The sequence below is a fragment of the Roseateles chitinivorans genome (genome assembly GCF_050632145.1).
Lineage (GTDB): Bacteria > Pseudomonadota > Gammaproteobacteria > Burkholderiales > Burkholderiaceae_C > Roseateles > Roseateles chitinivorans_B.
Window position 1 is genome coordinate 2253791 of record NZ_CP192577.1, and the last position, 56465, is coordinate 2310255.

Below are 56465 nucleotides of genomic sequence, written 5' to 3' on the forward strand. Positions count from 1 at the left end.
TCGCGACGATGGCGACGACCGGCGAACGCCTGCCCGGCGTCGTCGCGGCGATCGACTTCGCCGGCGGACACGGCGGCAATCCCGACACGCGCGCGGGCGAGCCTTGCCGGCCTGACGAACTGCGGCGCCGCTTCGCCGACTTCGGCCGGCGTGCCGCCGCCGATGGCCTGCCGGTGCCGACGCTGTGGGTCTTCACCGAGAACGACCGTTTCTTCGCGCCGCAGCATCAACGCCGCTGGGCCGAGGCCTACCGCGAAGCAGGCGGCCTGGTGCAGACGCGCGAGATGCCGGCCTTCGGCGAGGATGGTCACCAGCTGTTCGCGCGTGGCAACGACCTCTGGCAACCGGTCGTCGACGCCTTCCTGAAGCCACTCGGCTTCCCCGTCCCCGGCGCGCTGCCGGCACCGATCGGCGGGACCGCCGTCACGGACGAGGTCCAGGGCCTGCCCTCGAACCGTCTCGCGACCGGCTATCGCAAGTTCCTCGCCGCGCAGGAGCCGCGCGCCTTCGCCACGAACGGCTCGCGCTGGGGCTATGCGTACGGCGACGACGCCCAGTCGCGCGCGCTCGCCCTGTGCGACCAGTTCACCGACGGCGAGGAGCGCTGCCGCCTCTACGCCGTCAACCGGACGGTTGTCTGGAGCAAACCATGACCACGAACGACTTCCTCCCCACGACGCTGCGCGTCGAGCGCTCCGGTCCGGACGACGCGGTCGCGCGCGTCACGCTGAACCGTCCCGAGGTCCGCAACGCCTTCAACGACACGGTCATCGGCGAACTCACGGCGGTGTTCGAGGCGCTCGGCCAGGACCCGTCGCTGCGCGCGATCGTGCTGGCCGCCGAGGGCAAGGCCTTCTGCGCCGGCGCCGACCTGAACTGGATGAAGGCGATGGCCGGCTACAGCTGGGACGAGAACCATGCCGACGCCGGCCGCCTCGCCCACATGCTGTGGACGCTCTACAGCTGCCCGGTGCCGGTGATCGCGCGGGTGCAGGGCGATGTCTACGCCGGCGGCGTCGGGCTGGTGTCGGTCTGCGACATCGTCGTCGCGGCCGAGTCCGCGGGCTTCTGCCTGTCCGAGGCCAAGCTCGGGCTCCTGCCCGCGACGATCGGGCCTTACGTCGTGCGTGCGCTCGGCGAGCAGGCCTCGCGCCGCTACTTCGTGACGGCCGAGCGCTTCTCCGCGACCGAGGCCCATCGCCTGGGCCTCGTCCACGAACTGGCGGCCGACCCCGAGGCGCTGGACGCGAAGGTCGACGCGCTCACTGCCGCGCTGCTGGCCAACGGACCGGCGGCAGTGCGCGCGTGCAAGCGCCTGGTCCAGGACGTCGCCCATGTCCCGATCACCGCGACGCTGCGCGACGACACCGCGCGCCGCATCGCCGATATCCGCGCCAGCGCCGAAGGGCGCGAGGGCGTGCAGAGTTTCTTGTCGAAGGGAAAGCCCTCGTGGCTGGTTTGAAAGTTTTCTTGAATGTCTGAAGCAGTACGACAAGATTGGCAGCGCCGCAGCCTCGCGGCGGTCTGGCACCCGTGCACGCAGATGGCGCGTGCGCAGGACGTGCCGCCGCTGCCGATCGCCCGGGGCGAGGGGGCCTGGTTGGTCGACCATGAAGGTCGGCGTTATTTCGACGCCAACAGCTCGTGGTGGGTCAACCTGTTCGGTCACGCCGACAAGGGTCTGAACGACGCGATCAAGCAGCAGCTCGACACGCTGCCGCACGTGATGCTGGCGGGTTGCACGCACGAGCCGGCGGTGCGCCTTTCCGAGCGCCTGTCCGCGCGCACCGGCGGCGCGCTGGGCCACGTGTTCTTCGGCAGCGATGGCGCCTCGGCGGTGGAGATCGCACTCAAGCAGAGCTTCCACTCGTGGCGCAACCGCGGCCTCACGGACAAGCGTGAGTTCGTCTGCTTGAAGAACGGCTATCACGGCGAGACCATCGGCGCGCTCGCCGTCACCGACGTGGCGATCTTCCGCGACGCGTACGACCCGCTGCTGATGCGCAGCCACATCGTGATGTCGCCGGATCAGCGGCTGCGCAACGAGGCGCAGGCGATCGACGAGATGCGCGCGCTGCTCGCGGAGCGCCACGACCACATCGCCGCCGTCATCGTCGAGCCGTTGGTGCAGGGCGCCGCGGGCATGTCGATGTACGCGCCGAGCTACCTGAAGGCGCTGCGCGCGCTGTGCACCGAGTTCGACGTGCACCTGATCGCCGACGAGATCGCCGTCGGCTGCGGCCGCACGGGCACCTTCTTCGCCTGGGAGCAGACGGCTCCCGCAACCAAGGCGGACTGGCCCGACTTCCTGCTGCTGTCCAAGGGCATCACCGGCGGCACGATGCCGCTGTCGCTGGTGCTGACGACGGACGACGTGTACGAGGCCTTCTGGTCGCAGGACGTGACGCGGGGCTTCCTGCACTCGCACAGCTACACCGGCAATCCGCTGGCGTGCGCCGCCGCGAACGCGGTGCTCGACCGCTTCGACGCGGGGCAGCTCGAACGCAACCAGCACCAGGCCGCGTGGCTCACTGAAGCTTTCGCGCCGCTGGCCGCCGATCCGCGCATCGCGCACCTGCGTCAGCGCGGGATGATCCTGGCCTTCGACATCAACCCGAAGACGACGGCGCCGGTCGAGCGCTTCTCCGAGAAGTTCCACCTCGCGGCGCGCAAGCACGAGTTGCTGATCCGCCCGATCGGCCAGACCGTCTACCTGATGCCGCCCTACCTGATCGACGAGGCGGCGGCGAAGTTCCTCGCGAGCGCCGTGAGCGCGACGCTGGGGGAGGTGCTCCATGCTGCTTGATCACCTGCAATCGAAGCTGGACGCGATCCGCGCGCAGGACCTGACGCGCTTCACCCGCATTGCCGAGACCGGCACCGCGCCGCGCCAGACGGTGCGCGGCGCCGACGGCGTCGCGCGCGAGCTGACGATGTTCTGCAGCAACGACTACCTCGGCCTGGCGGCCCATCCGGCGGTGGCCGCAGCGCTGGTCGAGGGCGCGCACGTCTACGGCGGCGGCTCGGGTGCATCGCCGCTCGTGAGCGGGCATTCGCGCGCGCACCATGACGTCGAGGCACTGCTGGGCCGCTGGTTCGAGCCGCATATCCCGAGCGCCAGGGCGATCGGCTTCTGCACCGGCTACATGGCGAACCTGGCCGTGGTGACCGCGCTCGGCGACGCCGACGCGGAGATCTTCAGCGAGACGCTGAACCACGCCTCGTTGATCGATGGCACGCGGCTGGCGAAGGCCAAGGTGTCGCGCTACGCGCATTGCGACGTCGAGGACCTGCGGACGCAACTCGCGGCCAGCTCAGCGCGCGTGAAGCTGATCGTCACCGACGCCGTCTTCAGCATGGACGGCGACATCGCGCCGCTGCCGGCGCTGCTGGCCGCGGCCGAGGAATTCGACGCCTGGCTGATCATCGATGACGCGCACGGATTGGGCGTGCTCGGCGAGAACGGCGTCGGCTCGCTGGAGCACTTCCAGCTGCACAGCGAGCGGTTGATCCTGGTCGGCACGCTGGGCAAGGCGGCGGGACTCGCGGGGGCCTTCGTCGTCGCGCATTCGACGATCACCGACTACCTGCTGCAGGCGGCGCGCAACTACATCTTCTCGACGGCCTCGCCGCCGGCGGTGGAGCACGCGTTGCTGACCAGCCTCGAGCTGATCCGCGGCGACGTCGGGCGCCAGCGCCGCGCTGCGGTGCGTGCGTTGCAGGCGCGGCTGCGCGAGGGCATCGCCGCGTTGCTCGATCGTCATCCGACGTTGACCTGGAAGCTGGCCGATTCGCAGACGCCGATCCAGCCGCTGATCGTCGGCGGCAACGCCGAGGTGATGGCACTTGCTGCCGCGCTGGAGCGCGAAGGCCTGCGCGTGCCCGGCATCCGTCCGCCCACGGTTCCAAAGGGCGAAGCGCGCTTGCGCATCACGCTGTGCGCGACGCACACGGAGGCGGATGTCGATCGTCTGGTCGCGGCGCTGGAGGCCTGCGCATGAGCACGAAGGCATCGCATCCGCTCCACGGCTTCTTCATTACCGGCACCGACACCGAGATCGGCAAGACCTGCATCACCGCCGGCCTGACGCGCGCGTTCGACGGCCTGGGCCGCTACGTGACGCCGATCAAGTCGCTGGCCGCCGGCCAGACGCAGACCGCCGACGGCGTCTGGGTCAACGAGGACGTCGCCCTGCTGCATGCCGCGCAGACGCAGGGCATGACGATGGACGAGGTCGGCCCGCTGCAGTTCCGCGAGCCCTGTGCGCCGCACATCGCCGCGAAGCTCGAGGGCCGCGCCATCGACCGCACCGCGCTGCTGGCCGCGATCCGGCGCTCCGCCTCCAAGGGCGACTTCGCGCTGATCGAGGGCGTCGGCGGTTTCCGCGTGCCGCTCACCGACGACTGGGACACCGCCGACCTGGCCGTCGACCTGGCGATGCCGGTGGTGCTCGTCGTCGGCCTGCGGCTGGGCTGCATCAACCACGCGCTGCTGACGGCCGAGGCCGTCCTCGCGCGCGGCCTGCGGCTCGCGGGCTGGGTGGCCAACACCGCCGACCCCCATCAACCCCATGTGGCGGACAATCTGGCCGCCTTGCACGCCCGGCTCGACCAGGGCTTGAGCGTGCCGTGCTGGGGCCATGTGCCCCGGCTCCCAGATCCCTCTCCCGCGGCCGTGGCCGCGCACCTGCAGCAGCCGCTGCTGTTGAACGCATTGAAAGCATGACGATGAAGCAGACCGTCAACCAGATCCAGACGCTGACGCCCACCACCGACGAGCAACGTCGCAACGCCAAGCCCTGGACCGTCAACGAGATCGCCGCGCTGTTCGAGCTGCCGTTCAACGACCTGCTGTTCCGCGCGCAGCAGGTGCATCGCGAGCACTTCGATCCGAACGCGGTGCAACTGTCCACGCTGCTGTCCATCAAGACCGGCGGCTGCGAGGAGGACTGCAAGTACTGCCCGCAGTCGGCCCACTTCGACACCGGCCTGAAGGCCGAGAAGCTGATCCCGCTGCAGGAGGTGATGGAAGCCGCCCGCGCCGCCAAGGCCAACGGCGCGACCCGCTTCTGCATGGGCGCCGCGTGGCGCTCGCCGAAGGAGCGTCACCTGGAAGCCATCGGCGAGATGATCTCCGAGGTCAAGGCGATGGGCCTGGAGACCTGCCTGACCGCCGGCATGCTGGGCGACGGCCAGGCCGAGCAGCTGCGCGAGGCGGGGCTGGACTACTACAACCACAACCTCGACACCTCGCCGGAGTTCTACGGCCAGATCATCACGACGCGCACCTACCAGGACCGCCTGGACACGCTGGAGCGCGTGCGCGGCGTCGGGCTGAAGGTGTGCTCGGGCGGCATCGTCGGCATGGGCGAGACCCGCCGCCAACGCGCCGGCCTGATCGCGCAGCTGGCCAACCTGGATCCGTATCCGGAGTCGGTGCCCATCAACAACCTGGTGCAGGTCGAAGGCACGCCGCTGGCGGGCACCGAGGCGCTGGACCCGTTCGAGTTCATCCGCACGATCGCGGTGGCCCGCATCACGATGCCGCGCGCGATGGTGCGCCTGTCCGCCGGCCGCGAGGAGATGCCCGAGACGATGCAGTCGCTGTGCTTCCTGGCCGGCGCGAACAGCATGTTCTACGGCGACAAGCTGCTGACCACCAGCAACCCGCAGGCCGAGAAGGACCGCCAGCTGATCGCCCGCCTGGGCATGCACTGCGCGACGGAAGCCGAGCTGAGCGCCGACACGGTGCCCGGCTGCGCGCCGGTGGGCGAGGACGCCGCGGCGTCCTGCGGCCATCGCCATTGAGCGGCCCGACACGACCTGAACCGACCTGACGACGCGTGACGGCCATGGCCGGCGCGCGGCCCCGGACGATCGCGAAGCGCGGCCGTCCGGGCGCACCCGGCGCGAAGCGGCCACAAGCCGCAACGCGTCGAGGACCCGAAACATGAGGAGACACCCGTGTTCAAGAAGATCCTGATCGCCAACCGCGGTGAAATCGCCTGCCGCGTCGCCGCCACGGCCCGCCGTCTCGGCGTGAAGACCGTCGCCGTCTATTCCGACGCGGACGCGGACGCGCGCCACGTGCAGGCCTGCGACGAGGCCGTGCGCATCGGCGGCCCCGCGCCGCGCGACAGCTACCTGCAATGGCAGCGCATCCTCGAGGCCGCCAAGGCCACGGGCGCGCAGGCCGTCCATCCGGGCTACGGCTTCCTCAGCGAGAACGAGGAGTTCGCGCAGGCCTGCGCGGACGCGGGCCTCGTGTTCATCGGCCCGCCGCCGTCGGCGATCCAGGCGATGGGCCTGAAGGCCGAATCGAAGCGTCTGATGGAGCAGGCCGGCGTGCCGCTGGTGCCGGGCTATCACGGCGCCGACCAGGATCCGGCGCTGCTGCGCCGCGAGGCCAATCGCATCGGCTTCCCGGTGCTGATCAAGGCCAGCGCGGGCGGCGGTGGCAAGGGCATGCGCGCGGTCCACGCGGACGAGGAATTCGACGCCGCGCTGGCGTCCTGCAAGCGCGAGGCGATCAACAGCTTCGGCGACGACGCGGTGCTGATCGAGCGCTACGTGCAGCGCCCGCGGCACATCGAGATCCAGGTCTTCGGCGACAGCCACGGCGATTGCGTCTACCTGTTCGAGCGCGACTGCTCGGTGCAGCGTCGGCATCAGAAGGTGCTGGAGGAAGCGCCGGCGCCCGGCATGACGGCCGAGCGCCGCGCCGAGATGGGCGCCGCCGCGGTCTCGGCCGCGAAGGCGGTCGGCTACCAGGGCGCGGGGACCGTCGAGTTCATCGCGGAACAGGACGGGCGCTTCTACTTCATGGAGATGAACACGCGGCTGCAAGTGGAGCATCCGGTGACGGAGGCCATCACCGGGCAGGACCTGGTCGAGTGGCAGCTGCGCGTGGCCGCCGGCGAGCCGCTGCCGCTGAAGCAGGACCAGCTGCGCATGCACGGTCACGCGATCGAGGCCCGCATCTGCGCCGAGAACCCCGAGGGTGGTTTCCTGCCCGCGACCGGCACGCTGTCGGTGGCGCGCTGGCCGGCGCATGAGGCCTTCCGCCGCGCGGATGTGCGCATCGATTCGGGCGTGGGGGAGGGCGACGCGATCAGTCCGTTCTACGACTCGATGATCGCCAAGCTGATCGTCTGGGGCGAGACGCGCGAGCAGGCGCTGGCGCTGCTGGACGCGTCGCTGCGCGACACGCACATCGTCGGCCTGCACACCAACGTGGCGTTCCTGCGCCGCTGCGCGGCGACGGCGTCGTTCACCAACGCCGACCTGGACACCGCGCTGATCGAGCGCGAGAAGGCCGTGCTGTTCGGTCAGCCGGGCCTGCCGTTGGCGGATGCCGCGGCGGCCGTGGTCGCGCACACGCTGGCGGAAGAGGGGCTGACCGAATCCGCCGATCCGTGGAGCCGTCGCGACGGCTGGCGGATGTTCGGCGCGGCGCAACGCCGCTTCGAGCTGGACGTCGACGGCGAGCATCACCAGGTGCTGCTCGCGCGCCATCATCACGGCAGCCTGTCGCTGACGGTCGGCGGCGAGTCGATCGCGCTGGCGGTGCGTTCGGCAGGGCCGGAGCGTCACGAGCTCCATCTGGGCGAGCGCCGCGTCGCCGTGTCGACCTACAAGGTCGGCGAGCAGGTGGCGGTGTTCGGCGCGCACGGCTCGGCGCTGGTGACCGAGGTCGACGTCATCGCCCACGCGGGGCAGGGGCAATCGGATGCCGGCAGGCTGACTGCGCCGATGCCCGGCAAGCTGGTGGCCTTCCTGGCCCGGCCCGGTGATGCGATCACCAAGGGCCAGCCGCTGGCGGTGATGGAAGCGATGAAGATGGAACACACGATCACCGCGCCGCGCGACGGCGTCGTGGCGGAGCTGCTGTTCGGGATCGGCGATCAGGTCGGCGACGGCGCCGAGTTGCTCCGGTTGCAGGCGTGAGGCTGCTGGCCCTCACCCCGCCCTCTCCCGCAAGCGGGAGAGGGAGTAAGCAAGACAGCCAGCCAGAGGATCAAGCCATGACGACATTGCCCACCCGCGTCACCCTGGTCGACGTCGGCCCGCGCGACGGCCTGCAGAACGAGAAGGAGAACGTCGGCACGGCCGACAAGGCCAAGCTGGTCTCTCTGCTGCAGGATGCCGGTCTGAAGGAGATCGAGGTCACCAGCTTCGTCTCGCCGAAGTGGGTTCCGCAGATGGCGGACAACACGGCGGTGATGGCGGCGATCGAGCGCCGGCCCGGCGTGCGGCACAGCGTGCTGGTGCCCAACATGAAAGGCCTGGAGGGCGCGCTGCCGACGAAGCCCGACGAGATCGTCGTCTTCGCGGCCGCGTCGGAGGCCTTCTCGCAGAAGAACATCAACTGCTCGATCGCCGAGAGCATCGACCGCTTCGCACCCGTGGTAGCCGCGGCACACGAGGCCGGCATCAAGGTGCGCGGCGCGCTGTCGTGCTCGGTCGGATGCCCGTACCAGGGCGACGTGTCGGCGGACGAGGTCGAGCGCGTCGTCCAGCTGATGAAGGCCATCGGCGTCGACCACCTCGGCGTGGCGGACACGATCGGCGTCGGCACGCCGCGCAAGGTGCAGGCAGCGATGGAGCGGGCGCTCAAGCACTATCCGCTGGTCGAGGTCAGCGGGCATTTCCACGACACCTACGGCCAGGCGCTGACGAATATCTACGCCTGCCTGGAGATGGGCATCCACACCTTCGATGCGAGCGTCGCCGGCCTCGGCGGCTGCCCGTATGCGAAGGGCGCGACCGGCAACGTCGCGACCGAGGACGTGGTGTTCCTGCTGAACGGCCTGGGCATCGAGACCGGCATCGACATCGACAAGCTGATCGATGCGGGGGCGTTCATCTCCGGCGTGCTGGGCCGGCCCCCGTCTCGCGTGTCGGCAAGGCGATCCTGGCCAAGCGCAAGGGCTGACGGATCGCCACGCCGTCGAGCACGGCACCGCGCTCACCGCCTTCTCAACCCGCTTCTCGCTTGCCCGCGTTGCGACGTGCCAGCGATACCAGCTGATAGGCGGCGGTGGCCAGCAGCACCGGTCCGAAGATCCGGGCGAACCAGCCATCGATGTTGTTGATGCCCGGCACGATGCCGAGCAGCGCGAGGCCGACCACGGCCTGACTGATGGCGGCAATGAGCTTCAGGAGAAACCGGAGGCGGAAGTTGTCGGTGGTCATGACGTTGGCCGGTCAATGGGTGGTGGCGAGGTCGGCCCTTGGTTGCTTTTGGGTCGACCCCGCGTTGATGCAGCGTACCGCGAGACCTCAGGTTCGGGAGACTGAGATCCCGCTGGCGGCTGAACGTTTACATCGTCGGGGCTGCCAGTTGCGCTTGCAGTCGTTCGGATGTCACCCCGTGGGCCAAGCCGCTTCCTGCACCGGGTTGACGGAACTCCGCCATTGCCGACACGAGCGCATGAACCTGGGCATCGGGGTGCGGCTCGGTCGGGCCGACGCGCTCCTCCTCCTCCTCCTCTTGAATCGGACCGCCACCGCCGCCACCGCCACCGCCACCGCCGCCGCCGCCGCCGCTATCTCCACCGCCGGAGTCGCCCCCGCCGCCGGAATCGCCCCCCCGGAATCGCCATCCCCACTGCTACCGCCACCGCTCCCTGCGCCCGGGTCTTGCCAGGTGCCGCCGTTGGACGCATCGACGGGCGCGCTCTGGCCGTCGTTGGACCACTCGAAGTCCAGCTTGTTGACGACGTTTCCGTTCTCGTCGTGGATGTCTCCGACCAGAACCGTGCCGCGGGAGCCGCTAGACGTCTGTGTCGTCGTGATGGATACGTACTGGCCGTAATAGTTCCCGGGGTTGAAGATATTCCAGTCCACGTCGGAGATGTAATCGGACGCCAACTTGGCCTCTGCCACCATCAGACTTCCGGCGACGGCGCCCGCGTAGAACGCTGCGCCGACGCCCGCCACGACGACCAGCGTATCCGCCAGCACGCCGCCGGCGATCAGTTCACCAATCGTGGCGTTGGGTGATTTCGCGACTGCCTTTTCTACAGCATTGAGCCAGGCCACGATGCCTGTCGAAGTTTTCCATGCCTCGTTGCTGACCGTGGGCAGTCCCAGGCTTTCCATGTTCTCGTTGAAATAGTCCTCTAGCGTTGCCATATCGTTGTCCTCTCTGAATGTTCAGGGTCATCGGGTGGCTGTGGACGCCACTCGACGTTTTGATTTCTACGCGGTGTCGCGCCCGATGCCGCAGGCCATGCGCGGCGTCGCCTCCCTTCTTGACGTGGCTGGAAGTTGCGATGCGCCAGAGTCAGCGCTCGCGCAGGCTCTCGCTGGCGTACTCGCGCAGCGGGCTGAGCAGGAAATCGATCACGCGTTGACGTCCCGTTCGGACTTCCGCCGTGACGTTCATGCCCGGGCCGATCACGACGCGCCGGCCGTCGACTTCCATGGCGGCGCGCTCAAGGCGCAGCGTCGCGGCGAAGACCGCTCCCCGCTTTTCGTCGATGACGGCGTCAGGGCTCACCGTGACCACGGTGGCACGCACGGTGCCGTAACGCGCGTATGGGAATGTCTCGAGCTTGATCTCTGCTTGCTGACCTTCGCGTACGAAGCCGATGTCCTTGTTGTCGAGCGTCACTTCCGCGGTCACCGCGTTGTCTGCAGGGACCAGCACGAGGAGCGTCTGTGCTTCCGTCACCACGCCGCCCGGGGTGTGGATGGCGAGTTGCTGCACCGTGCCGGCCACTGGCGCGCGCAATTCCGTCAACGCGTGACGCTGCGTCGCCTTCGCCGCCTCTGTGGACAGCTCATGTACCTTCAATTCAGCCTGACTTTCCCGGTCGCGGAGACCGTGCGCGCTCTCCGCCCGATAGGAAGCCCACGCCTGTTCGCTCGCGGCCAGGCCCGAGCGCGCTTCGGCCAACCGGGCCTGCGCAGTGGCCAGATCGTGTTCGAGCTCGATGCGATCGCGCGTGCGATCCTGATCCGCGTGATGTGCGACGAATCCCTGTGCCGCGAGGGCATGGAAATCCTGTTCGCGCGCGATGGCCAGGGGCAGCGTGCTGGTGAGCTTGTCGACCATGCGTGAGGCGGTCTCGATCTCCGCGCGATGAAGCGCTTCATCGGCCTTCAGCCGAGACTGCTTGGCGTTGATGTCCCGCCATTCGAGACGCAGCTGTTCATCGACCGACGCCAGGTCCCTTGCCGTCAAGTTCTGGCCGCGTAGCGGCGTCCACACTGGCGCCGTGTCGGCTTGCAGTGCAATCAGCAGCGCTCGGGCACGGAGCAGCTCCGACCATTGCGCGCTGAGATCCTGAGCGATACGGGCGTTGTCCGCCTGAGCGATGGTGGCGTCCAGTGACACCAGCAGCTGTCCTGCACTCACGGTGTCGCCGTCCTTCACATGGACAGCCTTCACGACGCTCGTCTCCAGCGGCTGGATCAGTTTGCTGCGCTCGCTGACCACGATGCGGCCCGGCGCTACGGCAACGAGATCGACCTGGCCCAGGAAGGACCATGCGATTGCCACCGTCGCCATTGCGCAGATGCTCAGCGCGAGACGTCTCGGTGCCGGATGCGGCGGGGTTTCCTGCAGGGCCTGGGCGGCGGGGAGGAATGCGCGTTCCTCGGCGAGTCGTATCGGCCCAAGCAACTCGCTCCGCATCGCCCACGCATGCCGGAACGCCGCCGCATGCCGGGTCAATGCGGAACTGGAGATCGATCCGGGAGCAGCCGCGCGGGCTCCGCCGCCCTTCATGGCGCCACCTCCAATGCCGGTCGCATGGGCGGCCGCGTCTCGAATGCCGACCTGTCGTCGGGTCGACCCTCAGCCTGCAGTTGCCACAGCCGCGCGTAGAGGCCTTGAGGACGGGACATCAATTCCGAGTGGGTCCCCGTTTCGACAATCTCTCCATCCTCCATTGCCACGATGCGATCGGCATGCCTCACTGCACTCAGCCGGTGCGCGATGATGAACACGGTGCGTCCGCGCGCGATCTCCTGCATGTTGTGGTGGAGGATCGCCTCGCTCTCGTAATCCAACGCGCTGGTCGCCTCGTCGAGCACCAGGATCCGAGGCTTGCCGAACAGCGCCCGGGCAATCGCGATACGTTGTCGCTGGCCGCCGGAGAGCGAGGCCCCTTGCTCTCCAACCAGCGTGTCGTAGCCTTCAGGGAGCGATGTGATGAACTCGTGTGCGCCGGCGAGCCGGGCCGCGTGGATGATGTCCGCCATTGGCGCGGACGGATCCTGGATGGCGATGTTGTCGCGCACGCTGCGGTTGAACAGCAGGTTGTCCTGGAGCACGACACCCAACTGCCGCCTGAGTTGAGCCGGATCCACGCCCGCGATGTCGATGCCGTCTACCAGGATCCGACCGCGCTCCGGCAAATAGAGCCGTTGGATCAGCTTGGTCAACGTGCTCTTCCCGGAGCCGCTGCGGCCGATGATCCCGATGACCTCCCCTGGCCGAACGTCGAGGGAGAGGTCACGAATCACCGGGGGCGCGTCCAGCCGGTACCTGAAGGTGAGCCGTTCGAAGGTGACGCGGCCCTGGATGCCCTGGAGCGGCGACGCACCTCGCGGCACCTGTTCAGGAGGCGTGTCCAGGATGTCGGCGAGACGTGCCAGGGAGATGCCGACCTGCTGGAACTCGGTCCACATCTGCGCGATGCGGATGACGGGCTGAGCCACACGATTGGCGAACATGTTGAATGCGACGAACATGCCGATGGTCAGTTGCCCTTCCATGACGAGGTGGGCGCCGTACCACAGGGTTGCGGCGTTGGTCAGCTTGGACAGCAGCGATATCCCTTCATTGCCGAGCTGTCCGAGCGTCTGTGCCCGGAATCCGGCGGAGACATAGGACGCGAGCTGATCGTCCCAGCGTCGTGCGATCTGATATTCCAGCGAGCCCGCCTTGACCGTCGCGATCCCGGTCACCGTCTCGACCATGAGCGCCTGGTTCTCTGCGTTGCGGGCGAATTTCTCCTTGAGCCGGGATCTCAGCACGGGGATGACCGCCAGGCTCAACAGCACATAGAACGGCAGAGATACCAGGACCACGCCAGTGAGAGGCGCGCTGTAGAACAGCATGACGACGATGAAGGCCAGCGAAAACACCACGTCCAGAACCAGCGTCGGCGCATTGCCCGTCAGGAACTGACGGATACCGTCGAGCTCTCTCAGCCGTGCGACCGAATCGCCGACGCGCCGGGACTGGAAGTACGACAGCGGCAGGCTGAGGAGGTGACGGAACAAGCGGGTGCCGAGTTCGACGTCGATCCGACTGCTCGTGTGCGAGAAAACGTAGTTGCGCAGCACGCTCAGCACGCTCTCGAAGATGCCGACGAAGACCAGACCGACCACCAGCACATCGAGTGTCGAATTGCCCTTGTGTATCAGTACCTTGTCCATCACGACCTGGAAGAACAGAGGGCTGACCAATGCGAACAGCTGGAGGAAGCACGACATCAGCAGCGCTTCGGCGATGAGTCTCCGGTGACGGACGAGGCTCGGAATGAACCAGGTCAAGTCGAATCGACTTAGCCCTCCCATCGCTCCGGGTCGAGAGGACAGCAACAACAGTTCGTTGCTCCAGGCGGACAAGAATTGCGTCAACGGCTGGACGGTGGGACGGTCGCGGAGTTGTGGATGCGAATGTTGCGGATCGACTGTCAACACCCGCTGACCATCGCAGTGGGCCAGGACCACCACGCGACCGTCCCGCATCAGAGCCAGTGCGGGGAGCGGCACCAATGACAGGCGAGCTGCCTCTGTCCGGATGTACTTCGCTGTCAAACCCACGTCGCGCGCGGCCTGCCACAGATGCTCGCGTTCGATCGGCGCGCTGGGTCCCAATCCCAACTGATGCCGCATGGCCTGGGGGTCGGCATTCAACCGATGCAGCCGGGCCACCAGGCACAAGGCATCAAGTGCCGACGACCTCGTCGTGTCGTCCAGCGCTGGCTTGTCGATGGGCGCTCCATCCCGCGCGTCGACGCTTTTCTCGCTATGGATTGACTTGTTCATGTCCCCTTCCGCGCTTCTCATTTCCGAGCGTCATTTGCGCCGGGAATTCGTTCGGAGAAGGGTATTTCAGGGGCTACTTCAAACCAATTCCCACTGGTGGGGGAAGTTGTTCAGAGCAACTCAAGAGCACGTAAAACCGTCGTGGGCAAAGGGTTCGCGTCCCGTGCAGGTGTTGTCGGCTTGTCGTCAAGAGGGTGGCGTCGCCATCAAAGGGGCGCACTGGCAGGGGCAGGCCCGAGCGTCGGCGCCCTTCGTCACTGCGGTCCGCGGGCGGGTCAACCGCGCACGCGCTCCACGAACCACCACAGGTGCCCGCCGAGGTCGAGCACGCCGTAGCTCTTGTCGGCCCAGTACTCCGGGCCGTAGTCCTCGATCTTCGGTTCGTAGACGATGGTGGCGCCGGCTGCGCGGGCATGCTCGCAATGCGCGGCGGCGTCGTCCACGTAGACCATCAGGCTCTGCGTGTTGGCCCCACCCACGCCCTTGGGGCTGCGCAGCGGAATGCCGAAACGCTGCGAGCGCTCCCCCTCGCCGCCTTCGCTGACCATGATCAGCGCGTCACCGTAGGTCAGCTGGCTGTGGACGACCGAGCCGTCGTCCCCGTCGACCCGCAGTTGCACCTCGAAGCCGAAGGCCTGGCACAGCCAGGGGATCGCCTCCGCGGCGCTGTCGTAGAAGACGGCGCTGGACAGGCGCGGCCAGCCGGCGGGCGTGGGTTTCATCGCAACTCTCCCTGTGGCGCTTCTGCTCGAAGCGAGTGTTCAGCATAGGCGATCGGGCGCGCGATGCGCGGCGAGTCCACGTCGCGCGCAGGTCGACGGGCGGTGGCTGCCGATGACGCCGGCGCCGCCACCATCGTTGCGCGGCCTGAGGATCAGCCCGCGGCCAGCGTCCGCGCGACGCTGTCGCGGAACTTCGCCGCGCGTTCGGCGTCGGACTCGACCTCGATGCGCTCGCAGCAGAGGTCGATCCATTCCATGAAGCGGCTCTCGGTGTCGGCCTGCCGTGCCAGGTCTCGCAGTTCGCCTTCGCGGCCGGCCAGCATCCGGGTGACGAGGTCCAGACCGAAGAACTTCGCGGACACGAGGCGGCGCGCCCGATCCTGGGCCGCACGAGCGAGCGCGGCCGCTTCGAGCACTTCGGCTTCGTGGATGACGTCGACGCCGGTGACGACAGGAACCGCCCTCGCGGCGGGTGGCGGCACGACGATGACCGGCACTTCGACCAGCCCCTGGTCGACCAGCCGCGTCAGGCCGTCGTCGCCCAGCCCGAGCCCGCGACCGAGCCGGCGCAGTTCTTCGGCGTCGCGCTTGCCGTCGACGGTGATGAGCAGCGCGCGCAGCGCGGGCGGCAGCCGGCGCTGTCCGGGCGCGAGCATCTCGCGCGCCAGGTCCGTCTTGCGGGGAGGTGTTACGGATGCTTGCATGGCGGGCGGATCTTGCGGAGCCCTCATGCACGCTTGATGACAGTCCGGCGTAGGCCTCCCACGCTTGTGCATTGCCGCACGGGCCACCGATGCCTACGATCGACGCTTTCCGTCCAGCGTTTCCGGACCGAGCGCCGGAGCGGACCGCCCGAGGAGGACCCCATGGACAAGCTGGTCATCGTTCATCGCGGCGCGCTGCGCGCCAAGTACGGCACCACCGCGCTCACGAAGATCGACGCGGCGCTCAAGGCGCTGGTCACCGCGGACAAGCGGCGCGGCATCGACACGCTGGTCGTGGCCGTGGACCTCGCCTCGGCGATGAAACCCTACGACGTCGCGCCCGTGCCCGCCCGACCCGATGCGAAGGCGCTGAAGGCCGCCATCGATGCGTTGGCCCACGCGCGTCTGCCGCACTACTTCGTGCTGCTCGGCGGGCCCGACGTGCTGCCGATGGTCCCGCTGAAGAACCCGGCGCACGGCGGTGAACTCGGCGACTCGGACAAGCTGGTGCCCAGCGACCTGCCGTATGCCTGCGAGGCGGCCTACTCGACCGACCCGAACCGCTTCCTCGGACCGACGCGCGTCGTGGGCCGGCTGCCCGACCTGGCGGGCGCGACCAAGCCGGACCTGCTGCTCCAGCTGATCCGCGCGGCCGCCCGCCACAAGGGCCTGCCGCGCGAGGCCTTCGCCGACAGCTTCGGCCTGTCGGCCGAGGTGTGGCAGGGCTCGACGCGGCTCAGCCTGACCAATACCTTCGGCAATGCGGACCGGCTGCACCTGTCGCCGCCCGGCGGACCGAAGTGGGCCAAGTCGGACCTGGCGCCGCGCATGCATTTCATCAACTGCCACGGCGCCGAGGACATGCCCGAGTACTACGGCCAGCGCGGCGAGGACTTCCCGGTGGCGATGCGTTCGGCGCTGCTGCGTGACCGCGTCACCGCCGGCACGGTGGTGGCGGCCGAGTGCTGCTACGGCGCGCAGCTCTTCGACCCGGCGCAGGCCGACGGCGACTGGCCGATGGCGCTGCGTTACCTGGCCGACGGGGCCTGCGGTTTCCTGGGCAGCACGACCGTCGCCTACGGCCCGAGCGACGGCAACGGCTCGGCCGACCTGATCTGCCAGTATTTCCTGCAGCGCGTACTGGCAGGCGCGTCGCTGGGGCGGGCGCTGCTCGAGGCGCGGCAGAAGTTCGCCGGAGAGCGCACCCACCTCGATCCGATGGACCTCAAGACACTGGGGCAGTTCTACCTGCTGGGCGATCCGTCGCTGCAGCCGGTGTCGGGACCGGGCCATGCGCTGTCGCGCACGAAGGCGTTCCGGAAGGCCTTCGCCACGGTCGAGGACCGCGGCGTGCGCGGCCTGCGGCGCGAGCGCCTGGAACGCGAGGGGCGGAACCTGGCGCGTTCCTTGCCCCGCCTTCTCCCCACCGACGCGGCCCCCGCCAAGGCGGTGGCCGAGGCCGTGCGGCCGATGCTCAAGGAGTCCGGCATCGACCCCGGCCGCTGCACGCCCATCAGCTACCGCATCGCGGGCGCGCCGGGTCAGCGCACGGTCCACGTCTACAAGGGCTGGGTCGATCGCCGGCTGCTGGCGCTGATCGCGACCGAGCAGGACGGGCGCCTCCTTCACGTGAGACGCATGCATGCCCGCTGACGCAGAAGCACCGACCCCGGACGGTCCCACGGAGCGGCTGCGCGGCCGCCTGTGCCGCGAGCGCGTCGATGCCGGCAGCAAGAGCGAGCGCGTGGCGCTGCTGCTCGCACTGACCGGCGGCGGGCGCGTCGCGCTGCGTCGGGCCGGCGCCAATCCCTTCCGCGATCCGGAACTGGAGGCGCTGGAGGGTCAGGTCTTGATCGTGGAAGGCGAACGCCGTGAGCGTTATTTCCTGGTGCGCCACTACCGCGTTGGCGACGACGATGACGGCGCGTCCGGATGACGTTTCCCCAGGCACGCGCCCACCCGGGAGCGAAATCTGCCGGAGGGGACGGCAAGGCCCGCGCATTGGCAAGACCGCGCGCCGCGGTCGGACACCCGTCAGGGCGACTTGCCGAGGACTGCTCGACAGACGTACAACCGGACTCCGGCCCGCGCCGATGCGCTTTCTGATCCCACAAACCGACCAAAAGGAGTAACGCTCATGGCCAAGACCTCTCCCTCCGACCGCCTGCTGAATGACTTGAACCAGGTGGTGACCGACGCCGAATCGCTGTTGCGCGCCACGGCCGACCAGACCAGCGCCGGCGCTTCCGAGCTGCGGGCCCGTGTCCAATCGACACTGGATCGCGCCAAGTCCAGCCTGGGAGATTTCCAGTCGGTCGCGGTCGAACGCGCGAAGGCTGCCAGCAAGGCGACCGACGACTACGTGCACGACAACCCGTGGCAGTCGATCGGCGTGGCGGCTGGTGTCGGCGTGCTGATCGGGCTGCTGTTGAGCCGCAAGTAAGCGGACAAGGGATCGACGACGGCAGACATGCCGCCGTCGATCGGCGAGCTCGTCATCGTTGGCGGGTCATTGGCGGCGGGTCATTGGCGGCGGAGGGGCGTCGACCGCCGCTTCGCTGCTGCGCGTGCCGCTCAGCGGCCGCTGTTGACCGGTGCGGCGCACGGCGCCGCCAGCACGGTCGGTGCGGTGGCCGTCGGCGGATCCGTTTCCCAGGACTTGGGCGCGGCCAGCCAGCGATCCAGCTCGTCCGCCGGCATGGGCTTGGCGAACAGCCAGCCCTGGCCTTCGTGGCACCCCAGCGCCAGCAGATGCTGGCGTTGTTCCTCGGTCTCGATGCCTTCGGCAACGACGCGCATGCCGAGGCTGCACCCCAGGTTCACCACCATCTGCGCGATCGTCGCGCCGGCGGCGGAGCTTTGCGCTTCGCGCACGAACGCGCGGTCGATCTTGAGCCGTTCGACGTCCAGGCGACGCAGCTGGCTCAGCGACGAGAAACCGGTGCCGAAGTCGTCGATCGCGACCGAGGCGCCCGTCCCGCGGATCTCCGCCAGCACGCGCAGCACCGCCGAGACCTCTTCCATCGCCATCGATTCGGTGATCTCCAGCTCCAGCGCGGCGCCGGGCACTTCGGCGTCGGCCAGCGCGCGACGGACCGTGTCGATGAAGGCGGGATGGCGGAACTGGGCCAGCGAGATGTTCACCGCGATGCGGAAGTCGATGTAGCCGGCGTCGCGCAACTGGCGCACCTGGCGACAGGCGGTCCTCAAGACGAATTCGCCGATCGGCACGATCAGCCCGGACTGCTCGGCCAGCGGGATGAACTGGTCGGGCGGCACGAACTTGCCTTCGTCGGTGCGCCAGCGCAGCAGGGCCTCCGCGCCGATGACGCGATGCGTGGCCAGTTCGACCTGCGGCTGGTAGACCACGAAGAGACGGCGTTCCTCGAAGCTGGCGCGCAGGCCCTTGAGCAGCTTGAAGCGCTCGCGCGCGTCGACGCCCATCTCCGGCGAGAAGTATTGCGACGCGCCGCGGTTGCCCGCCTTGGCGCGCTTGAGCGCGATCTGCGCGTCCAGCAGCAGCTCCGACCCCAGCGCGCGCGACTGGGCCAGGCGCACCAGGCCCGTCGTCGCGGACAGCTGCAACCGCTCGCCGGCGACGGTGAAGGGGTCCTCGAAGGCCGTGCCGATGCGGTGGCCGTTGACCATGTCGTCCGGCCCCAGCAGGCCGAAGGCGTTCGATGAGATCCGCGCCATCGCCGTGTTGAAACCGAGGCGCTGCGCCAGCCGCTGCGACACGGCCTGCAGCACCTGGTCGCCGAAGCGGTGGCCGAAGGCGTCGTTGACGTCGGCGAAGTCGTCCAGGTCGATCAGCGCCAGCGTGATGCCTTCGGGCGACTTGAGGTTGTGCTCCAGCAGTTCGATGAAGCGGGTGCGGTTGGGCAGCTGCAGCAGCGGGTCGTTGTAGGCCTGGTCGGTCAGCTGCGTGTACAGCATGACGTTCTCGAAGCCGACGGCGATGTTGGAGCAGAACGCGCGCAGCAGCTGGCGGTCGAGCTCGTCGAGCTCTCGCTGGACCTCGACCAGCGCCGCCATCGCGCGTCCGCTGGGCAGGCCGAAGAACAGGACGGTGCAGCCGTCCTCGTACAGGTTGTGGCCCACGGACAGGCAGCGCGCGAGCAGTTCGCGGATCTTGCCGGCGGGCACGGCGTGCAGCGGGCGGTTGATCAGCGAGCTGTACTGGCCGGCGGCCGCGATGACGCGGGTGTCGCCGCTGGCGTCACCGTTGCCGTGGTTGGGGGCCTGGACGCAGACCAGCCCCTCGGGCAGCGTGCCCAGCAGCGCGCACAGCTGCGTGACCACGCCTTCGGCGAAACGGTGCAGGCCGTGCTGGCGACCCAGCTCGGTGCTGGCCTCGACGATCATCTCCAGGCCCTGCCGGTTCGCCTCCAGCGCGCGGATCTGCCGGTACGACCGGATCGCGGCGGTCAGTACCGTGTAGAGCCGGGTGCGGGTCAGCTCCGACTTGGTCTTGTAGTCGTTGATGTCATACGCCTGGACCGTCTCGATCTCCGGCGCGTAGCCGGGCTGGCCGGTGCGCAGCACGATGCGCACGGCGCGCTGGCGCAGTTCCTCGCGGATATGGCGCACCAGCTGCAGGCCGGCGTCGTCGGACTCCATGACGACGTCCAGCAGCACGACGGCGATGTCGGGTTCGTGACCCAGCATCGAGCGGGCCTCGGCGGCGGACTTGGCGTGGAGGAAGGTCAGCGGCTGGCCTTCGACCAGCAATCCCTGCATCGCGAGCTCGGTCGCCTTGTGGACGTCGGTGTCGTCGTCGACGATCAGCACCCGCCAGGGCTTGCGCGCTTCGAGGGACTCGTCGGCCGCGTGCTCGGGGTCGTCCAGGAACTGCAGCAGGTCGTCGTCTTCGACGACGGCGGAGTGCGGCGTATGCTGGCGATCAGGCATTGAATGGACCTTGTCAGGCCGGCGGCGCGGGGTCCGCGCAACCAAGCGTTACCGCACTGTAGCCCAAGGCCTGTGGGCCGATCGGACAAAGAACGCCCTCGTTTCCCCCGATTCAGTGATAGCTTTCGCACACTGCGGGGATGGACACAGGGGAAACAATCGATGGAATCACGCGATCCGGGGCTCACGGAACGGCTGCGACGAGTGGCCGATCGGGCGCTCGAACTGGCCCGCGTGCGGCTGGAATTGCTGGGCGTGGAACTGCAGTCGGAACTGCTGCGTCTGTTCGGTGCGTTGACCGCGCTGCTGCTGGCCTTGCTGCTCGGCGTGGCCGCCCTGCTGATGCTGGTGTTCGCCGCGCTGCTGTGGGTGCCTGACGTCTGGCGGGCCCCGGTGGGCGCGGGGCTGGGGGCCGCATTCCTGATCGGCGCAGCTGCGTGCTGGGTCTGGGCGAAGCGGCAACTGGCGGCGGGCAAGCCCTTCGCGGCGAGCGTCGCGGAACTGGCGCGCGACCGGCGCGCGCTCGAACCCGACGACAACCCGCCGGGCGACCGGAGGGCGCAATCGTGATGTGGGGCGACGCGCAACAACGGCTTCAATTGCGGCAGCTCGAACTGCAGCTGCGCAGCGCCGAGTTGCGGCTCGGGTTGCGGCACGAGGTGAAGGGGCTCGAAGGCCCGATGCGCTGGGTCGACCGCGGCCACGCGTTCTATCGTCTGGCCGGCAGCCTGCCTCGCCTGTGGCGGACCGTGGCCGCGCTGGCGGCGGCGGGCGGTCTGGCGGGTCTGACGCGCGCCTTCCGTCGGCACGAGCCCGGGTCGGCCGACCACTCACCGGGGCGGATCGCCCGGCTCTGGACGTGGATCAGCCTGGGGTGGAAGGTCTGGCAGTGGGTGAAGCCGGCACCGTCGACCGAGCCGCCGACGTCAGCCGCACCGGCGCCGGCCAAGTCGACCCCCGCCGACGACTGACCCGCTTCAGCGCGGGCCGCGCTTCTGGCCGGTCTTCATTCCCGCCTTCGCGCCTGCCTTGGTGCCCGACTTCGTTGTCGAGCCCGGCTTGACGAAGGGGGCGATGTCGGACGGGCGCCGGCGCCAGCCGGACGCTGCGGCGTCCGGGCCGAGCCGGTCTCGCGCGGCGGCAGCCCGGTGTGCTGGGTCAGGATCTGGCCCGAACGCGGCTTGTTCGGCGCGACCTTCTCCCCGGCCTGCGTCGAGTTCTTGCGGCGCGCCGATTCATAACCCCCGTCGGTCGTCGGCTGGAAGGTCGGGATCAGGTGGTGCTTGCCGTTGCCGATCAGGTCGGCGCGGCCCATGTCCTTGAGCGCCTCGCGCAGCAGCGGCCAGTTGTTGGGGTCGTGGTAGCGCAGGAAGGCCTTGTGCAGCCGCCGGCGACGCTCGCCCTTGACGATGTCGACCGGCTCGCTGTCGCGGGTCACCTTCTTCAGCGGGTTCTTGCCCGAGTGGTACATCGCCGTGGCCGTGGCCATCGGGCTCGGATAGAAGGTCTGCACCTGGTCCGCGCGGAAGCCGTTGCGCTTGAGCCAGAGGGCGAGGTTCATCATGTCCTCGTCGGCCGTGCCCGGGTGCGCCGCGATGAAGTAGGGGATCAGGAACTGCTTCTTGCCCGCCGCCGCGCTGGCCTGTTCGAACAGCTGCTTGAAGCGGTCGTACGTGCCGATGCCCGGCTTCATCATCTTCGAGAGCGGCCCGCCCTCGGTGTGCTCCGGCGCGATCTTCAGGTAGCCGCCCACGTGGTGGGTGACCAGTTCCTGGATGTACTCCGGCGACTCGATCGCCAGGTCGTAGCGCAGGCCCGAGCCGATCAGGATCTTCTTGACGCCGCGCAGCGCGCGGGCGCGCCGGTACAGCTTGATCAGCGGACCGTGGTCGGTGTGCAGGTTCGGGCAGATGCCGGGATAGACGCAGCTCGGCTTGCGGCAGGCGGCTTCGATCTCGGGGCTCTTGCAGCCGATGTGCCACATGTTGGCGGTCGGGCCGCCCAGGTCCGAGATGATCCCGGTGAAACCCTTGACCTTGTCGCGGATGTCCTCGATCTCGCGGATGACCGAGTCCTCGCTGCGGCTCTGGATCACGCGGCCCTCGTGCTCGGTGATCGAGCAGAAGGTGCAGCCGCCGAAGCAGCCGCGCATGATGTTCACGCTGAAGCGGATCATTTCCCACGCCGGGATCTTGGTGGCGTGGTCGTGGCTGCCGTTCTCGTCGGCATAGACCGGGTGCGGGCTGCGGGCGTAGGGCAGGTCGAAGACGTGGTCCATCTCGACCGTCGTCAGCGGGATCGGCGGCGGGTTCAGCCAGACGTCGCGATCGACGCCGCCCGACGAATGCCGCTGCACCAGCGCGCGCGCGTTGCCGGGGTTGGTTTCCAGGTGCAGCACGCGGTTGGCATGGGCGTAGAGGACCGGGTCGCTCTTGACCTGCTCGTAGGCCGGCAGCCGGATCACGGTGCGCTCGCGCGGCGTGACCAGCGCGCGGCCGTCGGTCTTGGACAGCGTCTGGCGGATGATCTTGATCGGCTTGATCTCGGGCATGCCCGGCTGCGCCGGAGCACCTGCGGAGACAGCCGATGCGGGAGCGCCCGTCGCGCCGGCCGCACTGGCCGCTTGCGCCTGTTCCTGCTGCTTCGAGCAATCGGTGCCCTGATCGGCAGCCGCTTCCTCGGTGGTCATGTACGGGCTGAGCAGCGCATCGATCTTGCCGGGAGCGTCGACGTCGGTCGAATCGATCTCGAACCAGCCGTCCAGCGCGGCGTCGTCCGGCTTGCGCATGAAGGCGGTACCGCGCACGTCGGTGATCGACTCGATCGGCTTCTTCTGCGACAGGCGGTGGGCGATCTCGATGATCGCGCGCTCTGCGTTGCCGTAGACCAGCAGGTCGGCCTTCGAATCCACCAGGATCGAGCGCCGGACCTTGTCCTGCCAGTAGTCGTAATGGGCGATGCGGCGCAGCGAGGCCTCGATGCCGCCGATGATCACGGGGACGTCCTTGAACGCCTCCTTGCAGCGCTGCGTGTAGACCAGCGTCGCACGGTCGGGACGCTTGCCGGCGCCGCCGCCCGGCGTGTAGACGTCGTCCGAGCGGATCTTCCGGTCCGCCGTGTAATGGTTGATCATCGAATCCATGTTCCCGGCCGCCACGCCGAAGAACAGGTTGGGCTTGCCCAGCGCCCGGAACGCGTCCGGCGAATTCCAGTCCGGCTGCGCGATGATCCCCACGCGGAAGCCCTGCGCCTCCAGCGTCCGCCCGATGACCGCCATGCCGAAGCTCGGGTGGTCCACGTAGGCGTCGCCGCTGACGATGATGATGTCGCAGCTGTCCCAGCCCAGTTGCGTCATCTCCTCCCGCGACATCGGCAGGAAGGGGGCGGGACCGAAGCGCTTCGCCCAGAACGGGCGGTACGAGGTCAGCGCCTTCTGGCCGGTCTTCTTCAGATCGGACAGCGGACGGGTGGGCGGGGGTGCGATGGACACGGCGGCGGCTCGGGCGTGGGCAACCGGGTATTGTCGCCGCAGCCTGGGGTTGACCCCAGGGCACCCTGCATAAATACAGGGCTTTCCAACGGAAAGACGTTTATTCCCGAGGATGGGTGGGCGTGGCCGCGTCACCGGCGGCGGTGCCGTCCGTCTGCGCGGGGCCGGGTGCGGCGTCGGCCAGCGGGTCGCGGCACGGGTCACGGCCCGCTTCGCAGACCGGCTGCCGGCCCAGCGCACCGCGCTCGGCGGCGGTCAGCGGCGGGAAACGGTTCGGCACCACCACCGTCAGCGAGGACAGGTAATGCTCCAGCCGCGCCTGGCCGACCACGATCAGGTCGAAGGCCTCCGGATCCAGGATCCAGTGATGCAGCAACCCCCGACCAGCGCCATCAGCCCGATGGCAGCCTGGTGCGCGTCGACGTCCGGCGGCAACTGGCCGAGCGACTTGGCACGCTCGAAGGCTTCGCGGTTGTGGTCGGTCCATTCCCGGTGGGCGGCGACCTTGCGGCCACGGATCGACGCCATCTCCCCGACGAACTCGACGCGCAGGTTGGCGATCTCGAAGGCGCGACGCGTGCGGGCATTGAACGCCGCGCAGTGCATGACGTTCATCAATCTCAGGCGCAGATCGTCCAATGGCCGGTCCGGTCCGGGCGACACCGAGGGCTCGAAGTCCTCCTCCAGCGGCATGGTGGCGCGTTCCATCATCGCGTTGAAGAGCTGGACCTTGTCCTCGAAGTGCCAGTACACGGCGCCGCGGGTCACGCCGGCGGCCTGCGCGATGTCCTGCAGCGAGGTGCGGGAGACGCCGCGCTCATGGAACAGCTGCTCCGCGGCGTCCAGCAGACGGGCGCGGGTTTCCTGGGCTTCCTGTTTGGTTCGACGAGCCATGCACCGATTGTAGAAGCACATGGCAGAAACATACATGCATGAATGTATGTATATACTGCGCCACTTTGGTCGAACCGTACCGATGCCGTACGTCGTGACGGTAGGGCCGCGGTTTGCCCTGTCCGCCCGGCTGTCCGGGCCGGGCCGACCATCTGAATCTGCGAATCTGCATTTCGAATCCTTACTTCGAGAGGAATCCCATCGTGATGTCTACCCCACTGACAACAGCAACGCCGGGGTCGGAGCGCCCGAGCCTGAAGGTCGGCGCGCGCATGCTTTATCTGCTGCCGCTGGTGATTTCCATCGCGGCGGTGCTGACCGCCTGCGGCAAGGATGAGCAGGCCGCCGGCAAGGGGGCCCGGCGGGCGGCGGCATGCCGCCGGCCAACGTCGGCGTCGTGACGGTGGGTCAGCAGGCGGTCGCGCTGCAGACCGAATTGCCGGGCCGGGTCGAGGCGCTGCGCACCGCGCAGGTCCGTGCCCGCGTCAACGGCGTGATCCTGAAGCGCCTGTTCACCGAGGGTTCCGAAGTGAAGGCCGGCCAGGCGCTGTTCCTGATCGATCCGGCGCCGTACCAGGCCCAGCTCGACAGCGCCAATGCCAACGTGGCCAAGGCGCAGGCCAATGAAGCCCAGGCCTCGGCACAGGCCGCGCGCAACAAGCCGCTGGCCGACGCGAAGGCGATCAGCCAGCAGGAATACATCACCTCGGTCGCGACCGCCAAGGCCGCCGCGGCCGACGTGGCCGCCGCCAAGGCCGCTGCGGTGCAGGCCAAGCTGAGCCTGGACTACGCGCATGTCTACGCCCCGATCGCCGGTCGCATCGGCCGCGCGCTGGTGACCGAAGGCGCGCTGGTCGGCGCGTCGGACGCCACGCAGCTGGCGCTGATCCAGCAGGTCAGCAGCGTCTACGTGAACTTCACGCAGTCGGCGAATGAAGTGCAAGCGATGCGCCGCGCGCTGGCCGCCGGCCAGTTGCGGAGTGCCGGCAACAACGCCGCGCAGGTCGAGATCGTCGGGGACGACGGCGCCGTGCTGCCGCGCACCGGCAAGCTGCTCTTCACCGATCTGACGGTCGATCCGACCTCGGGCCAGGTCACGCTGCGCGCCGAAGTGCCGAACCCCGACAGCGCGCTGCTGCCCGGCCAGTACGTGCGCGTGCGCGTGGCGCAGGCGGAACTGCCGTCGGCCATCCTGCTGCCGCAGCAGGCGGTGACGCGTGGCTCGTCCGGCGACACGGTGCTGGTGGTCGGTCCCGACAACAAGCCCGCGCCGCGCAAGGTCAAGATCGGCAACGCGATCGGCAACCAGTGGGTGGTGCTCGACGGCCTGAAGGCTGGCGAGAAGGTCATCGCCGACGGCTTCCAGAAGATGTTCGTGCCGGGCGCGCCGGTCAATCCGGTGCCGTTCAACCCGGCCAGTGCCGCGTCCGGTGCAGCGCCCGCCGCCTCCGCGGCGAGCCACTGAGCGCCTGACGCTCAGGAAGGATCCAAGACATGGCACGTTTCTTCATTGATCGCCCCATCTTCGCGTGGGTGATCGCCTTGTTCATCCTGGTCTTCGGCGGGGTGGCGGTCACGCAACTGCCGGTGGCCCAGTACCCCACCGTCGCGCCGCCGTCGCTGTCCATCAACGTCGCCTACCCGGGCGCGTCGGCCAAGACGCTGGACGAGTCGGTGATCTCCGTCATCGAGCAGGAGCTCAACGGCGCTCCCGGCCTGGCCTACATGGAATCGGTCAGCCAGGCCAACGGCACGGGCGCCATCACGGTGACCTTCGAGTCGGGCACCAACATCGACCTGGCGCAGGTGGAAGTGCAGAACCGCCTGTCGCGCGCGACGCCCCGGCTGCCCGCCGCGGTGACGCAGCAGGGCGTGCGCGTCGACAAGGCGCGCTCCAACTTCCTGCTGTTCGTGACGCTGTCGTCCAAGGACGGCTCGATGGACCCGATCGCGCTGGGCGACTACGCCGCCCGCAACGTCGTGCCCGAGATCCAGCGGATCGCCGGTGTCGGCCAGGCGCAGCTGTTCGGCTCCGAGCAGGCGATGCGCATCTGGCTGGATCCGGCCAAGATGGAGTCGTACAAGCTCAGTCCCGCCGAGGTCAACGCCGCCATCACCGCGCAGAACGCGCTGGTGCCGGCCGGTGTGCTGGGCGACCGCCCGAACACCAGCAGCCAGACCATGTCCGCGACCATCGTGGTCAAGGGCCAGCTCGAGAACAAGGAGCAGTTCGGCAACATCGTGCTGCGCGCCAACACCGACGGCTCTACCGTGAAGCTGAGGGACGTCGCGCGCATCGAGATGGGCGGCCAGAGCTACAGCACCTACGCGCGCTTGAACGGACAGCCGTCCACCGGCGTGGGCGTGCAGCTGTCGCCGACCGGCAACGCGCTGGGCACCGCCAAGGCGGTCAAGGCGCGCATGGAAGAGCTGAAGAAGTACTTCCCCGCCGGCGTCGAATACAAGGTGCCGTACGACTCGTCCAAGTTCGTGCAGATCTCCATCGCCCAGGTGGTGGAGACGCTGATCGAGGCGATCGTGCTGGTGTTCCTGGTGATGTTCCTGTTCCTGCAGGACTGGCGCTACACGCTGATCCCGACGCTGGTGGTGCCTGTGGCGCTGTTGGGGACGTTCGGCGTGATGCTGACGCTGGGCTTCTCGATCAACGTGCTGACGCTGTTCGGCATGGTGCTGGCGATCGGCATCCTGGTCGACGATGCGATCGTGGTCGTCGAGAACGTCGAGCGCATCATGAGCGAGGAGGGCTTGAGTCCCCGTGAAGCGACCAAGAAGGCGATGGGCCAGATCTCGGGCGCCATCATCGGCATCACCACGGTGCTGATCGCGGTGTTCATCCCGATGGCCTTCTTCGCCGGCTCGGTGGGCAACATCTACCGCCAGTTCTCGCTGGCGATGGTGGCCTCGATGGCGCTGTCGGCGCTGATGGCGCTGTCGCTGACGCCGGCGCTGTGCGCGACGCTGCTCAAGCCGGTCGACGCCGGCCATCACCACGAGAAGCGCGGCTTCTTCGGCTGGTTCAACCGCGGCTTCTCGCGCACCGCCAAGGGCTACGAGGGCTGGGTCGCCAAGCTGCTCAAGCGCGCCGGTCCGATGATGGTGGCGTTCGTCGCCGTGGTCGCGGTCGTCGGCTGGCTGTATGTCCGCATGCCGACGTCCTTCCTGCCCAACGAAGACCAGGGCTACCTGATCGTCAACGTGCAGCTGCCGCCGGGCGCGACGTCCAACCGGACCGAAGCCGCCGTGGCCACGCTGGAGCAGTTCCTGCACAAGCAGCCGGAAGTCGCCGACACCATCGGCGTGATCGGCTTCTCGTTCTCCGGCCAGGGCCAGAACGCCGCGCTGGTGTTCGTGCCGCTCAAGCCGTGGGACGAACGCAAGGGCAAGGACCACAGCGCGCAGGCGGTGGCCGGCCGCGTGATGGGCGCGATGATGGTGGGCGTGCGTGACGCGTTCATCTTCCCGCTCTCGCCGCCGCCGATCCAGGAACTGGGCAACGCCACCGGTTTCGCGCTGCGTCTGCAGGACCGCGCCGGCCTCGGCCACGAGGCGCTGCTGAACGCGCGCAACCAGCTGATGGGCATGGCGTCCAAGAGCAAGCTGATCACCGGCATGCGCCCGGACGGCCTGGAAGACGCGCCGCAGCTGCAGATCGACATCGACCGCGCCAAGGCGCAGGCGCTGGGCGTCGGCTTCGACACGATCGCGCGCGTGCTGGGCACGCAGCTGGGTTCCGCCTATGTGAACGACTTCCCGAGCACCGGCCGCATGCAGCGCGTCGTGGTGCAGGCCGACGCGGCGCGCCGCTCGACGCCGGAAGACGTGCTCAAGCTGAACGTGACGAACGCGGCGGGTGCCAACGTGCCGGTCTCGGCCTTCGCGTCCAGCAAGTGGATCACCGGCCAGATGCAGGCCACGCGCTACAACGGCTATCCGGCGATGCGCCTGGCGGGCGATCCCGCGCCGGGCGTGTCCTCGGGCCAGGCGATGAAGGAACTGGAGAACATGGTCTCGCAGCTCCCGCCGGGCATCGGCTTCGAGTGGACGGGCCTGTCGCGTGAAGAGCAGCTGTCGGGCTCGCAGGCGGGCATCCTGCTGGCGTTCTCGCTGCTGGCGGTCTTCCTCTGCCTGGCCGCGCTGTACGAGAGCTGGTCCATCCCGATGTCGGTGATGCTGGTGGTGCCGCTGGGCCTGCTGGGCGCGCTGGCGGGGGCGACCTTGCGCGGCATGCCCAACGACGTGTACTTCAAGGTCGGCCTGATCACCATCATCGGCCTGTCGGCGAAGAACGCGATCCTGATCATCGAGTTCGCCAAGGACCTGCAGGCGCAGGGCAAGGGCCTGGTCGAGGCGATCCTGGAGGCGGCGCACCTGCGCTTCCGCCCGATCATCATGACCTCGCTGGCCTTCATCCTGGGCGTGACGCCGCTGTTCTTCGCGAGCGGCGCAGGCTCGGCGAGCCAGCGCGCCATCGGCACCGGCGTGCTGTCGGGCATGGTCACGGCGACCTTGCTGGCGGTGATCTTCGTGCCGGTGTTCTTCCTGGTCGTGCGCCGCTTCTTCAAGGGCAGCGACCGCCAGAACAAGCTGTACGCCCACGAACTGGACGGTCCGGATCCGACCAAGGCCATCGCGGCCGCCAAGAACGCGGACGGAGTCTGAGCATGATGAAAAGCAAACTTTCCGTGATGGCCGCGGCGGCCGCGACCGTGGCGCTGCTGACCGGCTGCGTGAACCTCGCGCCGGACCACAAGCGCCCCGACGCGCCGGTGGCGCCGCAGTGGCCGCAAGGCCCGGGCGCCGAGTCGACCGACGCCAAGGCCGCGACCGAGCTGCAATGGCAGCAGTTCTTCCGCGACGAGCGGCTCAAGCAGCTGATCGATCTCGCGTTGAAGAACAACCGCGACCTGCGCATCGCGCTGCTGAACGTCGACGTCGCGCGGGCGCAGGCCAACGTCACGGCGGCGAACCGCTGGCCGACGATCAACGCCGGCCTGTCGGCGTCGCGCGCGCCGCAGACCACGGCCAACGGCGACAGCCGCATCGTCAACGCCTACCAGGCGGGCCTGCAGATCACCTCGTACGAGATCGACCTGTTCAGCCGCGTCAAGAACCAGAGCGCCGCGTCCTTCGCGCAGTACCTGGCGACGGGCGAGGCGGCGCGCTCGGCGCAGATCAGCCTGGTGGCCGGCGTCGCGTCGGCCTACCTCGCGGTCCAGGCCGACGAGGAGCTGCTGGCGCTGACGCGCCAGACGCTGGCCACGCGCGAGGACAGTCTCAAGCTGATGCAGCTGAAGTTCGACAACGGCGCCGCGTCCAACCTGGACCTGAGCACCTCGAAGTCGTCGTACGAAGCCGCACGAGCCACGCTGGCGCAGGCCGAGCGCACGCGGCAGCAGGATCTGAACGCGCTGACGTTGCTGGTGGGGCAGGGCGTGCCGGAGTCGCTGCCGCAGTCCAAGCCGCTGAGCGACCAGACCATGGGCTCGCTGCTGGCCGGCATGCCGTCGCAAGTGCTCGTGGGTCGCCCGGACGTGCTCCAGGCCGAGCAGCAACTGGTGGCGGCCGAGGCCAACATCGGTGTTGCGCGGGCGGCGTACTTCCCGAGCATCACGCTGACGAGCAGCGTGGGCACGGCGAGCAGCGCGCTGCGCGACCTGTTCAGCCAGAGCGCCTGGAGCATCGCCGGATCCGCGCTGATGCCCATCTTCGACGCGGGGCGCGTGCGCAACAACGTCGACGCGGCCAAGGCCAACCGCGAGATCGCGGTCGCCCAGTACGAGAAGGTCGTGCAGACGGCGTTCCGTGAAGTGGCCGATGCCTTGGCCGGCCGCGCGACGCTCGACGAGCAACTGCGCGCGCAGGATGCGCAGGCCGCCGCCGAAGCGACACGCCTCGAACTGGTCGACCTGAGCTACCGCAACGGCGCGGCGTCCAGCCTGGACCTGCTGGATGCGCAACGCGCGACCTTCGCAGCGCAGCAGGCGGCGCTGCAGGTGCGCCTCGCGCAGCTGCAGAACCAGGTGCAGCTCTACAAGGTGCTGGGCGGCGGGCTGTTGAGCGGAGTCGTCGTCAACCAGTGACCGTGGGGGCCGCAATGATGCGAGGGGTTCCCGGAGGGGGCCGCTTCCGTCGTGGAGCCCCCTTGGTGTCTCCAACATAACGCTGCAGAGGCTCGCTTTGTGGCTTATGCAGACAACGGGCATGACGCTTCCTTCGTACGGTCACTGCGTCCCTTGTCTATAGGATTTCCCCCTTTGGTGGGGTTCATACAGCGGCGAAGGCTAGGTAAAACCGATTCGCGCTCAAGTGAGCTGCAGCAAAGGGAGATCAAATGAAGCTCTGGAAGTCGGTAGCGATTCTGTCTCTATTGGTGCCCGCATAAATTTGATTGTCACCTTGAGCCCATAGTGTCGAAGACAGTCTTTGCGACGCTCGCTGGTACCGCTGTACTGGTGGTTTTGGTGGCAGTACTCTGGGATTATGATTCTGATGGCAAAGCCAGAGAATCGGCTAGGTCGGAGAGCGTGGGCTCGCAGGAGGAGAGGCAGTCTAATAATGCAGTGATGCAGCCGGTCGACCGGTCTCGGAATGGCTCGCCTGAGCTGCCACCTTCCGCTGGGAAGGTGGCGAGTTCTACTGCTTTAGTGGATTACGGACAGTTTGTTTTGATGGCTGCAGGTGCCCCGACCCCGGAATCTTCAAAACGGGCATTGGACATTCTAAATAGCTGTGAAACCGCAAACAAGTTAAACGCGTCCCTTGAACGAGCAAGGGGTGGGAATAAAATACACAGCGAGAAATTGGCGGCTCTGCTCGGGGATGCGCAACAGCTTCAGCGAAGTTGTCAGAGCATCACTGCAGATATGTATGCCTATCGCGCTCAATTTGCGCAAGCTGCGTTGTTGGGTGCCATGCCCGGCGCGGCCGTTGCATATGGAACTGTGGTTGATTTCAAGCCTCCAGCTGAAATGCGCATTCATCTCTTGAATGGACTCCGCGCCGAATCTGCTGCTGGGTCGTATGGCGCAATAGTATCTCTTGCGCTTCATGGTGCGGAACTGGGTGTCAGTAATGTGGAAATGCAGGCAGTAAGGGACGTGATCGAGCGACTGGATTCAAGTGCGCAGAATGAGATGTTGAAGAGCATCCTTGATGTTCGGCGGCCATTGGAGCTATCTCAACAGGAAAATGATCAAGCTAAACGGCTCGCAGATCGTCTTGAAGCGGCTCTTCGGGCCCGGTCAGACGCAAGGAAGGCGCGCAGCGCGGGTTAGGTGAAGATATTCACGCGGCACAAGTTTGCGTATCGCTGATCCATAAAGCAATTTGTGTTCCGTGCACAAGTTGCGTGCACGGAGTGGCCGTTCCGACCGACAGCGTCCTGACGATCAGCGCAGTCGCTTGATCAGGCTCGACGTATCGAAGCGATTCCCGCCCATCTCTTGGACGTCCGCATAGAACTGGTCGACCAGCGCGGTCACCGGCACGCGAGCGCCGTTGCGACGCGCTTCGTCGAGCACCAGTCCGAGGTCCTTGCGCATCCAGTCCACGGCGAAGCCGAAGTCGAACTTGTCTTCGACCATGGTCTTGCCGCGGTTGTCCATCTGCCAGCTCTGTGCGGCGCCCTTGCCGATGACGTCGAGCACCAGCGCCATCGGCAGGCCGCTCTTCTGACCGAAGGCGATGGCTTCCGACAAGCCTTGAACGATGCCGGCGATGCAGATCTGGTTGACCATCTTGGCGAGTTGCCCGGCGCCGGCGTCGCCCACCCGCGTGACCGCCTTGGCGAAGTGGATGGCGTAGGGGCGGATCTTGTCGAAGACGGCTTCCTCGCCGCCGCACATGACCGTCAGCGCGCCGTTGACCGCGCCGGCCTGTCCGCCGGACACGGGAGCGTCGATGAAGTGCAGGCCGAGCTTCTGCGCTTCGGCGGCGAGTTCGCGGGCGACCTCGGCGGAGGCCGTCGTGTGGTCGACGAAGACTGCGCCCGGCTTCATGCCGGCGAAGGCGCCGTCGGCGCCCAGCACGACCGAGCGCAGGTCGGCGTCGTTGCCGACGCAGCAGAAGACGATGTCCGCGTCCTTGGCCGCTTCACGCGGCGTCGTGGCGGATTGGCCGCCGAACTCCGAGGTCCAGGACTGGGCCTTCGCGGGCGACCGGTTGTAGACGGTGACCTGCTGGCCGGCCTTGGCCAGATGGCCGGCCATCGGGAAGCCCATCACGCCGAGTCCCAGGAAGGACACGCGGAGGGTCGGGGTCGATTCGTAGGAACGCTGGCCGATGCTGCTCATGGAAGGACCTGTCGGTGGGTGGAAAACACCCTTCGATTGTGGCCCTTCCGCCGCTTCGTCCTGTGCGCGCCGCGTCACCGCGGCGCTGCATTTAGACGATGGTCAGGTGCTCGGTGCCCGACGACAGATCGCCGCTGCGCGCCCGCTCGCTGTTGAGCTTGATCTGCAGGCGCAGGTCGTTGACCGAGTCGGCGTTGCGCAGCGCGTCCTCGTAGGTCACCTTGCCCATTTCGTAGAGGTCGAACAGCGCCTGGTCGAAGGTCTGCATGCCGAGCTCGCGCGAGCGCTTCATGATCTCCTTGATCTCGCCCACCTCGCCCTTGAAGATCAGGTCGCTGATCAGCGGCGTGTTCAGCAGGATCTCGACCGCCGCGATCCGGCCCTTGCCTTCCTGGCGCGGCAGCAGCCGCTGCGACACCAGCGCCTTCAGGTTCAGCGACAGGTCCATCAGCAGCTGCGCGCGCCGCTCTTCCGGGAAGAAGTTGATGATCCGGTCCAGCGCCTGGTTGGCGCTGTTGGCGTGCAGCGTGGCCATGCACAGGTGACCCGTCTCGGCGAAGGCCACCGCGTGCTCCATCGTCTCGCGGTCGCGGATCTCGCCCATCAGGATCACGTCCGGCGCCTGGCGCAGCGTGTTCTTCAGCGCCTGCTCCCAGCCCTCGGTGTCGAGGCCGACCTCGCGCTGGCTGACGATGCAGTTCTTGTGCGGATGCACGAATTCGACCGGATCCTCGATCGTGATGATGTGGCCGTAGGTCGTCTGGTTGCGGTGGTCCACCATCGCCGCCAGCGAGGTGCTCTTGCCCGAACCGGTGGCGCCCACCAGGATCACCAGGCCCCGCTTGGTCTGCACCACGTCCTTCAGGATGTGCGGCAGGTCCAGCGACTCGACCGTCGGCAGCGTCTGCGGGATGGTCCGCAGCACCAGCGCCACGTGGCCCTGCTGGATGTAGGCATTGACGCGGAAGCGGCCGATGCCCTGCGGGGAGATCGCGAAGTTGCACTCCTTGGTGCGTTCGAAATCGGCCGCCTGCTTGTCGTTCATGATGGAGCGCGCCAGCTGCAGCGTGTGCTGGCCGGTCAACGGCTGCGGCGACACCTTGGTCACCTTGCCGTCCACCTTCACCGCCGGCGGGAACTCCGCCGTCAGGAAGAGGTCGGAGCCCTTGCGCGACACCATCAGGCGAAGCAGGTCGTTGATGAACTTGGTGGCCTGATCGCGTTCCATGGCGGCGTCCTGTCCTGTGTGCCGGGGGCGCGGCGGTCACCCGCCCGCTCCCGATCGTTCTGTCGTTGTGGTGGGGGCCGGTCCGCTCAGCCGGGGAAGTTCTCGGGCATCTTGGCCTTGGCGCGCGCCTCGGCCGGCGAGATGATGTTGCGGCGGACCAGGTCGGTGAGGTTCTGGTCCAGCGTCTGCATGCCCAGGTTGTTGCCGGTCTGGATCGACGAGTACATCTGCGCGACCTTGTTCTCCCGGATCAGGTTCCGGATCGCGGACGTGCCCAGCATGATCTCGTGCGCGGCGACCCGGCCGTTGCCGTCCTTGGTCTTGCACAACGTCTGCGAGATCACCGCCTGCAGCGATTCGGACAGCATGGCGCGGACCATGTCCTTCTCCGCCGCGGGGAAGACGTCGACGATCCGGTCGACCGTCTTGGCCGCCGACGAGGTGTGCAGCGTGCCGAAGACCAGGTGGCCCGTTTCCGCGGCGGTCAGCGCCAGGCGGATGGTTTCCAGGTCCCGCATTTCGCCGACCAGGATGCAGTCCGGGTCTTCGCGCAGCGCGGAGCGCAGCGCGTTGGAGAAGCTCATCGTCTGCGGACCCACCTCGCGCTGGTTGACCAGGCACTTCTTGGATTCGTGGACGAATTCGATCGGGTCCTCGACGGTCAGGATGTGGCCGTACTCGTTCTCGTTGAGGTGGTTGACCATCGCGGCCAGCGTCGTGCTCTTGCCGGAACCGGTCGGACCGGTCACCAGCACCATGCCGCGCGGCTTCATCGCGAGTTCGGTGAACACTTTCGGGCAGTTCAGCTGCTCGAGCGTCAGGATCTTGCTCGGAATGGTCCGGAACACCGCCCCGGCGCCGCGGTTGTGGTTGAACGCGTTGACGCGGAAACGCGCCAGGCCCTGGATCTCGAACGAGAAGTCGACTTCCAGCGTTTCCTCGTAGGACTTGCGCTGGGCGTCGCTCATGATGTCGTAGACCATGTCGTGCACCTGGCGGTGCTCGAGGGCTTCGACGTTGATGCGCCGCACGTCGCCATGGACGCGGATCATGGGGGGCAGTCCGGCGGACAAGTGAAGGTCGGAGGCCTTGTTCTTGACCGAGAATGCCAGCAGTTGGGTGATGTCCATGGGATGAGGAAAAGCGTGGGCGATTATGGCGACGATCTCCGAGAACATACAACAGCTCCATGGCCGCATTGAGAGGGCTTGCCATCAGGCGTCGCGGCCTGTCGACAGCGTCGCGCTGCTGGTGGTAACAAAGACTTTCCCGGCCTCGGATGTGAGAGAGGCCTTCGAGGTGGGCGAGCGCCGCTTCGGGGAGAACTACGTCCAGGAGGGCGTGGACAAGATCGAGACGCTGGCCGATCTGCGCGGACAGGTCGAATGGCACTTGATCGGCCCACTGCAGAGCAACAAGACCCGCGTCGTGGCCGAGCGCTTCGACTGGGTGCACAGCGTGGACCGCCTCAAGATCGCCCAGCGGCTGGCGGAACAGCGTCCGGCCGACCTGCCGCCGCTGAACGTCTGCCTGCAGGTCAACATCAGCGGCGAGGACAGCAAGAGCGGCCTGTCGCCGGCGGAGGTCGCCGAGGTGGCCCGGGCCGTGGCGGCGCTGCCGGCGCTGCGCCTGCGCGGGTTGATGGCGATTCCCGAGCCGGCCGCCACGCTGGAGGAGCAACGGCGGCCGCACCGCGCACTGGCCGGGTTGCAGGCCGCGCTGAACCAGGACCTTGGCCTCGCGTTGGACACGCTCAGCATGGGCATGAGCGCCGACATGGACGCCGCGATCCTTGAAGGCGCCACGATGGTGCGCGTCGGCTCGGCGATCTTCGGCGCCCGCGCCAGGCCGGAACCTCCCCTCGATCCGTCTCCGCCGGCGGCCTGAATGGCTCCGCTGCCGCGCCCGCCGACCTGGTGCCCCAGACCCCGGGCGACCTGTCGGTCCGGGCGCTCTGGCGCGAGGGCCGGACGGCGGAGCGGGGCTGGGTACTCGGCGGATGGCTGGCGACGATCGTCGCGTGCGTCCTGCTCGGACTGGTCACGGTCCGGGAAGGCTGGTCCGGCATCCCCGTCGATCTGGGCGGTGCCAACGCCTTCCTGACCTTCTATCCGCCACTCCCGCTGTGCCTGTGGTGGACGCTGTGCTTCGGCTGGCGATGGGGCGCCGTGCCGGCCTGGCTGGCGACCTTCGTGCTGGCGCTGGATGCCGGCTTGCCGACCGCCTGGGCGGCGCTGTTCGCCTGCGCCAATCCGCTGGGGCTGGCCGTGCTGGCGCTGGGCTATCGCGCCGTCGGCGCCCCGCGCGGGTTGCGCAGCCTGGGGGCCTGGCTGTTTTTCGTGCCGCTGTGCTTCGTCGCCGCGGTGTTCAGCTCTTCGGGCGCATTGATCTGGAATTTCAGTCACGACCTGCCCGCGCACCGTCAACTCCCGATCTGGCAGGGCTGGTGGCTGGGCGCCTTCGTCCAGAGCGTCCTGCTCGGCGGGCCGCTGATGGCGCTGACCTGGCCCCGGCTGTCACGCTGGATCGCGGCGCGGCCGGCGCTGTTCACGCCGCCGCCCCGCGGCCGCCGCGCGATGGGCTTGGGTCTGCTGTTCGCGATCGTGCTGGCGGTGCAGGGCTACGGACTGGTCAGCCTCGGCCTGGGTTCCTTGCAGCTGCGCGCCGCGCTCGGCGGCCACGACTGGGCGAAGCTCGACGAGGCCTCGCGGGTCATGCTCAGCACCGCCTGGGTGTTCTTCTGGGTCTTCACGCTGATCGTGCTGTTCGTCGCCCAGTTCGGCTACCAGGCGTTGTCGCGCTGGCTGCGGTCGACCGAGGCGCTCGTGACGCAGCTGGCGCAGGTGAACGCGGAGCTGGAGCAGCGGTCGCGCACCGACGGCCTCACCGGACTGGCCAATCGCATGGCGACGGAGGAGGGGCTGCGCGCGTTGCTGCGCACCGTGCGGCGCTACCGGACGCCGTCCGCGCTGCTGATGCTCGACATCGACCACTTCAAGCAGGTCAACGATCGTCATGGCCACGCCGTCGGCGATGCGGTCATTCGTGCGTTGGCGGAGGTGCTGAAGGCGTCATCGCGCGACGTGGACCTGCCGGGGCGCTTCGGCGGGGAGGAGTTCGTCATCGGGCTCGCCCACACGGACCTGCCCGGTGCCCGTCGTTTCGCCGAACGGCTGCGCGAGCGCATCGCCGCTGCGCCGGTGACGGTCGATCCGAAGGATGGCGGCGCGGCACCGATCGCGTACACCGTCAGCATCGGCGTGACCGTGCTGCGCGAGAACGATCCCGGCATCGAGGACGCGTTGCGGCGGGCGGATGCGGCGATGTACCGGGCGAAGGCGGGCGGGCGCAATCGCGTCGAGGTCCTCGATGCGGAGGCGTCGTCGCCACCACGGCCGGCGCCACCTGCATCGGGCAACGCCTGACCCTGCCGGTCTTCCTCGCTCGGCGGTTACCGCGCGGGTACGCGCATCCGGCGGGGGCTTTGCGCAGGAATGTGCAGGAATCGTGAAACCCCGACTGGCGGTTCATTAGGGCTTCTACCGAGGGCCTGCCACGTGGTTCGGCGAAGCGCTTTCATTCAGTTGCAAGTGCCGCGTCAGAATTCACGGGGCCCTGATCCCGCCCCGGATTCCCCGAATCAAGTCCAACGATGATCGCGCCGAAGCCGATGGTCGGTCCGCACCGCTGGCGCCACGAGCGCTCGCGGATCCGCTGCGGTCCGGCCATTCAAACAACTCAATCGTTGCGAGGGAATCGATGTCGTTTCTGTCCCGCCTGCGTATCGGCCAGCGCCTGACGCTGAGCTACGCGCTGCTGATCCTGCTGCTGGTCGTGATCGGCGCCTTCGGCGCCCACAACGCCAGCCGCCTGTCCCATGACCTGAGCACGACGGCCAATTCCAGCCTGGTGAAGATCGCGCTGGCCAACGCGCTCGAGAGCGACGTCAACGTCATCGCCCGCGCCTCGCGCGACCTGCTGCTGCTCGACACCGCCAACGCCATCAAGCGCCAGAAGGCCGACATCGCCGCCGCGCTCGAGGACGGCCAGAAGCAGCTGACCGAGCTCGACGGCAAGGTCTCCGACGCGAAGGACAAGGAGCTCGCCGCCAAGGTGCGTGAGCACCAGACCAAGTTTGTCGACGCGGTGTCGAAGTTCCTGAAGGTGCAGCAGGACGGCAGCCCGGACGAGGCCCGCGAAGCGCTGATCAAGGACGTGCGTCCCGCGCAGAAGGACTACCAGGACACGCTGAAGAGCCTGGTCGACCTGCAGTTCGCCAATGGTCGCGACCTTGCCGAAGGCGGCGCCAAGCTGGCCAACCAGTCGATCTTCATCACCGGCGTGCTGGTGGTGATCGCCGTGGTCATCGGCAGCGTCGGCGGCCTGACGATCGCCCGCTCGATCATCGTGCCGGCCCGCAAGGCCAAGGACGCCGCCCAGGCGATCAGCTCCGGCGACCTGTCGCAGCACATCGAGGTCGAAGGCTCCGACGAACTGGCGCAGATGCTGCACGCGATGCGCGACATGCAGACCGCGCTGTCCGGCGTCGTCGCCAGCGTGAGCTCCGCCGCCGGTGAGGTGGCCCAGAACTCCAACGAGATCGCCGGCAGCAACGTCGACCTGTCGGACCGCACCGCGCGTTCCGCCGAGAGCCTGCAGAACACCGCGGCCTCGGTCGAGCAGATCGCCTCCAACCTGAACGGCGCCAGCGAGCTGACCCGCAAGGCCGCCAGCATCGCGACCAAGGCGCGCCAGTCGGCCTCGGCCGGCGGCACCGTGGTGAGCCAGGTCGTGTCGACGATGGAAGAGATCAGCGCGAGCTCGCGCAAGATCGGCGACATCATCGGCGTCATCGACGGCATCGCCTTCCAGACCAACATCCTGGCGCTGAACGCCGCCGTGGAAGCGGCCCGCGCCGGCGAGCACGGCAAGGGCTTCGCGGTGGTGGCGTCGGAAGTGCGCGCGCTGGCCTCGCGCTCGGCGCAGGCCGCCAAGGAAATCAAGGTGCTGATCCAGGAATCGTCCGTCAAGGTCGAGAACGGCACCGCCCTGGTCAACAACGCCGGCGCGACGATCCGCTCGGTCGTCGACGAGGTCAACAACATGGGCCAGCTGATCGAGGAGATCTCGCACTCGGCCCAGGAGCAGGCCGCCGGCGTCGGCGTCGTGAACAACGCGATGAACGAGCTGGACCGCGCGACGCAGCAGAACACCACGCTGGTGGACGAGCTGACCCGTTCGACGGACTCGCTGCGCGACAGCAGCTCGCGTCTGGTGCAGGCCGTCGGCTTCTTCAGCACCGCGCGCGCCGCCTCCTGAATTCCCAGTTCCTACCGGAAACCCGATTTCCTCACCCAAGACGTACGAGGTCCCAAATGAGCAAGAACCTGTCCCGCAACGTTTCCCGCACCCTGCTGGGCCTGGCCGCTGCGCTGGTCCTGGCGGCCGGCGCCCACGCCACCCCCAAGATCGTCAAGAAGGTGCCGCCGGAATTCCCGGCCGAAGCCGCCCGCCAGTCGATCTCGCAGGGCTCCGTGCGCGCCAAGATGAACATCGAGCCGGACGGCAAGGTGTCGGGCGTCGAGATCCTGGAAGCCGAGCCGCGCAAGGTCTTCGACAAGGCCGTGACCCGCGCGCTGATGGATTGGAAGTTCGAGCCGAGCGGCCAGAAGGAAACGCACGAGGTCAAGCTCGTGTTCAAGAACGAGGACTGATCACCGACGCCGGTCCGCAGGGATCGTTCGATCGATATCACCGGAGGGCCGCGCGAGCGGCCCTTTCCCATGGTGACGCCAGACGGCGACCATCGATGCCAACAGGCGCTTCAGGGTGACCTAAGTCCCTGGAGAGCGCCTCGCCTACACTCTCGCCCCATGTCCCGCCCGAACGCACCCGGTCCGCGCCGGCTCCTCTGGAGTCGCTGGCTGGTGCTCGTCCTGTTGAGCCTGACCCTGCCGCTGCAGGGCGCGCTGGCCGCGACGATGGGCATCGGCATGGCGCTGATGTCGTCGACCACCGGCGCTGCCGTGATGACGATGCCGAGCGACTGCCAGGACATGGGTCAAGGCATGGCGCATGACATGTCCGCCATGGCCGGGATGTCGCATGACATGGGCGGCATGGATCACGCCGGCATGGCCTCGGTGGGCCATGGCACGTCGCACGACGACGGCGCGGATCACACGACCACCCCAGACCACCATTGCGGCATCTGCCTGCAGTGCTGCATCGGCGCCGCCCTGCCGATCGCGTCGCTGACGCCTGCCGCGCACGACCTGCGCGACGCGGCGCCCTCGCTCGACGCCCACGGTGCGCCCGAGCAGTCTCCCCAGCCGCTCGAGCGGCCGCCCAAAGCCTTCCTCGCCTGAACGCCGGCGTTCGTCCTGGACGAGCCGCCGTACGAGCCTGCGTCCGCCCGCGTTTCCCGCGGCAGACCGGCGTCGCTCCTGTTCATCCGAGAGGCTGCCATGTCTTCCCGTTTCATTCCCGCACTCGCGCTGGCGACGTGCCTGGGCGCCGCCACGGCCGCGCCGCCCGATCCCGCCGATGCGCGACTGACGTCCTCCGCGCCGCGGCCCCAGCCGTCCGCTCCCGCATCGAGTGCCGCGGTCGTCGATCCCGGGGTCGGCGATTGGCGCCAGGCCAACCGCCGTGTGCTCGAGGCCGGCGGATGGCGCGCGCTGCTGCGTGAGAGCCAGGCCGCCTCGGCGCCGGCCGGCGGTCATCACCACCACTGAGGAGCGACCGATGTCCTCCATGAACACACCCGGACGCTCCCCTGTCCGGCTGCTGCTCGCGCTCGTCGCGACGATGACCTTGTCGGCCTGCGCCGCCTTGTCGCCCGAACAGGCAGCCGCGCCCGTGCAGCAGAAGAGCCGTGATTGGCTCGGCGCCGAACTGCCGCTGCAGCGCTCCGACGATCAGCGCGCCGCCGCCCGCGCGCGCACGGATGCCCTGCTCGCGGCGCCTCTTGACGCACAGGGTGCGGTGCAACTCGCGCTGCTCAACCACCGCGGGTTGCGGGCGGGGCTGTACGGCCTCGGCATGGTGGAAGCCGAGCGCGTGCAGACGCTGCTCTGGCCGAATCCCGTGCTCAACATCGGTCGTCTGGTCCGGGGCGACGAGAGGGAGATCGAGCGCGGTCTCCAGTTCAACCTGCTGAGCCTGCTCGGTCGTGGCGCTCGTCAGGAAACCGGCGCCCGGGCACTTGAACGCGAGCAGGCCCGCGTTGCTCAACAGTTGCTGGACGTTGCAGGTCAGGCGCGTCGGAGTTGGATCCAGGCGGTCGCGTCGCAGGAGCAATTGCGACACGCGCAGACGGTGCTCGATTCGGCCTCGGCCGGTGCCGAACTCGCGCTGCGCATGCGGCAGGCGGGCAACGTCAGCGCGTTGCGTCTTGCGCGCGAGCGCACGGTGCTCGCCGAAGCGCAGCTCGCGATGGAGCAGACGCAGTTGCAGGCGGCGGGCGATCGCGAAGCGTTGATCCGCGCGATCGGCCTCTGGGGCGACGACCTGGCCGCATTGAAGCTGCCCGAGCGTCTGCCGGACGTGCCCACCGACTTCCGCACTGCGGACGATGTCGAGCGTCAGGCGGTCGCGCAACGGCTCGACATCCTGGCCGCGAAGCGGGAGTCCGAGCGACTCGCTGCGCAGCTGGGCCTGACGCGCCGTACCGGCCGCGTCAACGTGCTGGAGCTCGGCCTGCAGCGCAACAGCAGCAACGAGGAACCGACGCAGCGCGGTGTCGAGCTCAGCGTCGAACTGCCGCTGTTCGACTGGGGTCAGGCACGTGTCGCCGGCGCGCGCGAGGCCTATGGCCAATCGCTGGAGCGCACCGCGCAGATCGCGATCGAGGCGCGGTCCGAGGTGCGCGTCACCCGGGCGCGCGCGGAGACCGCGTGGCGCATCGCCCGACGCCATCACGACGACGTGTTGCCGCTGGCCAGACAGGTCTCCGACGAGACGCTGCTCCGCTACAACGGCATGCTGGTCGGCGTGATGGACCTGCTCGCCGATGCGCGCGTGCAGGCGCGCGCCGTGTCCGCGACGCTGAACGCACAGCGCGATTTCTGGCTCGCGGAGTCTGAACTTTCGCAAAGCCTGCTCGGCCCCGTGCGCGACGGCGCCACGGCGGCCTCCTTCATTTCCTCGACCGCCGCAGCGCCTGAAGCCGCCGCAGCGCCTGAAGCCGCCGGCGGCGCCGCGCATTGAGCGCGCGGCCTCGAAAGGACCTTCCGATGATTTCCCGGAGAAACCTCTTTGCCCGAGCCGCCGCAGGGGCGGCGCTCGGCGCTGCCGGCGCGGTGAACGCGAGCGGGGTGTCGCGTGTCGCGATGGCCGCGCTGCCCGAGCCTGCCCTGCGCGACAGCGCCGACACGGCACCGCCGCTGGCGCCGCCCAACGGCCGCCCGTACAACCCCGTCGTCACGCTGAACGGCTGGACGCTGCCCTGGCGCTTGCGTGACGGCGTCAAGGAGTTCCACCTTGTCGCCGAACCGGTGCTGCGCGAGCTCGCGCCGGGCACCACCGCGCACCTGTGGGGCTACAACGGCCAGTCGCCCGGCCCGACGATCGAGGTCGTCGAGGGTGACCGCGTGCGCATCTACGTCACCAACAAGCTGCCCGAGCACACCAGCGTGCACTGGCACGGCCAGCGCCTGCCCAACGGCATGGACGGCGTGTCCGGCTTGACGCAGCCGGCGATCAAGCCGGGCGAGACCTTTGTCTACGAGTTCGTCGCCCGCCGTCCGGGCACCTTCATGTACCACCCGCATGCCGACGAGATGACGCAGATGGCGATGGGGATGATGGGCTTCTGGGTCACGCATCCGAAGGCGCGGCATCCGCAGATCGCCGAGGTGCAGCGCGACTTCTGCTTCCTGCTCTCGAGCTACGACATCGATCCCGGCAGCTACACGCCGCGCACGATGACGATGACCGATTTCAACCTGTGGACCTGGAACAGCCGTGTCTTCCCGGGCATAGCCCCGCTCAACGTGCGGCAGGGCGACCGGGTGCGGATCCGCGTCGGGAACCTGACGATGACCAACCACCCGATCCATCTGCACGGGCACGAGTTCGAGGTCACCGGCACCGACGGCGGCCCGGTGCCGAAGACGGCGCGCTGGCCCGAGGTCACGACCGACGTCGCGGTCGGGCAGATGCGGCAGATCGAGTTCCTGGCCGATGAACCCGGCGACTGGGCGTTCCACTGCCACAAGAGCCATCACACGATGAATGCGATGGGACATGAGGTCGACACGCTGATCGGCGTGGACCATCGCGGTCTTGCGGCGCGCATCAACAAGGTCATCCCCGACTACATGGCGATGGGCGAGCGCGGCATGGCCGACATGGCCGAGATGGAGATGCCGCTGCCCGAGAACACCGTGCCGATGATGGCCGGCCGCGGGCCGCACGGGTCGCTGGAGATGGGCGGGATGTTCAGCGTGCTGAAGGTCCGAAAGGACCAGAAGCCAGGCGACTACACCGACCCGGGCTGGTATGCCGCCCCGGCCGGCACGGTCGCTCGCGCCGTCGCCACGCCGGCGGCTGCCCCCGAGGCGCCGGTGCCGAAGTCATCCGCGCCGGCCGCCGCCGAGCCGCTGCGTGTCCGAAAGCCCGATGGGCACGGACATCAGGGGCATTGAGCTTGCCGCTCCCCGATTCACAGATTCAGAAAGCCAATACCATGAACCACATTCGTACCGTCTTCGCCGCCCTTGCCGTCGTCCTGAACGCTGCCGCCTTGCCGGCCCGCGCGCAGGAGCATTCGCACGAAGGCCATGACCAGCAGATGGAAGCCGCCGAGGCCTCGACGCCCTCCTCGCAGGACTGGATCCCGGCCGAAGTCCGCCGGATCGACATCCCGCAGCAGAAGCTGACGCTCAAGCATGGCGACATCCGCCACCTCGACATGCCGGGCATGACGATGCCGTTCAAGCTGGCGCCGGGCGTGGTGAGCGCGGCACAGCTCTCGGCGATCAAGGCCGGCGACAAGCTGGAGGTCCGGATCGAATCGCGCGACGGCGCACCGACCATCGTCGAGCTGCGTCCGGCGCCCGCGCAGAACTGAGGCGGCGGATCGCCGGCGAGATCGCGGACAATCGCGCCATGGCGATTCAATGGTTTCCCGGGCACATGCACAAGACCCGGGGCGCGATCCGCGAGCGCATGAAAAGCGGGATCGACGTGGTCATCGAGATGCTCGATGCCCGCGTGCCCGCGAGCAGCGCCAATCCGCTGATCGCGCAACTGACGCAGGGCCGGCCGGCGCTGAAGCTGATCAACAAGCAGGACCTGGCCGATCCGGCGCGCACGGCGGAGTGGCTGGCGTTCTACCGCGCGCAGCCGAACACGCACGCCGTCGCGATCCACCAGGGCCAGCCCGGCCTGGCGAAGCTGATGGCGGCCGAGTGCCGCGCGTTGGCGCCGAACCGCGGCGGCCTGGACAAGCCGTTGCGTGTGCTGATCTGCGGCATCCCGAACGTCGGCAAGTCCACGCTGATCAACACGATCGTCGGCAAGCGCGCCGCCGCCACCGGTGACGAGCCCGGCATCACGAAAATGGAGCAGAAGATCCTGCTCGACAAGGGCGTCTACCTGTTCGACACGCCGGGCATGCTGTGGCCCAAGATCCGCGTGCCGGAAGCGGGCCTCAACCTCGCCGCCAGCGGCGCGATCGGCCGCAACGCCTTCGAGGAGGAAGTGGTCGCACTGGACCTGCTAGGTTATCTGCGCCGGCACTATCCGCAGTCGCTGAAGACCCGCTACCAGCTCGAACCCGACGCCTCGCTGCTCGACGGCGAGGTGCTGCAGCTGATCGGCAAGCGCCGCGGCGCGGTGCTCTCGGGCGGTCGCATCAACATGCAGAAGGCCGCGGAAGTCCTGCTTTACGACCTGCGCCAGGGGCAGTTGGGCCGCATCACGCTGGAAACACCGGCAGAGTTCGACGAATGGACCGCCGCCGCCGACGCCGCGGAAGCCGCCCGGATCGCCGAGAAGGAAGCCCGCGCCGTCGCCGCCAAGCGCGGCACGCGCGACGCGCAGCAGGCGCATGACTCGGAGGGGAGGAGGACGACGATGAAGAAGAGGACGAGGACGAGGACCTCGACCGCGAGGACTGAACCGCGAGAGACCGAGCGCGACGGCGCAAGCCGGGCGCCCCTTCGCTCATACGCTCGCAGGCTCCGCTAAATCGCTCAGGGGCACCCAGCTTCCGCCGTCCGGAGCAGCGGGCGCCGTGCGGCGGTCAGGGATGCACTTGCAGCATCTGCAGCGCCGGCAGTTGCCAGCCGAAGTACAGGGCCGCCAGGCGCAACGCTGCGACACCCACCATGCCGATGACGAAGGCCCAGCGCATCGGCACGCCCATCGCCTTCAGCAGGAAGTACAGCGCAATGCCGCCGATCGCAGCCGTGGCGTAGATGTCCTTGCGCAGCAGCAGCGGCGCCTGACCACTCAGGACGTCGCGCAGCACACCGCCGCCGCACGCGGTCAGCGTGCCCATCAGCAGCGCGGGCATCGGCTTCACGCCGTGCTCCTCGGCGATCTCGGTGCCGCACAGCGCGAACAGCGCCAGTCCCAGCGCATCGGCGATCTTCAGGATCCCGATCGCGTGCTCCGGGAACGGCCCCACGATCAGCGCGGCCAGGGCGCTCGCGATGATCACCAGCAGATAGCGCGTGTCCTTCATCCAGAACACGGGATGCCGGTTCAGCAGCAGATCCCGCAGCGTGCCGCCCCCACCGCCGTCATCGCGGCAATGACCAGCAGCCCGAACAGGTCGAGCCCCGCCTGCATCGCGGCCAACGCGCCGCTGACGGCGAATACCGCCACGCCCAACAAGTCGAACCAGTAGATCATCGGCATAGGGCGCGGAGTTTAGAGGCGCGCACCGTCCCTTGAAATCGGGCCCGCGCGACCCCATCTGTCGCCGCGATAATCCAGGCCCCATCGGGGGCGCTCCTCACGCGCCGCTTTGGACCCGTTGGCATCCCTTCGCATCACCGCTCTCACGAACGATGGACAAGCAAACCCATTCCTTCCAGGCCGAAGTCAAGCAGATCCTGCATCTGGTGACGCACTCGCTCTACTCGAACAAGGAGATCTTCCTGCGCGAGCTGGTCAGCAATGCGTCCGACGCCTGCGACAAGCTGCGCTTCGAGGCGCTCGACCATCCGCAACTCTTCGAGGACCAGCCGACGCTTGAAGTCCGCGTGTCCTTCGACACCGAAGCCCGCACCGTCACCATCAGCGACACCGGCATCGGCCTGTCGGCGGAAGAGGCCATCGCCCATCTCGGCACGATCGCCAAGAGCGGCACCCGCGAGTTCATGGCCAAGCTCGAAGGCGAGCAGAAGAAGGACGCGAACCTGATCGGCCAGTTCGGCGTCGGTTTCTATTCCGGCTTCATCGTCGCCGACCGCATCACGGTCGAATCGCGTCGCGCGGGCCTGCCCGCCGAGCAGGGCGTGCGCTGGACCTCCGAAGGCACCGGCGATTTCGAGGTCGAGACCATCACCAAGCCCGGCCGCGGCACGGACGTCATCCTGCATCTGCGCGAGGGCGAGGAGGAGTTCCTCAAGACCTGGCGCCTGAAGTCGACGATCGCCAAGTATTCGGACCACATCTCGCTGCCCATCCTGATGCGCAAGGAAGAGTGGGACGCCGACAACGCCGCGCAGGTGCTCAAGGACGAGTGGGAGCCGGTGAACAAGGCGTCCGCGCTGTGGACGCGCTCGAAGAGCGACATCACGCAGGCCGAGTACGACGCCTTCTACCAGCAGATCAGCTACGACACCGAAGCGCCGCTGGCCTTCACGCACAACCGCGTCGAAGGCCGCAGCGAATACACGCAGCTGCTCTACATCCCGGCCAAGGCCCCGTTCGACCTGTGGAACCGCGACAAGCGCGGCGGCGTGAAGCTGTACGTGAAGCGCGTGTTCATCATGGACGACGCCGAGGCGCTGATGCCGGTCTACCTGCGCTTCGTCAAGGGCGTGATCGACTCGGCCGACCTGCCGCTGAACGTCAGCCGCGAGCTGCTGCAGGAGAGCCGCGACGTGAAGGCGATCCGTGAGGGCTCGACCAAGCGCGTGCTGTCGATGCTGGAATCGCTGGCCCACAGCGAGGACGCCGGCGAGCGCGACAAGTACGCGCGCTTCTGGACCGATTTCGGCCAGGTGCTGAAGGAAGGCGTCGGCGAGGACCACGCCAACCAGGAACGCCTGGTCAAGCTGCTGCGTTTCGCGTCGACGCATGCGGATGAGAACGTCTCGTTCGCCGACTACGTGTCGCGGATGAAGGAAGGCCAGGAGACCATCTTCTACATCACCGCAGACAGCCTGGGCGCCGCGAAGAACAGCCCGCAGCTCGAGATCTTCCGCAAGAAGGGCATCGAGGTGCTGCTGCTGACGGAGCGCGTCGACGAGTGGATGCTGTCGCACCTGCACGAGTTCGAAGGCAAGTCGCTGCAGTCGGTCGCCAAGGGCGCCGTCGATCTCGGCCAGCTCCAGGACGAGGAAGAGAAGAAGAAGGCCGAGGAAGCCGCCGAGCAGTTCAAGCCGGTGCTGGACCGGCTGAAGACCGCGCTGGAAGGTCGCGCCAAGGATGTGCGCGTCACGACGCGGCTGGTGGATTCGCCGGCCTGCATCGTGGTCGAGGAGCACGACATCAGCGGCCACCTGGCCCGGATGCTGAAGCAGGCGGGTCAGACCGCGCCGGTGTCGCAGCCGACGCTGGAGATCAACCCCGACCACGCCCTGGTGAAGAAGCTGGGCGCGATCGAGGGTGACGACGGCCGCTTCGGTGATCTGGCGCAGGTGCTGTTCGACCAGGCGCTGCTGGCCGAAGGAGGTGTGCTCGAGGACCCCGCGGCCTACGTGAAACGCGTCAACGCGCTGCTGCTGGGCTGATGTCGTTCCGCCGCCGCGCGCTCATGCCGCGGCGGCTGCCCCTCGGAACGCAGGCTCCGGCTGGCGTTGCCGGTGCACTGCCGGATCTGGCCGGGGACGGTGTTCCTCGACCGTGCCTTCAGCCGTGCCTTCAACCGTGCCAGTTGGGCTGGGGCTCGGCTTGCGCGCGCATCGCCTCGAGCTGCTCCCGCAGCTTCACGACCTGGTCGCTCCAGTAGTTGGGCGTGCCGAACCAGGGGAAGGCCGCCGGGAACGCCGGGTCATCCCAGCGTCGCGCCAGCCAGGCGCTGTGGTGGATCATCCGCTGCGTGCGAAGCGCCTCGACCAGCTTCAGTTCGCGCCAGTCGAATTCGCGCACGCTCTCGTAGCCGTCGAGCAGCGCGTCGAGCTGGCGGCGTGCGGCCTCCGGCTCCCCCGACAGCATCATCCACAGATCCTGCACCGCGGGGCCCTGGACGGCATCGTCGAGGTCCACGAAATGCGGGCCGCGATCCGGCGTCCAGAGGATGTTGCCCGGATGGCAGTCCCCATGCAGACGCAGCGCGCGGCGATCGGGCAGCGCATCGAAGGCGGCATCGATGGCATCGATGCAGCGCGCGGCTGCGTCGTGCCAGTCGTTCGAGACCTCCGGCGCCAAGGTGTCGTGCGCACGCAGCCAGTCGCGTGCTTCCCGCGCGGGCGCGGCGCTGTTCCAGGACAGACGGTGCTCGAAGGGCTCGCGTTGGCCGACCTCGTGCAGTCGCGCGAGCAGCCGGCCGATCCAGCGCAGCACCTCGGGATCCTCGAGCTCCGGCGCGCGGCCGCCCTGGCGCGGCGTCACCGCGAAGCGCTGCCCCTGGAAATGTCCCAGGGTGCTGGCCGCCGCGCGGTCGTCCGCGCCGTCCTTCAGCGCCAACGGCGCGACGACGGGCACTTCCGCCTCGGCGAGTGCCCTGGCAAACGCGTGCTCCTCGAGGATCTGCGCATTGCTCCAGCGGCCAGGCCGGTAGAACTTCGCGACCACTGCCGCGCCGTCCTCCAGATGGGCCATCAGCACGCGGTTCTCGTAGGAGTTCAGCTGTAGCAGCCGGCCGTCGGGGCGCAGTCCCGCATGCTCGAGCGCATCGAGCATCAGTTCGGGGGTCAGGAGGCCGAAACCGGCCGTCATGTCAGTCATCGGAGCGGCGAGGGCAGCAAAAACGGCGCCGGAGCGCCGTCGTGTCCTCGAGAAGCGGGCAGGGGCGTAGCTTAGCGCCGCCCGTAGCGGGGCGAGTCGACCACCACGCCGCCGATGTCGGGATCCGGCAGCTCGCCGCCGGGCAGGGTCGGGAAATCGCGTCCGAACTGGGAGTCGCGGAACTGCGGATCGCGCGCATGCGGGTCCCGGAGCTGCGAGTCGCGGAAACCGGACGCCTCGTGCGTTCCGGCTCGCGGACGGTAGCCGCGGGCCCGCGGTTCCGCCGACGGCAGCGGCGCCTGCATCGACTCGCCGCCGAACGCGTCGTAGCGGCTGTCCGGCGCAAAAAGGAGTCGCTGAACACCGGGGAGTCGTTCCAGAGCGTGTTGCGCGAGGTCGCGGGCGCGGCCGGGGCCGGACGGCGCGGGGCCGCGGCCGGCGGCGCGCTGGGAAGATGGGGGCGCTGCCGCGCGGCATCGCCGCCATGCCGGCGCGGCTGCCCTGGTTGCTGTAGGGCACGAGCAGTTGCAATTCGGTGGCGCTCGGGAGCTTGTCCACCGACGAGCGCAGGTAGCGGATGCGGCACGCGGCCAGGACCGCCTGCTTGATCTGCAGGCTGCGGGTGGAGCCCGGACGGTCGGTCTCGATGTCGATGGCGGCCAGCACGCGCCCGTTGGGACTGCAGATCGCGAAATTCACGCTGATGCCGCCCAGCAGCTCATACCAGTAGCGCACGTCGCGGGCCTCGGTCGGCTGGCAGAAGCGCACCATCGGCAGCTTGCACATGACGACATGGTGGGGGAGGGCCTCGCGCAGCAGTCGGAAGACGCGGCGTTCGTCGGCGCTGAAGACGGGGCGGGCGTTGAGCGACCACTCCGTGGGCAGCGGCTTGCGCTCACGGCGCGGGCGCCGCAGCAGGAGCGCGGCGGCCAGTCCCAGGACTGCCAGCGCCGACAGTCCCGCGATGATCCACGGAAGCAGGTTCTGCATATCCCAATGAGCCCAATGAGCTGGCCGGACCGGACGGATGGCGCTCGACGACGCCGGAGGACGCACGGGAGCAGCGAATCGGACACACCGTACCGGGCGAATCGCGGGAATGTAGCGGAAAGGCGTTACAAATTGCATCCAAACTCACCCCGCCACCCCCTGGAATCGGGTGTGTCCCCAGGGAATGAAACCGCTACCTGTGCGATCAGCGTTTCGAGCCCGGGTCGTCGGAGCGGTCCCGCACCTTGCGGATCCGGGACTTCACCTCGGCCACACCATCCAGGAAGTCGCCGACGGTGCGCATGTGGCGCTTGAACTGGAAATCCCATTCGGCCATGTGGCGCTCCAGGGCCTCGTCCACATGCGAGGAGACCGAATCCGGCGGCAGGCGCAGCCAGGCCTCGGATTCGCCGCCGTCGCGCTCGACCGTCGCGCCGGCGTTGCGGGCGATCTTCAGCATCGGTGCGTTCTCGCTCAGCGCGTGAATGAACAACGTGTCGATGCCGCGGTTGCGCGCGTGCAGCGAGGCGCGCTCGAACAGTCGGCCGCCGAAGCCCTTGCCGCGGGCGGACGTGGCCACCGAGACGCCGAATTCCGCCATCGCCGGCCGCCCCCTGATCTGCGGCGCGGGGGCGTAGGCCAGGTGGGCCACGGCGATCAACTGCAGGCGGCGGTTGAAGATGCCCAGCACCTCGTCGCGGACAAGGTCCAGGCCGGCGACGTATTTCCCGATCTGCTCGTCGCGCGCCGGGTAACCGAAGCGCAGGTAGCGGTCGCGCTCGCCCAGCGCGAGCAGGTGCTGCAGGATGCGCTTGCGGTGGCGCTTGCCCAGCGAACGGATCGGCACCCAGCCGGTCCAGCGGGCCAGCATCGCGCGCGGGCTCCAGCGGGACGGTGGCGTCGTCTCCGGCACCTTCGGCTCGGGCGTGGTCGGGCGGGGATCGGACGGGGTGGACATGGCGGGCTGGGCGATGGGGAGGGATGCTAGCGGGGAACGGCGCCGGTGCCTGTCCGGAGGCGTCACAAATCGGCGGCGCGGATCAGCCGGCGGGCCGCGCGGCGTGGCGCCAGCAGCCGGGGCTTGGGCTTTCGGGCGGGTTCTGCTAGACTCGTCGGCTTTCCCGTTTCCAAGGCAGCGGGGGAACGTCCGTGAGAGGCCGCAGCGAATCACATTGACTGTGACATCGCAGACAAGCGTGCACCGAGCGTACGGGGGCAGATCGCCCGAAGTTTCGCCTTTTGAAAGAATCTCATGAAGACCTTCAGCGCCAAGCCGGCCGAAGTGACGCACGAGTGGTTTGTGATTGACGCCACCGACAAGGTGCTCGGACGTGTTGCCAGCGAAGTGGCACTCCGTTTGCGCGGCAAGCACAAGGCCATCTACACGCCTCACGTCGATACCGGTGACTTCATCGTCATCATCAACGCCGAGAAGCTGCGCGTCACTGGCAACAAGGCCACGGACAAGGTGTACTACCGTCACTCGGGTTTCCCGGGCGGCATCTACGCCACCAAGTTCAAGGACATGCAAGCCAAGCATCCGGGCCGTGCCCTGGAAAAGGCCGTCAAGGGCATGCTGCCCAAGGGCCCGCTCGGCTACGCGATGATCAAGAAGCTGAAGGTGTATGCGGGCGACACGCATCCGCACACCGCCCAGCAGCCCAAGGCGCTGGAAATCTAAGGAGCGGAGATGATCGGAAACTGGAACTACGGTACCGGCCGTCGCAAGTCGTCTGTGGCACGTGTCTTCATCAAGAAGGGCACTGGCCAGATCACGGTGAATGGCCGCTCGATCGAGCAGTACTTCGGCCGTCAGACGTCCATCATGATTTCGCGCCAGCCTCTGCTGTTGACGAACAATGGTGAAGCGTTCGACATCAAGGTCAACGTGCACGGCGGCGGCGAGTCCGGCCAAGCCGGCGCGGTCCGCCTGGGTATCACCCGCGCGCTGATCGACTATGACTCGGCCCTGAAGCCCGAACTGAGCCGCGCTGGCTTCGTCACGCGTGACGCGCGTGAAGTCGAGCGTAAGAAGGTCGGTCTGCACGGCGCCCGTCGCCGGAAGCAGTTCAGCAAGCGCTGATCGACTTCCGTCCGCTGGTGGCATCCGGGTTGGGATGTCATCGGTGGCGAAAGCTCAAGGACAAGGCCGCTGCTTCAGCGGCCTTGTTTTTTGTTCGACAGGGTGCATATCCTGTCGAAGGGGCTATCTCCAAGGGTCCGCTCCTCACGCGGGGCCTTTGAGATAATCCCGCCATTCCTCCGACACAACAGGATCCACGATGAGCGCAGTCCTCGAAACGCAATCCACCGATCTGGGCGGCATGCCGGCGCCGCTGGTCTTCACCGACAGTGCGGCCGAGAAGGTGCGCGAGCTGGTGCTGGAAGAAGGCAATCCGGAACTGAAGCTGCGCGTGTTCGTGCAGGGGGCGGTTGCTCCGGCTTCCAGTACGGCTTCACCTTCGACGAAGCTGTGAATGACGACGACACGCAGATGGCCAAGAACGGCGTGACGCTGCTGATCGACGCCATGAGCCTGCAGTACCTGGTCGGCGCCGAGATCGACTACAAGGAAGACCTGCAAGGCGCCCAGTTCGTGATCAAGAATCCGAACGCGCAAACCACCTGTGGTTGCGGGTCGAGCTTCTCCGTCTGAGCGGCGGAAACGCCGGATTCGTCGGATGCTTCGGCCTCCGGGCTGAATGACAAGGACCGCCTTCGGGCGGTCTTGTCGTTTCTGAAACGCGGAGTTTGCTGCGAGGCGTCGATCAGGCGGGCGTGTAGCTGCCCAGCACGCGCAAGCCGGATGCCCCGGTCGCCGTCGGCAGGTTGCCGGGCAGGCCGTGCACATGGCGCATCGCCAGCCAGGCGAAGGCGGCGCCCTCGACCTGCATCGGCGGGAGTCCCTTGGCTGCGGTCGTGCGGATCGCGACGGTGGGTAGCAGCGCCTGGAGGCGCTTCAGCAGCGTGTCGTTGAATGCGCCGCCGCCGCAGACCAGCAACTCGCGCCATGCGCCGGGTGCGAAGGCGACCAGGCTGTCGAGCACGCACAGTGCGCTCAACTCAAGCAGCGTCGCCTGCACGTCGACGGCAGACGCGCGCGGTGCGTGCGCTGCGATCCGGGCATCGAGCCAGCCCAGGTGGAACAGATCCCGCCCCGTGCTGCGCGGAGGGGGTTGGCGGAAGTAGGGTTCATCCAACAAGGCGTTGAGCAGGCCTGTATGGACCTGGCCCTGCGCGGCCCATTGCCCGCCGGCGTCGTAGGCGGCACCTTGATGGCGCTGGATCCAGCCGTCCATCAGGCAGTTGCCCGGTCCGCAATCGAAGCCGCCACTGCGACCGTCTGCCCAGAGCAGGCTCACATTGCTGATGCCGCCGACGTTCAGCACGACGACGTCGGTGCCGTCCTGTGCCAGCACCGCGCGATGGAAGGCGGGCACCAGCGGCGCGCCCTGGCCACCGGCCGCGAGATCGCGGGTGCGAAGGTCGTGGACGACCGCGATGCCGCTGAGTTCGGCCAACAGGGGGCGTTGAGCAGTTGCAGGGTGAAGCCGGTGCCGTCGAACTCGCCGGGGCGGTGCCGGACGGTCTGCCCGTGCGCGCCGAGTGCACGGATCTCCCGAGGGGCAAGCCGCTGCGCGGTCAGCAGCGACCGGCATGCCTGGGCATAAGCGCGAGTGACCGCATTGCCGGCAAGCGCCGCGCGCTGCAGTTCGTTGATGCCGGGGCTGTTGAGCGCCAGCAGTTCCGCGCGCAACTCGGGGCTGAAAGGCTGGTAGTCGTGGGCCAGGGCCTGGACGCGCCCGTCGGACTCGGCGCGCAGCAGCACCGCGTCGACGCCGTCGAGCGAGGTGCCGGACATCAGTCCGATGTAGAGCTCGACGCCAGACTTCTTCATGGCGGAAGGGGCGGTGGCGGAAGGGGCGGGCGTGCGGCTATTCCAGCGAAGCGCTTGAGCGAGCGCTGGCTGACTTACTCGCCGACGACGCCGTCGTGGATCGAGGCGGCGGCCTCGAGTGCGTTCTTCGCGCTGGCGACCTGCGACTGGAAGGCTGCCTTGGCGGTCGCGGGCAGTGTGACCGCCTCGGAGGCCCGGGCGATCACGCGCGGATCCTGCTGCTTGCCGTTGACGCGGAATTCGAAGTGCAGATGCGGCCCGGTGGCCCAGCCGGTCGAGCCGACGGCACCGATCTTCTGGCCCTGCTCGATCTTCTGGCCCTTCTTGACGTCGATCCGGCTCAGGTGGGCATAGACCGTCATGCGGCTGCCACTGTGCTTGAGCTGGATGACATTGCCGAAGCCGTTCTGCCAGCCGGCGAACTCGACGTTGCCATCGCCGACGCTGCGCACCGCAGTGCCCGTCGGCGCGCCGTAGTCGATGCCCTGATGCTGGCGCCACGTCTGCAGGATCGGATGGAAACGCATCGCGAAGCCCGAGGTGACGCGCGAGAACTCCATCGGGCTTGCCAGGAACGAGCGGCGCTTGCTCTCGCCGTCGAAGCCGTAGTAGTTGCTCTTGCCGCTGGCCGGGTCGCGGAACAGCACCGACTGATAGTTCTTGCCGTTGTTCACGAACTCGGCAGCCAGCAGGCGGCCCGAGCGGTTGCCCCAGGTGATGGGTTCGCCATCGGCGGTCAGGGTTTCGTAGACCAGCGAGAAGCGGTCGCCCTTGCGCAGTTCGCGGTGGAAGTCGATGTCGCCCGAGAACATGTCCGCCAACTGCGTGGCGATCGCGTCGGGCACGTTGGCCTCGTCGGTCGCGGCGAACAGCGAAGACTGGATCGTGCCGCTGCCCAGGCGTGTCTGCGTCTCGTACGCCACGGTCTCGAGCTTCGAGACGAACTTGTCGCCCTGGCGCGTGATGCTCAGGCGCGTGAAATGGGTGTCCAGCTGATCGTTGGATTCGGCGGCGTAGCGGGCCACCAGGGACTGCACCTCGCCGCTAGCGGTCGCGACGACTTGCACGCGCTTGCCGATCCGGCCGGTCAACAGCTTCCGGGCGGTGTCGTCGGTGCGCAGGAACGACGCGGCGGCCGAGTCGAATGCGCCCATGCGCTTGAGCAGCACATCGGCGGTATCGGCGGCGCGGGTGACATCGCTGCGCGACAGGCCTGGATCGAACGCGGCCAGGTCGGCCAGTTGCGCGTCCAGCGATTGCAGCGGGATGGATTCGGAGATGACACGTTGCGGAAGGTCCGCGGCGTCAGGGGCCAGCGGCGCGACGCCGAAGGCGGTCACGGCAAAGCCGCTCAGGACGCCGACCACGGTGCCGGTCAGGGCGCGGGGGTGTTTGGCCGCGAAGGATTCGGCGCGAGCGAGGGTGCGCTGCACGCGCTGCCATTCGTCATTCCAATTCATCACGCGCCGAAGACCTTTTTCTGGAGCCTGAGGGGCGCCATCCGCCGCCACGCCTGGAGAGCGCGTGGCCGGATGGCCCGGACCGGGATTCGGTGGCCTGTCAAGCGAAGGACGCCCTGAGGGGCGTCCGGAGCATTCGGCAGACCGTCCACTAGAATCGCCGTCTTGCGTTGCAGCGACAGGTCAGGCATGTGAATTGCCCTCTTGGCGCCCCGCAAAAACAGCCGAAAGTATAGCGGCGGGCCCGGGTTACAGATGCTAGAAAACCCGATAAATCAAGACTTTACGTAAGCCCGTGCGGGCTCCGAAGTGCCATGTCTGACATCCGAACCCAAGCGGCGCCGGCCACCGAATTCCCGATCACGGATAGTGTCCGTCATGCAATGCAGCAATCGCTGCGCGGCTGTGAGGAATTGCTGCCGCAGGACGAATGGCTGAAGAAGCTGGCGCGGTCCGAGGCCACCGGTCAGCCCTTGCGCATCAAGCTGGGCCTGGACCCGACCGCCCCCGACATCCACGTCGGCCACACGGTGGTGCTCAACAAGATGCGCCAGCTGCAGGACCTGGGCCACCAGGTGATCTTCCTGATCGGCGACTTCACCTCGATGATCGGCGACCCGTCCGGCCGCAACGCGACGCGTCCGCCGCTGACGCCGGAGCAGATCAAGCACAACGCCGAGACCTACTACAAGCAGGCCAGCCTGGTGCTGGACCCGGCGCGCACCGAGATCCGCTACAACAGCGAATGGAGCGATCCGCTGGGCGCGCGCGGCC

The 56465-nt window shown here is 68.1% G+C and carries 49 protein-coding genes and 5 pseudogenes (2 of these 54 running past the window's edge); 33 read left to right on the plus strand and 21 right to left on the minus strand.

Going from position 1 to position 56465, the window contains the following annotated elements; genetic code table 11:
- The 8 genes and pseudogenes from ACQ86G_RS10300 to ACQ86G_RS10335 all read left to right on the plus strand — a co-directional run.
- Positions 1 to 653 carry the 3' portion of an alpha/beta hydrolase family protein gene (locus ACQ86G_RS10300; protein WP_431260482.1) on the plus strand. It extends 604 nt beyond the left edge of the window, so 653 of the gene's 1257 nt are visible here — the last part of the coding sequence; its start codon lies off the left edge, out of view; it ends in the stop codon at positions 651 to 653.
- Positions 650 to 1462 carry an enoyl-CoA hydratase/isomerase family protein gene (locus tag ACQ86G_RS10305; protein ID WP_431260483.1) on the plus strand — a complete coding sequence of 271 codons (813 nt, stop codon included), beginning with the start codon at positions 650 to 652 and terminating at the stop codon, positions 1460 to 1462. Before ACQ86G_RS10300 ends, ACQ86G_RS10305 begins: the two co-directional genes overlap by 4 nt.
- 12 nt (positions 1463 to 1474) lie before the next feature.
- Entirely contained in the window at positions 1475 to 2806 is a 1332-nt protein-coding gene (gene bioA, locus ACQ86G_RS10310) for an adenosylmethionine--8-amino-7-oxononanoate transaminase (RefSeq protein ID WP_431260484.1), read from the plus strand.
- A complete protein-coding gene (gene bioF / locus ACQ86G_RS10315; RefSeq protein ID WP_431260485.1) occupies positions 2796 to 4001 on the plus strand; it encodes an 8-amino-7-oxononanoate synthase in 1206 nt (401 codons plus the stop codon). Before bioA ends, bioF begins: the two co-directional genes overlap by 11 nt.
- A complete protein-coding gene (gene bioD / locus ACQ86G_RS10320) occupies positions 3998 to 4726 on the plus strand; it encodes a dethiobiotin synthase (RefSeq protein ID WP_431260486.1) in 729 nt (242 codons plus the stop codon). The genes bioF and bioD overlap by 4 nt, the downstream gene beginning before the upstream one ends.
- On the plus strand, positions 4723 to 5808 hold the full coding sequence (bioB, locus tag ACQ86G_RS10325; RefSeq protein WP_431260487.1) for a biotin synthase BioB: 1086 nt from the start codon (positions 4723 to 4725) through the stop codon (positions 5806 to 5808). The genes bioD and bioB overlap by 4 nt, the downstream gene beginning before the upstream one ends.
- Before the next feature lie 156 nt (positions 5809 to 5964).
- Positions 5965 to 7947, plus strand: coding sequence for an acetyl-CoA carboxylase biotin carboxylase subunit (locus ACQ86G_RS10330; RefSeq protein ID WP_431260488.1), 1983 nt, complete (start codon positions 5965 to 5967; stop codon positions 7945 to 7947).
- Between the two features lie 77 nt (positions 7948 to 8024).
- Positions 8025 to 8935, plus strand: a pseudogene (locus tag ACQ86G_RS10335) (hydroxymethylglutaryl-CoA lyase).
- 44 nt (positions 8936 to 8979) lie between these two features.
- On the opposite strand, the gene ACQ86G_RS10340 reads toward ACQ86G_RS10335, so the two are convergent.
- The 6 genes from ACQ86G_RS10340 to ACQ86G_RS10365 all read right to left on the minus strand — a co-directional run bounded on the left by ACQ86G_RS10340 (position 8980) and on the right by ACQ86G_RS10365 (position 15436).
- Positions 8980 to 9195, minus strand: a complete 216-nt coding sequence (locus ACQ86G_RS10340) for a hypothetical protein (protein WP_431260489.1) — start codon at positions 9193 to 9195, stop codon at positions 8980 to 8982.
- 171 nt (positions 9196 to 9366) lie between these two features.
- A complete protein-coding gene (locus tag ACQ86G_RS10345; RefSeq protein ID WP_431260490.1) occupies positions 9367 to 10137 on the minus strand; it encodes a hypothetical protein in 771 nt (256 codons plus the stop codon).
- 151 nt (positions 10138 to 10288) lie between these two features.
- Positions 10289 to 11737, minus strand: a complete 1449-nt coding sequence (locus tag ACQ86G_RS10350; RefSeq protein ID WP_431260491.1) for an HlyD family type I secretion periplasmic adaptor subunit — start codon at positions 11735 to 11737, stop codon at positions 10289 to 10291.
- Positions 11734 to 14010, minus strand: a complete 2277-nt coding sequence (locus ACQ86G_RS10355; RefSeq protein ID WP_431260492.1) for a type I secretion system permease/ATPase — start codon at positions 14008 to 14010, stop codon at positions 11734 to 11736. The genes ACQ86G_RS10350 and ACQ86G_RS10355 overlap by 4 nt, the downstream gene beginning before the upstream one ends.
- Before the next feature lie 275 nt (positions 14011 to 14285).
- Positions 14286 to 14732 (minus strand): VOC family protein, encoded by a 447-nt coding sequence (locus ACQ86G_RS10360; protein WP_431260493.1) that lies wholly within the window; start codon positions 14730 to 14732, stop codon positions 14286 to 14288.
- 152 nt (positions 14733 to 14884) lie between these two features.
- Positions 14885 to 15436 (minus strand): hypothetical protein, encoded by a 552-nt coding sequence (locus ACQ86G_RS10365; protein ID WP_431260494.1) that lies wholly within the window; start codon positions 15434 to 15436, stop codon positions 14885 to 14887.
- Between the two features lie 162 nt (positions 15437 to 15598).
- Here ACQ86G_RS10365 and ACQ86G_RS10370 point away from each other — a divergent pair, with 162 nt between their 5' ends.
- The 3 genes from ACQ86G_RS10370 (at position 15599) to ACQ86G_RS10380 (ending at position 17879) form a co-directional block, all read left to right on the plus strand.
- Complete coding sequence (locus ACQ86G_RS10370) at positions 15599 to 17089, plus strand: hypothetical protein (protein ID WP_431260495.1); 1491 nt, start codon at positions 15599 to 15601, stop codon at positions 17087 to 17089.
- Positions 17079 to 17372 (plus strand): hypothetical protein, encoded by a 294-nt coding sequence (locus ACQ86G_RS10375; protein WP_431260496.1) that lies wholly within the window; start codon positions 17079 to 17081, stop codon positions 17370 to 17372. Before ACQ86G_RS10370 ends, ACQ86G_RS10375 begins: the two co-directional genes overlap by 11 nt.
- Before the next feature lie 201 nt (positions 17373 to 17573).
- Entirely contained in the window at positions 17574 to 17879 is a 306-nt protein-coding gene (locus ACQ86G_RS10380; protein ID WP_431260497.1) for a DUF883 family protein, read from the plus strand.
- Positions 17880 to 18010: 131 nt separating this feature from the next.
- Here the strand turns inward: ACQ86G_RS10380 and ACQ86G_RS10385 are convergent, their stop codons facing one another.
- On the minus strand, positions 18011 to 20347 hold the full coding sequence (locus tag ACQ86G_RS10385; protein ID WP_431260498.1) for an EAL domain-containing response regulator: 2337 nt from the start codon (positions 20345 to 20347) through the stop codon (positions 18011 to 18013).
- A gap of 162 nt (positions 20348 to 20509) precedes the next feature.
- On the opposite strand from ACQ86G_RS10385, the gene ACQ86G_RS10390 reads away from it, so the two are divergent.
- A complete protein-coding gene (locus ACQ86G_RS10390) occupies positions 20510 to 20917 on the plus strand; it encodes a phage holin family protein (RefSeq protein WP_431260499.1) in 408 nt (135 codons plus the stop codon).
- Positions 20914 to 21318, plus strand: coding sequence for a hypothetical protein (locus tag ACQ86G_RS10395; protein ID WP_431260500.1), 405 nt, complete (start codon positions 20914 to 20916; stop codon positions 21316 to 21318). The genes ACQ86G_RS10390 and ACQ86G_RS10395 overlap by 4 nt, the downstream gene beginning before the upstream one ends.
- 35 nt (positions 21319 to 21353) lie before the next feature.
- On the opposite strand, the gene ACQ86G_RS10400 is transcribed toward ACQ86G_RS10395, so the two are convergent.
- The 3 genes from ACQ86G_RS10400 to ACQ86G_RS10410 form a co-directional block, all read right to left on the minus strand.
- Positions 21354 to 23837 carry a YgiQ family radical SAM protein gene (locus tag ACQ86G_RS10400; RefSeq protein ID WP_431260501.1) on the minus strand — a complete coding sequence of 828 codons (2484 nt, stop codon included), beginning with the start codon at positions 23835 to 23837 and terminating at the stop codon, positions 21354 to 21356.
- A gap of 100 nt (positions 23838 to 23937) precedes the next feature.
- Positions 23938 to 24213: a hypothetical protein gene (locus tag ACQ86G_RS10405; protein ID WP_431260502.1), complete on the minus strand. Its 276-nt coding sequence runs from the start codon at positions 24211 to 24213 to the stop codon at positions 23938 to 23940.
- Positions 24171 to 24731, minus strand: coding sequence for a TetR family transcriptional regulator (locus tag ACQ86G_RS10410; RefSeq protein ID WP_431260503.1), 561 nt, complete (start codon positions 24729 to 24731; stop codon positions 24171 to 24173). The genes ACQ86G_RS10405 and ACQ86G_RS10410 overlap by 43 nt, the downstream gene beginning before the upstream one ends.
- Positions 24732 to 25003: 272 nt before the next feature.
- Between ACQ86G_RS10410 and ACQ86G_RS10415 the strand changes: the two genes are divergently transcribed.
- From ACQ86G_RS10415 to ACQ86G_RS10435, 5 genes are all read left to right on the plus strand, one after another.
- The gene (locus tag ACQ86G_RS10415) at positions 25004 to 25132 is read left to right on the plus strand and encodes a hypothetical protein (RefSeq protein ID WP_431260504.1); all 129 of its coding nucleotides are present in this window, start codon (positions 25004 to 25006) and stop codon (positions 25130 to 25132) included.
- Positions 25105 to 26196: an efflux RND transporter periplasmic adaptor subunit gene (locus tag ACQ86G_RS10420; RefSeq protein ID WP_431260505.1), complete on the plus strand. Its 1092-nt coding sequence runs from the start codon at positions 25105 to 25107 to the stop codon at positions 26194 to 26196. Before ACQ86G_RS10415 ends, ACQ86G_RS10420 begins: the two co-directional genes overlap by 28 nt.
- 29 nt (positions 26197 to 26225) lie before the next feature.
- The gene (locus ACQ86G_RS10425; protein WP_431260506.1) at positions 26226 to 29411 is read left to right on the plus strand and encodes an efflux RND transporter permease subunit; all 3186 of its coding nucleotides are present in this window, start codon (positions 26226 to 26228) and stop codon (positions 29409 to 29411) included.
- A 2-nt stretch (positions 29412 to 29413) separates the two neighbouring features.
- Positions 29414 to 30832, plus strand: coding sequence for an efflux transporter outer membrane subunit (locus tag ACQ86G_RS10430; RefSeq protein WP_431260507.1), 1419 nt, complete (start codon positions 29414 to 29416; stop codon positions 30830 to 30832).
- A gap of 483 nt (positions 30833 to 31315) precedes the next feature.
- Complete coding sequence (locus tag ACQ86G_RS10435) at positions 31316 to 32026, plus strand: hypothetical protein (protein ID WP_431260508.1); 711 nt, start codon at positions 31316 to 31318, stop codon at positions 32024 to 32026.
- A gap of 114 nt (positions 32027 to 32140) precedes the next feature.
- Here the strand turns inward: ACQ86G_RS10435 and ACQ86G_RS10440 are convergent, their stop codons facing one another.
- The 3 genes from ACQ86G_RS10440 to ACQ86G_RS10450 all read right to left on the minus strand — a co-directional run bounded on the left by ACQ86G_RS10440 (position 32141) and on the right by ACQ86G_RS10450 (position 35401).
- The gene (locus tag ACQ86G_RS10440) at positions 32141 to 33043 is read right to left on the minus strand and encodes an NAD(P)-dependent oxidoreductase (RefSeq protein WP_431260509.1); all 903 of its coding nucleotides are present in this window, start codon (positions 33041 to 33043) and stop codon (positions 32141 to 32143) included.
- 91 nt (positions 33044 to 33134) lie between these two features.
- Entirely contained in the window at positions 33135 to 34271 is a 1137-nt protein-coding gene (locus ACQ86G_RS10445) for a PilT/PilU family type 4a pilus ATPase (RefSeq protein ID WP_431260510.1), read from the minus strand.
- A gap of 86 nt (positions 34272 to 34357) precedes the next feature.
- Positions 34358 to 35401, minus strand: a complete 1044-nt coding sequence (locus ACQ86G_RS10450) for a type IV pilus twitching motility protein PilT (RefSeq protein WP_088407838.1) — start codon at positions 35399 to 35401, stop codon at positions 34358 to 34360.
- A gap of 25 nt (positions 35402 to 35426) precedes the next feature.
- Here ACQ86G_RS10450 and ACQ86G_RS10455 point away from each other — a divergent pair, with 25 nt between their 5' ends.
- The 10 genes from ACQ86G_RS10455 to ylqF all read left to right on the plus strand — a co-directional run bounded on the left by ACQ86G_RS10455 (position 35427) and on the right by ylqF (position 45467).
- Positions 35427 to 36158, plus strand: coding sequence for a YggS family pyridoxal phosphate-dependent enzyme (locus tag ACQ86G_RS10455; protein WP_431260511.1), 732 nt, complete (start codon positions 35427 to 35429; stop codon positions 36156 to 36158).
- Positions 36159 to 36187: 29 nt separating this feature from the next.
- Positions 36188 to 37696, plus strand: coding sequence for a diguanylate cyclase (locus ACQ86G_RS10460; RefSeq protein WP_431260512.1), 1509 nt, complete (start codon positions 36188 to 36190; stop codon positions 37694 to 37696).
- 334 nt (positions 37697 to 38030) lie between these two features.
- A complete protein-coding gene (locus ACQ86G_RS10465; RefSeq protein ID WP_431260513.1) occupies positions 38031 to 39590 on the plus strand; it encodes a methyl-accepting chemotaxis protein in 1560 nt (519 codons plus the stop codon).
- 56 nt (positions 39591 to 39646) lie between these two features.
- Positions 39647 to 39985, plus strand: a complete 339-nt coding sequence (locus tag ACQ86G_RS10470) for an energy transducer TonB (RefSeq protein WP_431260514.1) — start codon at positions 39647 to 39649, stop codon at positions 39983 to 39985.
- A gap of 159 nt (positions 39986 to 40144) precedes the next feature.
- Positions 40145 to 40639, plus strand: coding sequence for a hypothetical protein (locus ACQ86G_RS10475; RefSeq protein ID WP_431260515.1), 495 nt, complete (start codon positions 40145 to 40147; stop codon positions 40637 to 40639).
- 99 nt (positions 40640 to 40738) lie between these two features.
- Entirely contained in the window at positions 40739 to 41008 is a 270-nt protein-coding gene (locus tag ACQ86G_RS10480; RefSeq protein WP_431260516.1) for a hypothetical protein, read from the plus strand.
- 10 nt (positions 41009 to 41018) lie between these two features.
- A complete protein-coding gene (locus tag ACQ86G_RS10485; RefSeq protein WP_431260517.1) occupies positions 41019 to 42482 on the plus strand; it encodes a TolC family protein in 1464 nt (487 codons plus the stop codon).
- Between the two features lie 26 nt (positions 42483 to 42508).
- The gene (locus tag ACQ86G_RS10490; RefSeq protein WP_431260518.1) at positions 42509 to 43921 is read left to right on the plus strand and encodes a multicopper oxidase family protein; all 1413 of its coding nucleotides are present in this window, start codon (positions 42509 to 42511) and stop codon (positions 43919 to 43921) included.
- Between the two features lie 41 nt (positions 43922 to 43962).
- Entirely contained in the window at positions 43963 to 44346 is a 384-nt protein-coding gene (locus ACQ86G_RS10495) for a copper-binding protein (protein ID WP_431260519.1), read from the plus strand.
- Between the two features lie 38 nt (positions 44347 to 44384).
- A complete protein-coding gene (ylqF, locus tag ACQ86G_RS10500; protein ID WP_431260520.1) occupies positions 44385 to 45467 on the plus strand; it encodes a ribosome biogenesis GTPase YlqF in 1083 nt (360 codons plus the stop codon).
- A 55-nt stretch (positions 45468 to 45522) separates the two neighbouring features.
- On the opposite strand, the gene ACQ86G_RS10505 is transcribed toward ylqF, so the two are convergent.
- Positions 45523 to 45966 (minus strand): trimeric intracellular cation channel family protein, encoded by a 444-nt coding sequence (locus tag ACQ86G_RS10505; RefSeq protein WP_431261368.1) that lies wholly within the window; start codon positions 45964 to 45966, stop codon positions 45523 to 45525.
- Positions 45967 to 46142: pseudogene (locus tag ACQ86G_RS10510) on the minus strand (trimeric intracellular cation channel family protein); the annotation flags it as partial.
- Positions 46143 to 46294: 152 nt separating this feature from the next.
- Between ACQ86G_RS10510 and htpG the strand changes: the two are divergent.
- Positions 46295 to 48187 (plus strand): molecular chaperone HtpG, encoded by a 1893-nt coding sequence (gene htpG / locus ACQ86G_RS10515; RefSeq protein ID WP_431260521.1) that lies wholly within the window; start codon positions 46295 to 46297, stop codon positions 48185 to 48187.
- A 130-nt stretch (positions 48188 to 48317) separates the two neighbouring features.
- Here htpG and ACQ86G_RS10520 read toward each other — a convergent pair whose 3' ends face one another.
- From ACQ86G_RS10520 to ACQ86G_RS10535, 4 genes and pseudogenes are all read right to left on the minus strand, one after another.
- A complete protein-coding gene (locus ACQ86G_RS10520) occupies positions 48318 to 49343 on the minus strand; it encodes a serine/threonine protein kinase (RefSeq protein ID WP_431261369.1) in 1026 nt (341 codons plus the stop codon).
- A 71-nt stretch (positions 49344 to 49414) separates the two neighbouring features.
- Positions 49415 to 49648, minus strand: a complete 234-nt coding sequence (locus tag ACQ86G_RS10525; RefSeq protein ID WP_431261558.1) for a hypothetical protein — start codon at positions 49646 to 49648, stop codon at positions 49415 to 49417.
- A gap of 241 nt (positions 49649 to 49889) precedes the next feature.
- Positions 49890 to 50471, minus strand: a pseudogene (locus ACQ86G_RS10530) (DUF2726 domain-containing protein); the annotation flags it as partial.
- 67 nt (positions 50472 to 50538) lie between these two features.
- Positions 50539 to 51291, minus strand: coding sequence for a GNAT family N-acetyltransferase (locus ACQ86G_RS10535; RefSeq protein ID WP_431260522.1), 753 nt, complete (start codon positions 51289 to 51291; stop codon positions 50539 to 50541).
- Between the two features lie 294 nt (positions 51292 to 51585).
- On the opposite strand from ACQ86G_RS10535, the gene rplM reads away from it, so the two are divergent.
- The 3 genes and pseudogenes from rplM to erpA all read left to right on the plus strand — a co-directional run bounded on the left by rplM (position 51586) and on the right by erpA (position 52989).
- Positions 51586 to 52014 (plus strand): 50S ribosomal protein L13, encoded by a 429-nt coding sequence (gene rplM / locus ACQ86G_RS10540; protein WP_067065533.1) that lies wholly within the window; start codon positions 51586 to 51588, stop codon positions 52012 to 52014.
- A gap of 9 nt (positions 52015 to 52023) precedes the next feature.
- Entirely contained in the window at positions 52024 to 52416 is a 393-nt protein-coding gene (rpsI, locus tag ACQ86G_RS10545) for a 30S ribosomal protein S9 (protein ID WP_331614824.1), read from the plus strand.
- 199 nt (positions 52417 to 52615) lie between these two features.
- Positions 52616 to 52989: pseudogene (gene erpA / locus ACQ86G_RS10550) on the plus strand (iron-sulfur cluster insertion protein ErpA).
- A gap of 112 nt (positions 52990 to 53101) precedes the next feature.
- Here the strand turns inward: erpA and ACQ86G_RS10555 are convergent.
- Positions 53102 to 54231, minus strand: a pseudogene (locus ACQ86G_RS10555) (anhydro-N-acetylmuramic acid kinase).
- Between the two features lie 74 nt (positions 54232 to 54305).
- Positions 54306 to 55691 (minus strand): peptidoglycan DD-metalloendopeptidase family protein, encoded by a 1386-nt coding sequence (locus tag ACQ86G_RS10560; protein WP_431260523.1) that lies wholly within the window; start codon positions 55689 to 55691, stop codon positions 54306 to 54308.
- A 383-nt stretch (positions 55692 to 56074) separates the two neighbouring features.
- Between ACQ86G_RS10560 and tyrS the strand changes: the two genes are divergently transcribed.
- Positions 56075 to 56465, plus strand: the 5' end (the start) of a protein-coding gene (gene tyrS / locus ACQ86G_RS10565; protein ID WP_431260524.1) for a tyrosine--tRNA ligase. Its footprint extends 788 nt past the window's final position; the window shows 391 of its 1179 coding nt (coding positions 1-391); it begins with the start codon at positions 56075 to 56077; the stop codon falls past the right edge of the window.

Bases quoted from the DNA above. Each gene is read 5' to 3' on its own strand.
- ACQ86G_RS10490 (WP_431260518.1), top strand. From the start codon at position 42,509: ATGATTTCCCGGAGAAACCTCTTTGCCCGAGCCGCCGCAGGGGCGGCG.
- bioB (WP_431260487.1), top strand. From the start codon at position 4,723: ATGACGATGAAGCAGACCGTCAACCAGATCCAGACGCTGACGCCCACC.
- ACQ86G_RS10360 (WP_431260493.1), bottom strand. From the start codon at position 14,732: ATGAAACCCACGCCCGCCGGCTGGCCGCGCCTGTCCAGCGCCGTCTTC.
- ACQ86G_RS10370 (WP_431260495.1), top strand. From the start codon at position 15,599: ATGGACAAGCTGGTCATCGTTCATCGCGGCGCGCTGCGCGCCAAGTAC.
- ACQ86G_RS10410 (WP_431260503.1), bottom strand. From the start codon at position 24,731: ATGGCTCGTCGAACCAAACAGGAAGCCCAGGAAACCCGCGCCCGTCTG.
- ACQ86G_RS10440 (WP_431260509.1), bottom strand. From the start codon at position 33,043: ATGAGCAGCATCGGCCAGCGTTCCTACGAATCGACCCCGACCCTCCGC.
- ACQ86G_RS10430 (WP_431260507.1), top strand. From the start codon at position 29,414: ATGATGAAAAGCAAACTTTCCGTGATGGCCGCGGCGGCCGCGACCGTG.
- ACQ86G_RS10505 (WP_431261368.1), bottom strand. From the start codon at position 45,966: ATGAAGGACACGCGCTATCTGCTGGTGATCATCGCGAGCGCCCTGGCC.
- htpG (WP_431260521.1), top strand. From the start codon at position 46,295: ATGGACAAGCAAACCCATTCCTTCCAGGCCGAAGTCAAGCAGATCCTG.
- ACQ86G_RS10465 (WP_431260513.1), top strand. From the start codon at position 38,031: ATGTCGTTTCTGTCCCGCCTGCGTATCGGCCAGCGCCTGACGCTGAGC.
- ACQ86G_RS10420 (WP_431260505.1), top strand. From the start codon at position 25,105: ATGCCGCCGGCCAACGTCGGCGTCGTGACGGTGGGTCAGCAGGCGGTC.
- ACQ86G_RS10470 (WP_431260514.1), top strand. From the start codon at position 39,647: ATGAGCAAGAACCTGTCCCGCAACGTTTCCCGCACCCTGCTGGGCCTG.
- ACQ86G_RS10355 (WP_431260492.1), bottom strand. From the start codon at position 14,010: ATGAACAAGTCAATCCATAGCGAGAAAAGCGTCGACGCGCGGGATGGA.
- ACQ86G_RS10450 (WP_088407838.1), bottom strand. From the start codon at position 35,401: ATGGACATCACCCAACTGCTGGCATTCTCGGTCAAGAACAAGGCCTCC.
- rpsI (WP_331614824.1), top strand. From the start codon at position 52,024: ATGATCGGAAACTGGAACTACGGTACCGGCCGTCGCAAGTCGTCTGTG.
- ACQ86G_RS10380 (WP_431260497.1), top strand. From the start codon at position 17,574: ATGGCCAAGACCTCTCCCTCCGACCGCCTGCTGAATGACTTGAACCAG.
- ACQ86G_RS10345 (WP_431260490.1), bottom strand. From the start codon at position 10,137: ATGGCAACGCTAGAGGACTATTTCAACGAGAACATGGAAAGCCTGGGA.
- ACQ86G_RS10495 (WP_431260519.1), top strand. From the start codon at position 43,963: ATGAACCACATTCGTACCGTCTTCGCCGCCCTTGCCGTCGTCCTGAAC.
- ACQ86G_RS10390 (WP_431260499.1), top strand. From the start codon at position 20,510: ATGGAATCACGCGATCCGGGGCTCACGGAACGGCTGCGACGAGTGGCC.
- ACQ86G_RS10475 (WP_431260515.1), top strand. From the start codon at position 40,145: ATGTCCCGCCCGAACGCACCCGGTCCGCGCCGGCTCCTCTGGAGTCGC.
- ACQ86G_RS10385 (WP_431260498.1), bottom strand. From the start codon at position 20,347: ATGCCTGATCGCCAGCATACGCCGCACTCCGCCGTCGTCGAAGACGAC.
- bioF (WP_431260485.1), top strand. From the start codon at position 2,796: ATGCTGCTTGATCACCTGCAATCGAAGCTGGACGCGATCCGCGCGCAG.
- ACQ86G_RS10485 (WP_431260517.1), top strand. From the start codon at position 41,019: ATGTCCTCCATGAACACACCCGGACGCTCCCCTGTCCGGCTGCTGCTC.
- ACQ86G_RS10350 (WP_431260491.1), bottom strand. From the start codon at position 11,737: ATGAAGGGCGGCGGAGCCCGCGCGGCTGCTCCCGGATCGATCTCCAGT.
- ACQ86G_RS10375 (WP_431260496.1), top strand. From the start codon at position 17,079: ATGCCCGCTGACGCAGAAGCACCGACCCCGGACGGTCCCACGGAGCGG.
- ACQ86G_RS10305 (WP_431260483.1), top strand. From the start codon at position 650: ATGACCACGAACGACTTCCTCCCCACGACGCTGCGCGTCGAGCGCTCC.
- rplM (WP_067065533.1), top strand. From the start codon at position 51,586: ATGAAGACCTTCAGCGCCAAGCCGGCCGAAGTGACGCACGAGTGGTTT.
- ylqF (WP_431260520.1), top strand. From the start codon at position 44,385: ATGGCGATTCAATGGTTTCCCGGGCACATGCACAAGACCCGGGGCGCG.
- bioD (WP_431260486.1), top strand. From the start codon at position 3,998: ATGAGCACGAAGGCATCGCATCCGCTCCACGGCTTCTTCATTACCGGC.
- ACQ86G_RS10340 (WP_431260489.1), bottom strand. From the start codon at position 9,195: ATGACCACCGACAACTTCCGCCTCCGGTTTCTCCTGAAGCTCATTGCC.
- ACQ86G_RS10525 (WP_431261558.1), bottom strand. From the start codon at position 49,648: ATGCAGGCGCCGCTGCCGTCGGCGGAACCGCGGGCCCGCGGCTACCGT.
- bioA (WP_431260484.1), top strand. From the start codon at position 1,475: ATGTCTGAAGCAGTACGACAAGATTGGCAGCGCCGCAGCCTCGCGGCG.
- ACQ86G_RS10560 (WP_431260523.1), bottom strand. From the start codon at position 55,691: ATGAATTGGAATGACGAATGGCAGCGCGTGCAGCGCACCCTCGCTCGC.
- ACQ86G_RS10520 (WP_431261369.1), bottom strand. From the start codon at position 49,343: ATGACTGACATGACGGCCGGTTTCGGCCTCCTGACCCCCGAACTGATG.
- ACQ86G_RS10365 (WP_431260494.1), bottom strand. From the start codon at position 15,436: ATGCAAGCATCCGTAACACCTCCCCGCAAGACGGACCTGGCGCGCGAG.
- ACQ86G_RS10425 (WP_431260506.1), top strand. From the start codon at position 26,226: ATGGCACGTTTCTTCATTGATCGCCCCATCTTCGCGTGGGTGATCGCC.
- ACQ86G_RS10415 (WP_431260504.1), top strand. From the start codon at position 25,004: ATGCTTTATCTGCTGCCGCTGGTGATTTCCATCGCGGCGGTGCTGACC.
- ACQ86G_RS10455 (WP_431260511.1), top strand. From the start codon at position 35,427: ATGGCGACGATCTCCGAGAACATACAACAGCTCCATGGCCGCATTGAG.
- ACQ86G_RS10535 (WP_431260522.1), bottom strand. From the start codon at position 51,291: ATGTCCACCCCGTCCGATCCCCGCCCGACCACGCCCGAGCCGAAGGTG.
- ACQ86G_RS10435 (WP_431260508.1), top strand. From the start codon at position 31,316: ATGCAGCCGGTCGACCGGTCTCGGAATGGCTCGCCTGAGCTGCCACCT.
- ACQ86G_RS10480 (WP_431260516.1), top strand. From the start codon at position 40,739: ATGTCTTCCCGTTTCATTCCCGCACTCGCGCTGGCGACGTGCCTGGGC.
- ACQ86G_RS10445 (WP_431260510.1), bottom strand. From the start codon at position 34,271: ATGGAACGCGATCAGGCCACCAAGTTCATCAACGACCTGCTTCGCCTG.